General features: G+C 75.0%; 38 protein-coding genes and 3 pseudogenes. 19 read left to right on the plus strand and 22 right to left on the minus strand.

Translation table 11 applies throughout. The features are described 5' to 3' along the window. Positions 1-366: 366 nt before the first annotated feature. The 4 genes and pseudogenes from ABD946_RS43080 to ABD946_RS31420 form a co-directional block, all read right to left on the minus strand. Entirely contained in the window at positions 367-1,029 is a 663-nt protein-coding gene (locus ABD946_RS43080) for a phytase (protein WP_425558747.1), read from the minus strand. A gap of 76 nt (positions 1,030-1,105) precedes the next feature. Next, positions 1,106-2,091 (minus strand): annotated as a pseudogene (locus ABD946_RS43085) (NADPH:quinone oxidoreductase family protein). Positions 2,092-2,096: 5 nt separating this feature from the next. After that, a pseudogene (locus ABD946_RS31415) lies at positions 2,097-2,813 on the minus strand (SDR family NAD(P)-dependent oxidoreductase). Positions 2,814-3,004: 191 nt separating this feature from the next. Beyond that, positions 3,005-3,415 (minus strand): SDR family oxidoreductase, encoded by a 411-nt coding sequence (locus ABD946_RS31420; protein WP_345288988.1) that lies wholly within the window; start codon positions 3,413-3,415, stop codon positions 3,005-3,007. A 434-nt stretch (positions 3,416-3,849) separates the two neighbouring features. On the opposite strand from ABD946_RS31420, the gene ABD946_RS31425 reads away from it, so the two are divergent. The 3 genes from ABD946_RS31425 to ABD946_RS31435 all read left to right on the plus strand — a co-directional run bounded on the left by ABD946_RS31425 (position 3,850) and on the right by ABD946_RS31435 (position 5,801). Then, positions 3,850-4,398: a TetR/AcrR family transcriptional regulator gene (locus ABD946_RS31425; protein ID WP_345289025.1), complete on the plus strand. Its 549-nt coding sequence runs from the start codon at positions 3,850-3,852 to the stop codon at positions 4,396-4,398. Positions 4,399-4,471: 73 nt separating this feature from the next. Continuing rightward, positions 4,472-5,287 (plus strand): hypothetical protein, encoded by an 816-nt coding sequence (locus tag ABD946_RS31430; protein ID WP_345288989.1) that lies wholly within the window; start codon positions 4,472-4,474, stop codon positions 5,285-5,287. Between the two features lie 55 nt (positions 5,288-5,342). Then, positions 5,343-5,801, plus strand: coding sequence for a TIGR03618 family F420-dependent PPOX class oxidoreductase (locus ABD946_RS31435; RefSeq protein WP_345288990.1), 459 nt, complete (start codon positions 5,343-5,345; stop codon positions 5,799-5,801). Here the strand turns inward: ABD946_RS31435 and ABD946_RS31440 are convergent. Continuing rightward, positions 5,798-6,337: a PadR family transcriptional regulator gene (locus tag ABD946_RS31440; RefSeq protein ID WP_345288992.1), complete on the minus strand. Its 540-nt coding sequence runs from the start codon at positions 6,335-6,337 to the stop codon at positions 5,798-5,800. The two genes, ABD946_RS31435 and ABD946_RS31440, sit on opposite strands and share 4 nt — an antisense overlap. Positions 6,338-6,446: 109 nt before the next feature. On the opposite strand from ABD946_RS31440, the gene ABD946_RS31445 reads away from it, so the two are divergent. Beyond that, complete coding sequence (locus ABD946_RS31445; protein WP_345288993.1) at positions 6,447-7,214, plus strand: alpha/beta fold hydrolase; 768 nt, start codon at positions 6,447-6,449, stop codon at positions 7,212-7,214. Positions 7,215-7,236: 22 nt separating this feature from the next. Here ABD946_RS31445 and ABD946_RS31450 read toward each other — a convergent pair whose 3' ends face one another. Both ABD946_RS31450 and ABD946_RS31455 read right to left on the minus strand, forming a co-directional pair. Further along, positions 7,237-8,586 (minus strand): Fic family protein, encoded by a 1,350-nt coding sequence (locus tag ABD946_RS31450; protein WP_345288994.1) that lies wholly within the window; start codon positions 8,584-8,586, stop codon positions 7,237-7,239. Between the two features lie 45 nt (positions 8,587-8,631). Next, positions 8,632-9,402 carry a VOC family protein gene (locus ABD946_RS31455; protein WP_345288995.1) on the minus strand — a complete coding sequence of 257 codons (771 nt, stop codon included), beginning with the start codon at positions 9,400-9,402 and terminating at the stop codon, positions 8,632-8,634. A 147-nt stretch (positions 9,403-9,549) separates the two neighbouring features. Between ABD946_RS31455 and ABD946_RS31460 the strand changes: the two genes are divergently transcribed. The 3 genes from ABD946_RS31460 to ABD946_RS31470 all read left to right on the plus strand — a co-directional run bounded on the left by ABD946_RS31460 (position 9,550) and on the right by ABD946_RS31470 (position 12,850). After that, on the plus strand, positions 9,550-10,761 hold the full coding sequence (locus ABD946_RS31460) for an NAD(P)/FAD-dependent oxidoreductase (RefSeq protein ID WP_345288996.1): 1,212 nt from the start codon (positions 9,550-9,552) through the stop codon (positions 10,759-10,761). A 164-nt stretch (positions 10,762-10,925) separates the two neighbouring features. Further along, positions 10,926-11,750 carry a YndJ family protein gene (locus ABD946_RS31465; RefSeq protein ID WP_345288997.1) on the plus strand — a complete coding sequence of 275 codons (825 nt, stop codon included), beginning with the start codon at positions 10,926-10,928 and terminating at the stop codon, positions 11,748-11,750. Continuing rightward, positions 11,747-12,850, plus strand: a complete 1,104-nt coding sequence (locus ABD946_RS31470; RefSeq protein ID WP_345288998.1) for a DUF1990 domain-containing protein — start codon at positions 11,747-11,749, stop codon at positions 12,848-12,850. Before ABD946_RS31465 ends, ABD946_RS31470 begins: the two co-directional genes overlap by 4 nt. 15 nt (positions 12,851-12,865) lie before the next feature. On the opposite strand, the gene ABD946_RS31475 is transcribed toward ABD946_RS31470, so the two are convergent. The 4 genes from ABD946_RS31475 to ABD946_RS31490 all read right to left on the minus strand — a co-directional run bounded on the left by ABD946_RS31475 (position 12,866) and on the right by ABD946_RS31490 (position 17,347). Further along, complete coding sequence (locus ABD946_RS31475; protein WP_345288999.1) at positions 12,866-13,327, minus strand: hypothetical protein; 462 nt, start codon at positions 13,325-13,327, stop codon at positions 12,866-12,868. Continuing rightward, positions 13,296-14,738 carry a hypothetical protein gene (locus ABD946_RS31480; RefSeq protein WP_345289000.1) on the minus strand — a complete coding sequence of 481 codons (1,443 nt, stop codon included), beginning with the start codon at positions 14,736-14,738 and terminating at the stop codon, positions 13,296-13,298. The genes ABD946_RS31475 and ABD946_RS31480 overlap by 32 nt, the downstream gene beginning before the upstream one ends. A gap of 348 nt (positions 14,739-15,086) precedes the next feature. Beyond that, positions 15,087-15,893 carry a tetratricopeptide repeat protein gene (locus ABD946_RS31485; RefSeq protein ID WP_345289001.1) on the minus strand — a complete coding sequence of 269 codons (807 nt, stop codon included), beginning with the start codon at positions 15,891-15,893 and terminating at the stop codon, positions 15,087-15,089. Then, positions 15,890-17,347, minus strand: a complete 1,458-nt coding sequence (locus ABD946_RS31490) for a DUF4331 domain-containing protein (RefSeq protein ID WP_345289002.1) — start codon at positions 17,345-17,347, stop codon at positions 15,890-15,892. Before ABD946_RS31490 ends, ABD946_RS31485 begins: the two co-directional genes overlap by 4 nt. Before the next feature lie 356 nt (positions 17,348-17,703). Between ABD946_RS31490 and ABD946_RS31495 the strand changes: the two genes are divergently transcribed. From ABD946_RS31495 to ABD946_RS31505, 3 genes and pseudogenes are all read left to right on the plus strand, one after another. Continuing rightward, positions 17,704-18,324 carry a hypothetical protein gene (locus ABD946_RS31495; RefSeq protein WP_345289003.1) on the plus strand — a complete coding sequence of 207 codons (621 nt, stop codon included), beginning with the start codon at positions 17,704-17,706 and terminating at the stop codon, positions 18,322-18,324. 21 nt (positions 18,325-18,345) lie between these two features. Next, positions 18,346-18,999, plus strand: a complete 654-nt coding sequence (locus ABD946_RS31500; RefSeq protein WP_345289004.1) for a hypothetical protein — start codon at positions 18,346-18,348, stop codon at positions 18,997-18,999. A 71-nt stretch (positions 19,000-19,070) separates the two neighbouring features. Further along, a pseudogene (locus ABD946_RS31505) lies at positions 19,071-19,463 on the plus strand (thioredoxin family protein); the annotation flags it as partial. A gap of 160 nt (positions 19,464-19,623) precedes the next feature. Here the strand turns inward: ABD946_RS31505 and ABD946_RS31510 are convergent. Then, positions 19,624-20,241, minus strand: coding sequence for a TetR/AcrR family transcriptional regulator C-terminal domain-containing protein (locus ABD946_RS31510; RefSeq protein WP_345289005.1), 618 nt, complete (start codon positions 20,239-20,241; stop codon positions 19,624-19,626). A 130-nt stretch (positions 20,242-20,371) separates the two neighbouring features. Between ABD946_RS31510 and ABD946_RS31515 the strand changes: the two genes are divergently transcribed. Beyond that, positions 20,372-21,868, plus strand: coding sequence for an APC family permease (locus ABD946_RS31515; RefSeq protein WP_345289006.1), 1,497 nt, complete (start codon positions 20,372-20,374; stop codon positions 21,866-21,868). Here the strand turns inward: ABD946_RS31515 and ABD946_RS31520 are convergent. Further along, on the minus strand, positions 21,846-23,294 hold the full coding sequence (locus tag ABD946_RS31520; protein ID WP_345289007.1) for a DUF2079 domain-containing protein: 1,449 nt from the start codon (positions 23,292-23,294) through the stop codon (positions 21,846-21,848). The genes ABD946_RS31515 and ABD946_RS31520 overlap by 23 nt on opposite strands. Before the next feature lie 135 nt (positions 23,295-23,429). Here ABD946_RS31520 and ABD946_RS31525 point away from each other — a divergent pair, with 135 nt between their 5' ends. The 3 genes from ABD946_RS31525 to ABD946_RS31535 all read left to right on the plus strand — a co-directional run bounded on the left by ABD946_RS31525 (position 23,430) and on the right by ABD946_RS31535 (position 25,918). Next, complete coding sequence (locus ABD946_RS31525; protein ID WP_345289008.1) at positions 23,430-23,846, plus strand: GntR family transcriptional regulator; 417 nt, start codon at positions 23,430-23,432, stop codon at positions 23,844-23,846. A 72-nt stretch (positions 23,847-23,918) separates the two neighbouring features. After that, complete coding sequence (locus ABD946_RS31530; protein WP_345289009.1) at positions 23,919-24,845, plus strand: ATP-binding cassette domain-containing protein; 927 nt, start codon at positions 23,919-23,921, stop codon at positions 24,843-24,845. Beyond that, on the plus strand, positions 24,842-25,918 hold the full coding sequence (locus ABD946_RS31535; protein WP_345289010.1) for a hypothetical protein: 1,077 nt from the start codon (positions 24,842-24,844) through the stop codon (positions 25,916-25,918). Before ABD946_RS31530 ends, ABD946_RS31535 begins: the two co-directional genes overlap by 4 nt. A 60-nt stretch (positions 25,919-25,978) precedes the next feature. On the opposite strand, the gene ABD946_RS31540 is transcribed toward ABD946_RS31535, so the two are convergent. From ABD946_RS31540 to ABD946_RS31550, 3 genes are all read right to left on the minus strand, one after another. After that, positions 25,979-27,721 carry an ABC transporter ATP-binding protein gene (locus ABD946_RS31540; protein ID WP_345289011.1) on the minus strand — a complete coding sequence of 581 codons (1,743 nt, stop codon included), beginning with the start codon at positions 27,719-27,721 and terminating at the stop codon, positions 25,979-25,981. Then, positions 27,718-29,508, minus strand: a complete 1,791-nt coding sequence (locus ABD946_RS31545; protein ID WP_345289012.1) for an ABC transporter transmembrane domain-containing protein — start codon at positions 29,506-29,508, stop codon at positions 27,718-27,720. The genes ABD946_RS31540 and ABD946_RS31545 overlap by 4 nt, the downstream gene beginning before the upstream one ends. A 106-nt stretch (positions 29,509-29,614) precedes the next feature. Further along, positions 29,615-30,913, minus strand: a complete 1,299-nt coding sequence (locus ABD946_RS31550) for a M48 family metallopeptidase (protein WP_345289013.1) — start codon at positions 30,911-30,913, stop codon at positions 29,615-29,617. A gap of 142 nt (positions 30,914-31,055) precedes the next feature. On the opposite strand from ABD946_RS31550, the gene ABD946_RS31555 reads away from it, so the two are divergent. After that, positions 31,056-32,492 (plus strand): dihydrolipoyl dehydrogenase family protein, encoded by a 1,437-nt coding sequence (locus ABD946_RS31555; RefSeq protein WP_345289014.1) that lies wholly within the window; start codon positions 31,056-31,058, stop codon positions 32,490-32,492. Positions 32,493-32,593: 101 nt separating this feature from the next. Here the strand turns inward: ABD946_RS31555 and ABD946_RS31560 are convergent, their stop codons facing one another. Then, the gene (locus ABD946_RS31560; protein ID WP_345289015.1) at positions 32,594-33,355 is read right to left on the minus strand and encodes a pirin family protein; all 762 of its coding nucleotides are present in this window, start codon (positions 33,353-33,355) and stop codon (positions 32,594-32,596) included. A 138-nt stretch (positions 33,356-33,493) separates the two neighbouring features. Between ABD946_RS31560 and ABD946_RS31565 the strand changes: the two genes are divergently transcribed. Continuing rightward, on the plus strand, positions 33,494-34,582 hold the full coding sequence (locus ABD946_RS31565; RefSeq protein ID WP_345289016.1) for a WD40/YVTN/BNR-like repeat-containing protein: 1,089 nt from the start codon (positions 33,494-33,496) through the stop codon (positions 34,580-34,582). Positions 34,583-34,778: 196 nt separating this feature from the next. Here ABD946_RS31565 and ABD946_RS31570 read toward each other — a convergent pair whose 3' ends face one another. Continuing rightward, complete coding sequence (locus ABD946_RS31570; RefSeq protein ID WP_345289017.1) at positions 34,779-35,480, minus strand: hypothetical protein; 702 nt, start codon at positions 35,478-35,480, stop codon at positions 34,779-34,781. A gap of 51 nt (positions 35,481-35,531) precedes the next feature. Continuing rightward, a complete protein-coding gene (locus ABD946_RS31575) occupies positions 35,532-35,996 on the minus strand; it encodes a MarR family winged helix-turn-helix transcriptional regulator (RefSeq protein WP_345289018.1) in 465 nt (154 codons plus the stop codon). 97 nt (positions 35,997-36,093) lie between these two features. Here ABD946_RS31575 and ABD946_RS31580 point away from each other — a divergent pair, with 97 nt between their 5' ends. Then, positions 36,094-36,594 (plus strand): VOC family protein, encoded by a 501-nt coding sequence (locus ABD946_RS31580; protein WP_345289019.1) that lies wholly within the window; start codon positions 36,094-36,096, stop codon positions 36,592-36,594. 89 nt (positions 36,595-36,683) lie between these two features. Here ABD946_RS31580 and ABD946_RS31585 read toward each other — a convergent pair whose 3' ends face one another. From ABD946_RS31585 to ABD946_RS31595, 3 genes are all read right to left on the minus strand, one after another. Continuing rightward, positions 36,684-37,073 (minus strand): hypothetical protein, encoded by a 390-nt coding sequence (locus ABD946_RS31585; protein ID WP_345289020.1) that lies wholly within the window; start codon positions 37,071-37,073, stop codon positions 36,684-36,686. Positions 37,074-37,236: 163 nt separating this feature from the next. After that, positions 37,237-38,397, minus strand: a complete 1,161-nt coding sequence (locus ABD946_RS31590) for an ADP-ribosylglycohydrolase family protein (protein ID WP_345289021.1) — start codon at positions 38,395-38,397, stop codon at positions 37,237-37,239. An 11-nt stretch (positions 38,398-38,408) separates the two neighbouring features. After that, positions 38,409-39,827 carry an FAD-binding oxidoreductase gene (locus ABD946_RS31595; RefSeq protein WP_345289022.1) on the minus strand — a complete coding sequence of 473 codons (1,419 nt, stop codon included), beginning with the start codon at positions 39,825-39,827 and terminating at the stop codon, positions 38,409-38,411. 185 nt (positions 39,828-40,012) lie between these two features. Between ABD946_RS31595 and ABD946_RS31600 the strand changes: the two genes are divergently transcribed. Beyond that, the gene (locus ABD946_RS31600; RefSeq protein ID WP_345289023.1) at positions 40,013-40,441 is read left to right on the plus strand and encodes an ester cyclase; all 429 of its coding nucleotides are present in this window, start codon (positions 40,013-40,015) and stop codon (positions 40,439-40,441) included. 111 nt (positions 40,442-40,552) lie between these two features. Then, the coding region (locus ABD946_RS31605) for an AMP-binding protein (protein ID WP_345289024.1) at positions 40,553-41,003 on the plus strand (451 nt) is incomplete at its 3' end.

Consider the following 41,003-nt stretch of genomic DNA (forward strand, 5'->3'; position numbering starts at 1 on the left):
TGCGAGGAGGTAGCCCCCGCCGTGGCCCCGGTCGAGGATGGTCAGGCCCTCCACGTCGGCGGTCAGGTGCTTGCCGCCGTAGCCCGGGTCGGCACCCGGGACGCACTCCTCGTTCTCCGGGTCGTAGGTGGCGGGCACGCCGTACTCGCGGACCCGGTTCCATCAGTTCCGGCCGCCCGGAGAGGTCGGCGGGGTATGCGCCAGATCCCGACGTCCTCCTGCCCCGCGTACAGGGTGCCGCCCTCCGGATCGACCACCATGCCCTCCACCTGCGGGAGTTCGCCGGGTCTCGGCGCACGGGGCCCAGGTGCCGCCGTCGGGGAGGCGGAAGGAGGCTGGGTGAGGTCGACGGTGCGGACCTGACGGTTAGGTCACCGTGCCCGGCCGGGGTGGCGGTGAGCTCCAGCAGGGCGAGGCGGGTGCGGTGCCGCTGGCTGGCGATCGCGTTAGCTGCGCCCGGTGCGGCGGTCCGTCCAGGTGGCCAGGCCGTAGGCGGTGGCCTGCTCGTTGATCTCCGCCTGGTCCGCCTGAGAACACCGGGCTCACCCCGTGGTCGGTCACGTCGTGGTGAGCGGGCCGCCGGGCCGGTCCGTGGTCGATCCGGTAGACCCGCAACCGGTCGTTGCCTCGGTCCGTCACCACGGCCAGGTCGGCCTTGGCGCCGCCGATCCGGACGCCCTTCAGCAGGTCCACGTTGTTGAACCGCCCCGGCGCGTCCTCCTCCCCCGGCCCGGCCGGCGCCGCCAGCGCCTGCACCTGCCGCGCCTCCAGGTCGTAGACCCGCAGCCCGCCCTGCTTCGCCGTGGCGATCACCAGGCTCCGCCCCGGATCGGCGTCGTTGCGCCAGATCGCCGGGTCGTCGGCGTTGGCCTTCCCGCCCGCCTTGTCGTCGAAACAACGGAGCCGTCTCTCGCCCTCGGATGCACCTCCGGCAGCCGCGAGGCGGCCCCGGCGGGGAACGGGACGGAGAGGGCGAGGAGGGTACCGAGCACGAGGGAGGCGGCCCGCACGGCCTGACGATGTGGTCATGGGCCGCCACCCTGGCGCCCCGGTCGGCCGGCGGGCGAGCGTGCGGCCGACGTCCCGGTGAAGCTCTCGTGCACCCCTACGGCAGGATCGCGATCCGGCCGGTGGTGGTGCCGTCGGCGACGCGTTGGGACGGCGTCGGCCGCCGCGTCGAGCGGCAGGTCGTTCGCTGACCAGGGGGCGGATGACGGACTTGGCGGCTGAGGGCGGTGAGTTCGGTGTGGGTCCGCGTGGACGGCGGCGGGTCGTGGGTGGCGTAGATGGCCCCAGTGGAGGCCGAGCACCGAGTAGTTCTTGACCAGGGCGTGGTTGAGGGCGGCTGGTGGGGATGGTGCCGCTGGCGAAGCCGATGACGACGATGCGGCCCTCGAAGGCGATGCAGCGGTGGAGCCGTGTGTAGGCGTCGCCTGCCGACCGGGTCGAAGACCACGTCCCGCGCCCCGGCCGGCGGTGGCCTGCTGACCGCGGCGGTGAAGTCCTCGCGCGCCGGTCGATCACCATGTCGGCGCCACAACTCCCGTGCCACGGCTGCCTTCTCGGGGCCGCCGACGACCGCGATCACGGTGGCGCCCGCCGCCTTGCCGAGCTGGACGGCGGCGCTGCCGACGCACTCCGGCCGCGGCGTGCACCAGCAGCGTCTCGCCGGCCCGCAGCCCGGCCCGCCGGTTGCAGCGCGAACCAGGCGGTCTGGTAGGCGATGTGGAGCGCGGGCGGCCTCCGCGTCGTCCAGCGCCAGGCGGGGCCGCGAAGGCGCCCCAGGCGTCCATCAGGGCGTACTCGGCGAAGGCCCCGGCGGGCAGCAGCGGGGTGCCGATCACCGCTCCCCGGCTCCGCGCGCCTCCGACCACCTCGCCGCACAGCTCCACCCCCGGGCTCGTGAACGGCAGCGGCGGCCGCACCTGGTAGTGGCCCCGGACCATCAGCGCGTCCGGGAAGTTGACCGCACGGCGGCCCGCACCCGGACCAGCAACTGCCCGTCCCCCGCCTCGGGTCGATGGGTACCTCGGACCTGGACCGCATCACCGCCCCCGGCTCGCCCAGCTCCCCGACCTGCCACGCCCGCATCGTGCTCACGCCTCGTCCTCCAGCCGTTGCTGCATCCGGTTCATCGTGCCCAGCCAGCGGTCGGTGTGTCCCCGGCCCTGGCCAGGTCAGTACCGGGCCACCTCGGGGTGCGGAAGGATCAGGAACCGCTCCTCGGCGATCCCCCGCATCACCTCCTCGGCGACCACGGAGGGCTCCAACGCCTCGTCCGCCAGCAGCAGTTGACCGGCCCGTCGGTCTCCTCCAGCATCCTGGTCCGCACGCCCTGCGGGCAGACCGCGTGCACCCGCACGCCCCGGTGGCGGTAGGTGGCGGAGAGCCACTCGGCGAAGGCCAGCGCGCCGTGCTTGCTGACGGGTAGTACGGGGCGGAACGAGGCTGGTGAGCAGCCCGGCCGCGGAGACGTGGCGACGAAACGGCCCGCGCCGCGCTCCAGCCAGTCGGGGAGCAGGATGTTCGGCGGCCCGGACGTGCGCCAGCACGTTGACCTGCCAGGCGCTCTCCCAGGCGGCGGGCCCGGCGTCGGCGCCGCCCACCGGGGCGACGCCCGCGTTGGCGCAGTACACGTCGATGTGGCCGAGCTCCTTGCGGGCGGCACGCGATCAGCTCCTCGGGGCTGGGACGCGTCGCCCGGCACCGCGACGCCCCCGATCCGTCTCGGCGACGGCCGAAGCGGCCTCCGCACGTCGAGGTCGTTGACCACCACGCGGGCCCCGCCCGCCGCCCGCGAAGGCCTCGGCCATGGCGGCCCCGATGCCGTGCCCGGCGCCGGTGACCACCACGCCCAGCCTGCGGGTCACAGGCCGTCCGCCCAGGGTGATGCCGCCGTTCCACCACCAGGGTCTGGCCGGTGATCCAGGCGGCGTCCTCGGAGAGAGCAGGAAGGCGACCGCGCCTGGCCACGTCCTGCGGGACGCCGAGCCGCTTCATCGGGTTAGGCCGCGGCCACCTGCTCCTCGCGGCCCTCGTACAGGGCCTCGGCGAAGCGGGTCTTGACCACGGCGGGCGCGACGGCGTTGACCCGGATTCGACGGGCCGAGTTCGGCGCCGAGCTCGGTGTGACGCGCATCAGGGCGGCCTTCGAGACCCCGTACATGCCGATGCCGAGCGAGGCGCGGATGCCGGCGATGGGAGGCCACGTTTGACACACCGAGCCGCCGTGCTCGCCCATCCAGGCGTCGCGGGCGAGGCGGATCCAGGCCAGCGGGCGAGCACTGTTGACGCCGAGGATCTTGGCGGCGGCGGCCTGGTCGACGTCCAGCAGGGAGCGAACACCGGGTTGATGCCTGGTGTTGTTGTGACCAGGTGGTCGAGGCGGCCGAACTGCTCCTGTCGTGCGGGCCACCACCTCAGGCCTGGTGGGCCGTGGTCGTCGGACTTGCCGGCCACGGCGATCGCGTGGTCGGGGCCGCCCAGCTCACGGACCGCCTCGGCCAGCGTGCTCGGTGGTTGCGGGCGTGTGATGCAGACCCGGGCCCACGCGCTCCGACCCAGCTCGCGGGCGATGGCCGAGGCCGATGCCCCGGCTGGCTCCGGTGACACGGCCACCCGGTCCTTGAACGACGGCGCCTATGGCCGATTTCCTCTCCACTGGTGCGACGCGCAGGAGTGACTAAGCGCTTGCTTAGCATGTTGGCGACGGGTCACACTGTCAACCACTCCGACCCCGGGGCGGACCGCACCCGTCTGCGAGGATGGCCACCATGAACGACCAACGCGACCGCCGAACTCTGGCCCACCGGCAGTACGGGCGAGCGGACCGAGGCCGCCCGCCGGCTGCTGCTCGCGGCGGTCGAGTCCTTCGCCCGGCGCGGCTACCACGCCACCACCACCCGGGACATCGCCACCGCCGCCGGGATGAGCCCGGCGGCCCTCTACATCCACTACCCCTCCAAGTCGGCACTGCTCTCCGAGATCAGCCGCACCGGCCACCAGGCCACCCTGGACCTGGTCGAGCGGGCGGCCGCCGAGGGCAGCGGCCCGGTGGAGCAGATGCGGCAGCTGGTCGAGGACTTCACTCGCTGGCACGCCCGGGGCCACACGGTCGGACGGATCGTCAACCACGAGCTGCACGCGCTGCCGGAGGAGGAGTTCGAGGTGGTCGCCGCGCTGCGGCGGCAGATCGAGGAGACGGTGCGGCGGATCATCGAGGCCGGGGTGGCGGAAGGTTCCTTCCAGGTGCCGGACGTGCGGACGGCGGCCCGCGCGGTGACCTCGCTCGGCATCGACGTCTCGCGCTGGTACACCGAGCGGAGCAGCGAGACCCCGGAGGAGCTGGGCCGGCGGTACGGGGTGCTGGTGCTGCGGATGCTCGGGGCCGCGATCTGACGTCCCGCCGGAGCCGCTCCTTCCACCCTCCCTCGACTTAGGTTAGGCTCGCCTTACCTACCCAGGAGGACGGATGCCCGCCAGCCCTGCCCTGCCCAGCTCCGGAAGCCCCGCCACCGCGCCCACCCCGGCCGAACGCGCCCGCACCCTGCTGGAGTTCGCCTCCTCGGTGATCGTCGACGTGCCCGGCATGGACCTGGCCCAGCGCCCCGGCATCCCGCCCGCCGCCCGCTGCGCGGTGCTGGCGGACGGCTCGCTCGCCCTCCTGGTCGAACAGGACTCCCCGCTCTGCCGGATCGCCTCGGTCGCCCGGGGCGACGAACTCCCGGCCGTGGTCGAGGCGGTGGACGTGGCACCGGTCGCGATGCCGCACCGCATCCGCGGCCGCGCCACCGCGCACGGGCATCTGGACGTGCTCACCGCCGCCGCGCCCGAGGTGCTCGACGGCCTCTTCCCGCAGCGCCCCACCGGAGTCCGGTACGCCCTGCTCCGGCTCGCCCCCGACCACCTCTCGGTCGAGGACCTCTGGGGATCGGAGTGCTGCGTCCCGCTCGACGGGCTCGGCGCGGCCGCACCGGACCCGCTCGCCGCCGACGAGGCCGCCATGCTCCAGCACCTGGCCGCCGCCCACCCCGACCACCTCGCCCGGCTCGGCGCGCTGGCCCTCGACCACCCCGCCGGCCCGGCCGGCTGGACCGGGCACCCGGTCGGCCTCGACGTCCGCCCGGTCGCCCTGGACCGCTTCGGCCTCCGGGTCCGGATGATCGACGGTGCCCGCATCCTCGACGCCCGCTTCGAGTTCCACCGCCCGGTCACCGCCGCCGACCAGCTCCCCGAGGCCATGCACCGCCTCTTCCGCCCGGCCGGCTCCCACCGCGCGGACGCCTGACGATCTTTCTTCCACCAGAGGAAATTGTCGGACCGTCAGCTCGGTTGGCCACGGCATGACCGAGAAGCCGAAGCCCCGCACCCTGTCCGACGACGCCCTCTCCGAGCTGCTCTCCCGGCAGCAGTTCGGCACCCTCTCCACCGTGAAGCGCAGCGGCCACCCGCACCTGACCACCATGGTCTACAGCTGGGACCCGCAGGCCCGGATCATCCGCTTCTCCACCACCGCCGACCGGGTCAAGGTCGCCCACCTGCGCTCGAACCCCCGGGCCGCCGTGCACGTGACGGGCGGCGACGTCTGGTCCTTCGCGGTGGCCGAGGGCGAGGCCGAGGTCTCCGAGGTCTCCACCGAGCCGGGCGACGCGGTCGGCCGCGAGCTGCTCGCCATGATCCCGGCGGCCGCCCGCCCCGGCCCGGAGGACGAGGAGGCCTTCCTGGCCGAGCTGGTCGCCGAGCGCCGCCTGGTCATCCGCCTGAAGGTGAGCCGCCTCTACGGCACCGCGCTGGACGTCTAGGCCCCGCCGTCCACTGCCTCCAGGTCCTTCAACGTCGCTTCCAGCCAGACGAGTTCGGCCTCGGTGGTGGCGCGGGCGATCCGCAGCAGGCCGGCCCGGAACGGGTCGGTGAGCTCCTCCGCCCGGAGGGGGCGGGCACCCTCGTAGAAGAAGCTGGCCGGCTCGCCGAGGAAGGCGAGCCGGCGGCGGAGCACCGCCGCCTGCTCGGCCGGGCTCTCCAGGTGGCGCAGGAAGGCCAGCACGGTGAACCAGCGGTTCTCGTCGCTGATGTCCAACTCCTCCGGCTCGCTCAGCAGTTCGCGCAGTGCGCGCTGCCCGGCCGGCGTGAGGTGGAGGGTGTGCCGGGGCGCGGCCGCCGCACCCGGTTCGGTCTCGCGGCGCAGCAGGCCGTCGGCCTCCAGTCGCTTGATCGCCGGATAGAGGGTGCCGTCGCTGATCGGCCGGACGTGCCCGGTGAGCGCGGCCAGGTGGCGGCGCAGCTCGTAGCCGTGCAGCGGCCGGTCGCACAGGAACCCGAGGATGGCGAGCTTCAGCATGCGCCCATGCTGCCATGCCGCGCGCCCGGATATATCGCTTCCGTGATACCTCGGCACCGATGTATGGTCTGGGCCGTCCGCTCACCGCACCCGCGTCAGGAGCCCCGCCATGCGCCAAGCCCCCGTGACCCCGAACGGCGACCTGATCCGCTGGATCGAGCTGCCCGGCGCCGAGCCGGCCCGGCTCCACCTGCACGGCCTGGGCGCCAGCTCGCCCGTCTACTCCGCCGCGGCCGCCGCCCACCCGCTGCTGACGGGCCGTCGTTCCCTGCTGCTGGACCTGCTCGGCTTCGGCATCAGCGACCGGCCGGCCGACTTCCCGTACACCCTGGAGTCGCACGCCGACGCGGTGGCCACCGCCCTCACCGCCGCCGGGGTGGTGGGTGCCGAGGTGATCGCGCACAGCCTGGGCGGTGCGGTCGCCGTCCTGCTGGCGGCCCGTCACCCCCGCCTGGTCTCGAAGCTGGTGCTGGTCGACTCGGTCCTGGACCCGGCACCGACCGTGCCCGCTGCCGGGTCCACCGGCATCACCGAGTACACCGAGGAGGAGTTCCTCGCCGAAGGGTGGCACCGGACCGCCGAACGGGTCGGCCCCACCTGGTGGGCCACCATGCGCCTGGCCGGCCCCGTCGCCCTGCACCGCACCGCCGTCCACCGCGCCCGGGGCACCACCCCGCCCCTGCGCGAACAGCTGGCCGCCCTGACCGTCCCCCGCACCTACCTCCACCCCGAGGCCGACGGCGCCCCGGCCGGCGCGGCGGAACTGACCGCCACCGGCACCACCGTCCGGGCCGTCCCGGACTGCGGCCACACCATCATGTTCGACAACCCCGAGGGCTTCGCCCTCGCCGTCTCCGAAGCCCTGAACGGGAGTTGACGCGGGGTCGGGTAGCCGCCGGTCAGCTGCCGGCCGCGGCCTCCCGGGTCCAGTAGAGGGCGTTCGCCACGCTCCGGGCGCACTCCACCGCGTCCTGCGGCGAGTCCGCCCGGTAGGAGACCCGGCGGAGCGCGCCGACGGCGTCGATGCCGGACCCCTCCCGGGCGAGGACGAAGAGCAGGGCCAGGAAGCCCGCCCGGGCGTTGCCGTCGTCGAACGGGTGGAAGAAGGCCACGTCCAGGTAGGCCCGCGCGGCCCTGGTGGCCAACGGCAACCCGCCGGCGGCGCTCCCGGCCAGGCAGGCGTCCAGCCGCGCGCGGGTGTCCGGCCCGATGCCGTACCGCTCGCGGCCGTCCTTGGCGAAGGCCGCAAGGGTGCGGAACGGCGGCGGCCGCTCGACGCCCAGCACGTGCCGCTGCCACCTGCTCAGCAGCTCGAAGTCGAGCACCGCCCCGCGCGCGGCGTCGGCCCTGACCTGCTCCAGGGCGGCCAGCATCCCCTCCCCGCGCGCCCGGTCGATCGCCAGGTCGAAGGCGCGGACGTCCTCCGCCGCACCGTCCCGCGACGGCACCACGGGGCCGGGGCCCAGGTCTCCGACCTCGTGCCAGGGCACCTCCTCACGGACCGTCAGCCAGTCCCGGAGGTGGTCCCGCCCGGGCTCGGGGGTCCGCCGGGCGAGACCGGGCGTGAGCGCGCCCGCCAGCCGCTCCGCGACCTCGGCCGCCTCCTCGGGCTCCGGGGCGGTCCAGCTGTGGAAGCGGCCGCCGACGGCCTCGTTCACCAGTCGCACCGCCGTTCCGGAGGCCACGCCCCAACGGGCGAGGAACCAGCCGAGCACCAACTGACAGTGGCCGTACCACGCGCTGCCCGCCCCGGTGCGGTCGGCGACGCGCGCGATCAGCCGCCGGGAGGCGTCCTCCCAGAGGTCCCGCCGGTCCTCCACCTCGGCGAGCTCCAGTGGGTACGCGTCGAAGTGCGCCGCCAGCTCCTCCAGCCAGTCCCGCCACTCGCACAGGGCCTCCGTGACCTTCGCGAGGGTCTGCTCCGGGGTGCCGATCGAGTGCGGCGGACAGCACCAGCTCCCGACCGGTCCGCCGTCGACGTCCCCCTCGGCCCGGGCCCAGCGCCAGCCCAGCGCCCAGTCGCCGTAGTGCCGGGCGAGCGCGTGTGACATCGCGTCACCCCAGGAGTCCCCGCGCTCGCGGACCAGTGCCCGGTGCTCGGGCCCACCCGGGGCGTCCGGCATCCACGGCACCTGTCCGGCCGGGCCGAGCCCGCGCACCACCTCGGCCACGGTCGCGCGGTCGAAGGGCCGGCGGGCGGGGTCGACCTCGTCCCAGGTCAGCCGGTACGGGGAGAGTTCGAGGATCACCGGCCCAGCCTCGCCCGGACCGCGCCCCGGCTCAAGCGGATTTCCTCAGGCCGCCGGGGTGATGACGGAGAACAGGCCGCCCTCGCTGTCGCGCAGCCGGGCGGTGCGGCCGTAGGGGCTGTCGGCGGGGGCGTCGACCACGCTGCCGCCGAGGGCGGTGGCGCGGGTGGTGGCGGCGTCGGTGTCGGCGACGGAGAAGTAGACCTCCCAGTGCGAGCCGGTCAGTTCGCCGCGGCGCAGGGCGGCGACGCTGCGGCCGTCGGCGCGCAGCACGACGCGCTCGTGCTCGTAGCGGACCTCCAGGCGCGCGGGGTCGCGCTCGTCCCAGCGGAAGACCTCGCCGTAGAACAGGGCGGCCTGGAACGGGTCGCCGGTGCGCAGTTCGATCCAGACCGGGGCTCCGGGCGAGCGGACCCAGGTGGTGCAGCCGAGGTCGCCCTCCCAGAGGCCGAAGGCGGCACCGGTCAGGTCGGAGGCGAGGGCCATCCGCCCGGCGTCGAAGGGGAGCGGGCCGACCGCGACGGTGCCGCCGCGCTCGCGGATCCGGCCGGCGGTCTCGTCCGCGCTCTCGGTGCCGAAGTAGGTGGTCCAGGCGACGGGCGGCTGCCACTCCCCCTCGGTGGTGCCGAGCCCGGCCACCTCCACACCGTCCACCACCGCCCGGACGTACGGGCCGAAGCCGTGCCGCCCGTCCTCGAAGGACCAGCCGAGCAGCGGCCCGTAGAACTCCTGGGCCACCGTCAGGTCACGCGCCATCAGGCTGACCCAGCAGGGGGCGGCCGGGACGCAGCGCACGGTGGTGGTCTGCTCGCTCATGCGGAGCCCTTCCTTCCGGTCGTGGCGCTCCACAGCCTAGGGGGAGGGGGGCGACAGCGCCGGACGGGACGTGTGGTTCGACGCGCGGCGGGCAGTCCTCCGGGGTGTGATGGCGGGGTGTGGCGCAGCCGAGGAGAGGAGCGGGCGATGCGGATGGGCTACGTCGTGGTGGGGGCGGGTCTGGCCGGGGCGAAGGCGGTCGAGACCCTGCGGGCGGAGGGCTACGACGGCCCGGTGACGTTGATCGGCAGCGAGGAGGAGCGGCCGTACGAGCGGCCGCCGCTCTCCAAGGGCTACCTGATGGGCAAGACCGCCCGGGAGAAGATCTACGTCCATCCGGCGGAGTGGTACGCCGAGCAGGGGGTGGACCTGCGGCTCGGGGTGACCGCGACCGCGATCGACCCGGGCCAACGGACCGTCAGCCTGGACGACGGCGGGCTGGTCCCGTACACCCGGCTGCTGCTCACCACCGGCTCCTCGCCGCGACGGCTGACCGTGCCCGGCGCCGAGGGCGGGCAGGTGCACTACCTGCGCACCGTCGGGGACAGCGAGCGGATCAAGGCGGCGATCCGTCCGAAGGCCCGGATCGTGGTGATCGGCGCGGGCTGGATCGGCCTGGAGACCGCCTCGGCCGCCCGGGAGGCGGGGGCGGAGGTGACGGTGCTGGAGGCCGCCGAGCTCCCGCTGCTGCGGGTGCTGGGCCGGGAGGCGGCCGAGGTCTTCGCCGACCTGCACCGGGAGCACGGGGTGGACCTGCGCTTCGGCGTCCGGGTGACGGAGGTGACCGACGAGGGCGTGCGGCTGGAGGGCGGCGAACTGGTCCCGGCCGACGCGGTGGTGGTCGGCATCGGCATCGTCCCGAACACCGGGCTGGCCGAGGCCGCGGGGCTGCACGTGGACAACGGGATCCGCACCGACCAGCAGCTGACCACCTCGGCGCCGGACGTGTTCGCGGCGGGGGACGTGGCCAACGCCTACCACCCGCTCTTCGACCGGCCGGTCCGGGTCGAGCACTGGGCCAACGCGCTGCACCAGCCGAGGGTGGCCGCCCGGGCGATGCTCGGGCAGGAGGCGGTGCACGACCGGGTGCCGTACTTCTTCACCGACCAGTACGACCTGGGCATGGAGTACACCGGCTACGTGGAGCCGGGCGGCTTCGACCGGGTGGTCTTCCGGGGCGAGCGGCGCTCGCGCGAGTTCATCGCCTTCTGGCTCTCCGGCGGGCGGGTGCTCGCCGGGATGAACGTCAACGTCTGGGACGTCACCGACCCGATCCGCGACCTGGTCCGCTCCGGCCGCACGGTGGACCCGGACCAGCTCGCCGATCCGGCCGTCCCGCTGGACCGGATCGGCCGCTGACCCCGGCACGACCCCGGCCCCGGGCAGGCCCCGACCGGGCCCCGGCCAGGCCCCGCAGCCACCCCCTCGTTCCGGGAGGGGGTGGCTGTTGAACATGTTCAGAGTTGCCGTAGAGTCATCCGCGCAGCAGCTTTGAACACGTTCAACGAGAGGGGGCAGCTGCCGTGACCGCCCTGGTCAACCTCATCGTCATGCTCGGCATGCTGGCCGTCGTACCCCTGGGCCTCGGCCTGCTCGGCGGCCCCGGCAGTGCCGCCCTGGCCCGGCTCTGGCCCTTCGCCGCCCTGCCGGGAGCAGTCGCGCTCTGGCTCCCGCGCGGCACCACCGCCACCGCCCTGGCCTCGGTCTACGCCGCCGCCACCGTGGCGCTGGCCCTGCTGGCGCCCGCCCGGCTGGCCCGCCGCCGGTCCCTGGCCCCGGCCGAGCTCGCCGCGCTCACCGCCCTCGCCGCACCCTCGGTGGCCGGCCTCGCGCTGGTCGCCGAGCGCTCCGGCACCGAGCTCTTCGGCTTCGACCTGGACATCCTGGCGCTCACCGTGCCGCACTTCCACTTCGCCGGCTTCACCGCCGCCCTGGTGGCCGGGCTGGTCGGACGGACCGTCACCGACCGCCCCGGCCCTGCGGCGGCCGCGGCGCTGAGCGTGCCGCTCGGCACCCTGCTGGTGCTCGGCGGCTACTTCGTCGGGGACTGGGCCGAGCTGGTCGGCGCCGTGGTGCTGACCGTCGGCATGTGGCTGACCGGCCTGCTCACCTGGCGGGACGTCAGCCGACGCGCCCCCGACCGGCTCACCGCCCGGCTGCTGCTCGGCTCCGCCGCCGTCCTGGTGGTCACCATGCTGCTCGCCCTCTGGTGGGCGCTCGGCGAGGCCACCGGACTGATCCACCCCACCCTGACCTGGATGGCCGCCACCCACGGCCTCGGCAACGCGCTCGGCTTCGCGCTCTGCTCGCTGCTGGCCTGGCGCAGACTCGAGGAGCTCGCGCGATGAACCACCGCACGGACCAGCACGGCACGGACCAGTACGGCACGGACCACCGCCGCACGGACCACCGCCGCACCACCGCCTTCAGCTACCCCGAGGTCGGCGCCACCCGGACGCCCGACCGCCTCCCGGCCGGCTACCGCCACCTGCGCCACCGCGTCCTGATCGGGTACGGCCGGGAGACGCTGGAGGCCGCCGGGGAGACGGTGACCAGCTGGCGGATGCACCGCGGGATGGGCACCAAGGTCCACGCCGAGGCCGAGCGGACCGACCCGGGCGTGCGGGCCTCGCTCGGCCTCGGGTTCGGGCCGCTCACCGTCTCGGCCCCCGCCGAGGTGGTCTGGTCGGTCCGCGAACCCGACCGCATCGGCTTCGCCTACGGCACCCTGACGGGCCATCCGGCCAGCGGGGAGGAGTCCTTCGTGGTCGAGATGGGCGAGGACGGGGCCGTCCGGCTCACCGTGACCGCCTTCAGCCGCCCCGACCGCTGGTACACCCGCCTCGGCGGACCGCTGCTCGGACTGCTCCAGGGCCTGTACGTGCGGGGCTGCGGCCGGGTGGTGCGGCGGGCCGCGACCGCCGCCACCCGCCGGCCGGCCTTCAACTACCCCGACGTCGGCGCCCTCGCCGCCTCCGACCGGCTGCCCGCCGGGTACCGCCACCTGCGCCACCGGGAGGTGATCGGGTACGGCCGGGACGTGCTGGAGGCCGCCGGGGAGACCGTCACCAGCTGGCGGATGCACCGGGGCGCGGGGATCGGCGTCGCCCCCGGGACGCCGCCGGCCGAGGCCGGGGTGCGGGTGGTCTGCCGGATCGGGCTCGGGCCGCTCGCGGTGACCGCACCGGCCGAGGTGCTCTGGTCGGTCGACGGACCCGACCGGATCGGCTTCGCCTACGGCACCCTGACGGGCCATCCGGAGGCCGGCGAGGAGTCCTTCGTGGTCGAGCTCGGTCCGGACGGCGCGGTCCGGATGACCGTCACCGCCTTCAGCCGCCCCGGCCGCTGGTACACCCGTCTCGGCGGACCGCTGGTGCCGCTGCTCCAGCAGCTGGCCGCCCGCCGCTACGCCCGGGCCGTCCGGCGCAGCGTGGACCCGGCCGCCTGACGCGGCGTCGGGCTCCTACAGACCGGAGGCGCCGCGCAGCACCAGGCCGAGGCCGACGGCCAGCACCACCAGGGCGGTGAGCAGGCCGCCGAAGCGGGCGTACCGGCCGAGCGCCGGGACGTACCGGGCGGTGAACGAGGCGACCCGGGTCGAGCCGCCCGAGAGGAGCAGTCCGGCGGCGGCCAGCGCGATCGCCATGCCGAGGCCGTACCCGAGCACCAGCAGCACGCCGAAGGAGGTGCGGCCGAGCGCCACCGCTCCGAGCAGGATCACCAGGGCGGAGGGGCTGGGCACCAGCCCGCCCGCCAGGCCGACACCGATCAGCGAGGGGAGGCGGAGCCTCCCGATCCGGTGGCCGTGGCCGTGCTCGTGTCCGTGCCCGTCGTGGTCGCGGTGGTCCGGTGCGCGCCCGTGCTCATGCCCGTGGCCGTCCTCCGCCCCGCTGTCACGGCCGGCGTCCGCGGCCTTCTCCGCCACGAGGGCGGAGCGGCCGCGGCTGAGGGTGCGGACGGCGGGCAGCGCGCGGACGGCCGAGACCAGCAGGGCGGCACCGATGAGGGTGACCAGGGCACCGCCGGCCAGTCCGAGGCCGCTCAGCAGACGCTCGCCCACCAGGGTGGTCGACGCGGTCAGCAGCAGGCCGACCACCAGCACCCCCGCCGTGTGGGTGGCCGTCACCGTCGCCCCCCACCGCCAGGGCGGACCGCAGGCCGCCCCGCCGGGGCCGCCCCGAGGTGCGGGCCAGACAGGCGGCGACCGCGAGTTTGGCGTGGCCGGGGAGGGCGGCGTGCCCGGCGCCCAGCAGCAGGGCGAGGGCGGTGGCCGCCAGACCGACGGGGACGGTCAGGTCGCGGGTGGTGGTGAGGGCGGCAAGGTGCCGCTCCACCCCGTCCAGCGGTGGCAGGCCGACGGCCCCGGCCGGGACGGCCCGCCGTTCGGCGGAGCGGTGGGCCCCCGGGACGGACCGCCGCCCGGCCGGAGCCCCGTCGGGCGCGGGCGCCGACCCGTCCGCGGGTGGCGCCGCTGACGCACCGTCGGCCGGATCCCCTGACGCACCGTCGCCCGCCGACCCGCCGATCGCCGGCGGCGGCGGCAGTGCGGCTGACGCACCGTCGGCCGCGAGCTCGACGGCAACCACCGACAGCGGCTGCTCGACGGAGTCGGCCGGGTAGCTGCGCAGGCCGTCGGTGGCGCTCCGCCGGGGCACGCTGCCCTCGCGGAGTTCGACGCCCTCGCCGACCGCCGTGATCTCCTTCCAGCCCGGGCGGGCGCCGTCCGCCCCGGAGTGGAAGGCCACCCGGACCGGGCGGGTGAGGTCGGCGTCGGCCGAGAGTTCGCAGCTCAGCCGCGCGGTCGGCAGACCGGCGGCGCCCGGCCCGTACGCCAGGCTGCTCGCCTCCACCCGCCAGGACGCCTCGCGCCCGCCGATGTCCGCCCGGACCGCGCCCGCGAGTTCGGCGCACCGCTGCCCGGCGCGGTCGGCCGCCTCGGCCGCGTCCACCGCACCGTCGTGGTCCCGGTCGGCGGCGGTCCGGTCCTGGGCGGTGGGGATCTCGGCGGTGTCGAGCACCAGGCTGTCCTGGATCCGGTCGGGCCGCAGTCGCAGGCCGTCGTAGCGGTTGACGCTGAAGTTGCCCAGCGGGTGCGCCACCGCCGTTACCGGGAGCACCACCCCCGGCAGCAGTACCGTCAGGATCAGCCCGGCCGCCCGGCTACGGCGATCCCGAGTACTGTGCCCCGCAAGGCCGTTGACTCCGTTCATCGCTCCCCCTCGGCGAGCAGGCGGCGGGCCAGGTCCGCGTGGTAGGCGGAGAACCGCGGGGTTGCGCTCCAGCGCGGTGCGCAGGGTCTCCTTGCCCTCCGGCAGGCCGAGGGCGAGTTCGATCACGCCCCCGGTGGTAGGCCGCGAGCACCGGCTCGTCCCCCGACTCGGCTGCGGACCGGGCGTGTTGGAGGGCACCGCGGTCGTCCCCGGTCCGGTGCAGCGCCCAGGCCAGCTCGGCCGCGACGGGGGCGCTGCGGCGCCGTTCCCACTCCTCGGTGAGCTGCCGCACGGCCTCGCCGGCGTCACCGTGGTCGGCCAGGTAGCGCGCCAGGTGCAGGTCCGCCGGACCGACCGCCAGCCGGGCCTCCGCCGCGAGGGCGGCCAACGGGCCTTCGGCGTCGGCCCGGTGGCCGGTGGCGAGGGCGAGTTCGGCCTGCTCCAGCAGGAACTGCGGGAGCGGTGTCCGCGCGGTCAGTTCGGCCAGCCGCCGCGCCGCCTCCTCCGTCCGCCCCTGGGCGCAGCGGTCCTGGCCAGCCCGAAGGCGGCGGCCGCGTCATCGGTGCGGGCGGCCAGGGCCTCCCGGTAGCGGCCGTCCGCCTCCGTCAACCGGCCGTCCTCCCAGGCGAGATCACCCAGCCGACGGGCGCAGAAGGCCCGTTCCCCGGCCGGCCCGGCCGCCTCCAGGGCCCGTTCCAGCGCGAGCTGCGCCTCGGCCCGGCGGCCGTGCGCCTGCAGGTCCTGGGCGGCCCGGACCAGGGCGGCGGCGGTCGGGGCCAGGTCCAGCAGGCGCTGGGTGGCGGCGGTGGCGGCCGGGTAGTCGCCGAGTTCGAGCTCCGCGTCGGCCAGCACCGCGTACGCGGCCGCCCGCTCGGGTGCCATCGCGGTGGCCCGCAGCCCGTGCTCCCGGGCGGCCCCGAACTCGTGCCGGGCGTTGGCGAGTGCGCCGGAGCCGACCACGGCGGCGTAGTTGGCCTCCGGCTTCAGCTCCAGCGATCGGGCCAGGGCCCGTTCGGCCAGGTCGAGCCCGCCGGCGTCCAGGGAGGTCCGGGCCTGCTCCACGGCCGCGAGCCCGACCTCGGCCCAGGCCGCCGCGTCCTCGGGGCGCCGCCTGGCGTCCTCCCGGGCGGCGGCCAGGCGGTCGGGCGGCGGCGGTACGGGCACCGCCACCGGGCCGACCACACCGATCGGCCGGACCGCGCGCTCGGGCGAGAACGCCACCAGCCCCGCCGCGCAGGCCAGGACGAGCAGCCCGCCGCCCAGCCACTGACGGCCCGTCACGGGCCCGCGTGCGGGAGGTTGACGTACGGGAAGACGTCCGAGGCCGGTGCGGGCTGGACGTCGAAGCTCGGCGGCGGCAGCAGGTGGGCGGCGGAGCGCTCGGAGGGCTCGCCCTCCAGCATCCGCAGCAGCGGGACGTCGATGACGTCGTTGAACCGGCGGCCGTTGGGGTAGCCCTGGCGGTCGCCGGCGAGCACGCCGTAGGGGTGCGGTTCGGCGCTGGCCGGGGTGGTGAGGTTGAGCCGGAGCTCCTCGGCGTGGGTGATCGCGGCCGGGTCGGCGTCGGCGTTCAGGGCGTGGGTGTTGAGGTCGAAGCCGAAGCGGGAGCCGTTGGCCGCGCCGATGCCGCTGAGGAAGAGCGCCCTGATGTCCTCGCGCGGGGTGGCCGGGGCGGCGAAGCCCTGGGCCGCCTCGATCCGCCGGGGCGGTGCCGGGTCGAGCGTGGCGGCGACGAACTCGGCGTCCTGGTGGTCGAGTTCGGCCGGACGGGCGTTGAAGCGGTCCTCCGGCCCGCCGGGAGCGGCGTTGAAGGCGGCGCTGCCCCAGAGCGCGAAGCAGACGTGCGGCATGCCGAGCCGGCCGATCTGCCGGTAGCTCGCCGCCTGGGTGCGCAGGTCGCGGGAGAGGTCGGCCCCCTCCCGGGAGACGGTGGCCCAGACGCCGATCACCGGATTGCGCACCGGGTCGCCGTTCAGGGCGAGTTCGCGCTTGGGCAGCTGGAGGATCAGCGAGCCGACGTTGAGCGCGGAGAGCGGCCCGGCGGCGGGCAGGGCGCCGGGGACCGGCCCCACCGTGCCCAGCACGAACAGTCCGAAGACCCGGGTGTCCGCGATGAACGGCTCGGCGATCTGGCCGGCCAGCGTCCGGCCGCCGCCCGGCAGTGCGCGGGTGGCCTCGGTACGCAGTGCCCGGTAGTCGGGCATCAGCGCCAGGCCGGTGTGGGTGGGCGCCGCGATCGCGTCGGAGAGGAGCAGCTCGGCGGGGCGGCCGGGGCGGATCCGTTCCAGCGTGTAGCGCTGGCGGAAGAGCAGCGAGGAGTCGGTGAGCGAGCGCACCGGGGAGAGCGCGATCGGCCCGCTGCCGAAGAGCCGGCGGTCCTCGTTCCGGAAGGTCCACCGGTAGGTCAGGTCCGGGCGGCCGTCGCCGGTCCGGTCCACGTGCACCTCGTACCGGGCCCGGGTGGCGAATGGGTAGTTGAGCAGGGACGACCCGGGCAGCTGGGCCGGCTGGACGTCGACGGCGATGGTGACCGTCGAGTGGTCGTCCGGGCTGGTGAAGGCGAACACGTCGGTGACATTGGCCTGCGGGTCGGCCGTCACGGCGGGCGCGTCGACGTGCCCGCCCGCCAGGCTGCGGCCGAGCAGCGGCCCGCCGAGTGCGGCCGCGGTCAACGTGGCGGCGGCGGCGCCGAGGAAGGTCCGCCGACCGGGGCGGGGACCGTCAGGTCCGGGCACAGTGGCTCCCAGGGGTCCGGGTACGGGAAACGGGGGCGAGCCCAACCAGCCTGGCTTCAGCCGCCGTTGGGCGCGTGAAGGGCGACCGTGGACGGGTCCCGTCCGGCGGCCACGGCCAACCTAGGCGCCCCGTGGATCTTCACGCAGCCGTCGCCCCCCGAAAGAGTCACGCGATTCCCCCGGCCGGATCAATTTCCGGACCGGACCGCACCCGGGAGAGTCATCCGCATGCGGATGGACCGGCCGGGCCGGGGTAGCGTCCGGAGCCGATCCGCCGTGCGGGTCCGTTCCGCCGTGCGGTGCCATCCGCCCGCCGCCGCAAGCGAGTTGGGCCGTCCCATGACTGGGGATCCGATATGAAAGTACGTCAACTCCTCTCCGTGCTCTTCGCCGTTCTGATGTGCTGGACGGTCGCTCCCGGAGCCGCCCGGGCCGCCGGGATGCCGTCCGGCCCGTACGTCTCGCCCTGGGGCGAGGCCCAGGTCGAGTGGGCACCGGGGTTCAAGGCCGCCCTGGCCGAGCAGGAGGTGGCGATCACCCCGATCGCCCCCGTGCACGCGCTGCCCGGGGACAGCGGCATCAAGAGCGACATCGGCTGGACCTCCGGCGACCACATCGACCTGGAGGAGTTCGGCCGGGTCTACTACCCGGGCGGAGTGAACCTCAGCTCCCCTCGGTCCGGGGGCAGTTGGACCATGGACGAGTTCTACCTGCGGTTCGCGCCGACCCGGGGCCTCTCCTCCTACCTGGAGGTGAACGGCGTCAAGTCCGAGACCGAGCAGCTGTTCTGTTCCTACACCCTGCGGGACGCCTTCGGCCCGGGCTGGGGCCTGGCCCCGGGCGGGATCCGTACCGCCCGGGTGCCGCTGACCCTCACCGAGGTCGGCGCCGGGACGCTGAACGAGGCGCTCGGCACCTCCTTCGAGGCCGGCGACGCCTTCGGCACCCTCTCCGGCACCTTCCGCTACCTGCCCTGACACCCGATCGGATCCCGGACAGTGAACCTCTTCCGAAAACTCGCCACCGCCGCCCTGGCCCTGGCCCTTCCGCTCGTCCCGGCCGCCGCGCGCGCGTCGGTGCCCGTGCACCAGGACGCCGGGAGCCAACCCCCGCAGCTGCGGGCCGTCGGCCCGTACATCTCGCCCTGGGGCAGCGCCCACCTCCGAGTGAGCGAGGCCGCCAAGACGTGGCTGACCGGCGCCGGGGTCAAGCTGGGCGCCATCGCGCCCTTCGTGCTCGACCCGGACGGCTTCGGCTTCGACATGCCGATCGGCTCCACCGCCGGGGACCACCTGGACGAGAAGGGCCGGATCTTCTACCCGGGCGGGATCACCCTCACCCAGGAGAGCAGCGGCCACGTGGTCGCACTGCTCCCGACCTGGATCCGGGTGATGCCGCAGCCGGGCTACTCGGCCGGGGTGCTGGCGGACGGCAGGCCGGTGCTGGAGGAGGTGATGGTCGCCTACACCACCCCGGCCGAGGTCATCGCGGGCGGCCGCCCGACCCTGACCGGCTTCAAGCTGGAGCAGGTGCCGTTCCACTTCTCCAAGGACGCCGCCGGGCTGGCCGCGACGTACTTCGGCAGCGGACCGGAGCCGGACTCGCTGTTCGGCGTGCTGACCCCACGCTTCGACTACGTGCCGACCAGGTAGACCGAGCGGCGGAATAGCCCGGGGCGAGGGCCTGTTGAGGGCGGTGCGGGACGCGACCACGAGAGAGGCAGGAGCAGAACATGAGCACCGTCGAACTGACCACCGAGAACTTCGACGAGGTGGTACAGGGCCCGGACGGGAAGGCCTTCGTCTTCATCGACTTCTGGGCGGGCTGGTGCGGCCCCTGCCTGCGCTTCGCGCCGGTCTTCGAGAAGGCCGCCGAGCGCCACTCCGACCTGGTCTTCGCCAAGGTGGACACCGAGGCGCAGCAGGAGCTCGCGGCCGCGTTCGAGATCCGGTCGATCCCGACCCTGGCGATCATCCGCGAAGGCGTGATGATCTTCTCCCAGGCCGGCGCCCTGCCCGAGCAGGCCTTCGAGGAGCTGATCGGCAAGGCCCGCGAGCTGGACATGGACGAGGTCCGCGCCAAGATCGCGGCCGAGCAGGCCGCCGCGCAGGCCTGACACCAGGCTTCCGGCCCCGCCCGCGGGGCCGGAGGGCGCACCGGTCGTGACCGGTGGGCGGGAGCATGGGCGGGCCCGGGGACGAGACCGGGCCCGCCCACCGTCATGTCCGGGGCCCACGCCCTCGGCCGCACCCGGGCCCGGGGCCCTGAGCGGCGCCTCAGAGCCGGGCGGCCAGGCCGTCCAGCAGCAGCCGCAGCGCGAGCTCGAAGCCCCGGTCGTCCAGTCCGCTCCCCCGGGCCGCCGAGGCGGTGAGCGCCTCGGCCAGTGACGGGTAGCCGGGCCGGTAGTCCTCCACCGGGCGGGCGAAGCCGGCCGTGAAGGTCTCCAGTGCGGAGCCGAGCACCAGGTAGTCCAGTGCGGCGGCCGCCTCGGCGGCGTCGGCGGGCTCGAAGCCGGCCCGGCCCAGGCAGGACAGCAGGCTCTCGTAGCCGAGGAGTTGGCGCTCGGCGCCGACCCTGCGCCGGGCCAGCAGGGCGATGGTGTGCGGGTGGCGCAGGAAGGCCGCCCGGTAACCGCGGGCGTACTCGGCCACCCCGGCCTTCCAGTCCGGCCCGGCGAGCGGCCCGAGGTCGATCTCGGCGTTGACCAACTCGGCCAGTCCGTCGACCAGTTCGTCCTTGCCGGCGACGTGGTTGTAGAGCGAGGCCGCCTTGACGCCGAGCCGCTCGGCCAGCGCCCGCATGGTGAGGCCGTCCGCCCCGCCCTCGTCCACCACCGCCAGCGCGGCGGCCGCGATGGCCTCCCGGCTCAGCAGCGCCCTGTTCGGTCGGCCCACGCCCGCCCCGCCCTTCCACCTCGTCCGACCGGCCACGTTACAGCCTGGTCTCACCCCTTCCCTCCCTCGCGGCGGGCGGCTACGGTCACGGACTAACAAAGTTAGTTTTACGAGGGCGAGGCGGTTCCCGATGACCGATGACATCCCCGGCACGGACAGCGAGAGGCTGGCCGCGCTCGGCTACCGCCAGGAGCTGCGCCGCAGCCTGGGCATGCTGGGCAACGTGGCGATGGGCTTCGCCGTGGTCTCCCCGGTGGTGGGCCTGTACGCGGTGGCCCAGGTGGGCATGAGCCTGCGCGGCGGGGCCTGGGTCTGGGCCCTGCCGGTCTGCCTGATCGGGCAGCTGCTGGTGGTGGGCGTCTACTCCGAGCTGGCCTCGCAGTGGCCGCTGGCCGGCGGGGCCTACCAGTGGGCCCGCCGGCTGGCCTCGCCCGGCTTCGCCTGGCTGAGCGGCTGGCTCTGGCAGTTCGCGGTGATGTTCGCCAACACCACCGTGGCCTACCTGGCCGCGCCCTGGTTCTTCGCGCTCTTCGACGCGGTGCCCACCCCTCCCCAACTCGTGCTCACCGCGGCCGCGTTCACCGTGGCCTGCCTGCTGGTCAACGCCTACGGGATCAACCTGCTGCGCTGGTTCGTCAGCGCCGGGATCGCGGCCGAGACGGTGGCCTCGGTGCTGGTCGGGCTGGCCCTGCTGCTGTTCTTCCGCGAGCACGGCTTCGCCCTGCTGACCGACGACCTCGGCGCCTCGGTGACCACCGGCACCGGCGGCCTGGCCGGCCTGCTGGCCGTGGTGGCGGTCGGCGGCTGGGCCTTCATCGGCTTCGACGCCTGCGTCTCCACCGCCGAGGAGACCAAGGACGCGGCCCGCCAGGTGCCGCGCGCGATGCGCTGGGCCCTGCTGAGCGTGGGCGCCGTGGTGATCCTGAACGCCGTCTCGGTGGCGCTCGCCCACCCCGACCCGGCCCGGGTGGTACGGGGCGAGGACCTCGACCCGGTCACCACCGCCGTGGTGACCGGCTTCGGCGGCTGGGCCGCCAAGCCCTTCGTGCTGGTGGTGCTGGTCAGCTTCGCCGCCTGCCTGATGGCCTCCCAGGGCGGAGCCGCCCGCGGCCTGTACTCGCTGGCCCGGGACGGGGTCTTCCCGTTCTCCCGGCGGATCCGCACGGTGAACCGCCACCAGGCCCCGATCGGCGGCCTGGTCGCGGCCACCCTGGTGAGCGCCGCCGCGCTGCCGCTCGGCCTGGAGTCCACCGCGATCGGCAGCCTGATCACCTTCGGCACCGCAGCCACCTTCCTGCCGTTCTTCCTGCTCTGCCTGACCGCCCTCACCGCCCGCCTGCGCGGCACCTGGCGCCCGGCCGGGGCCTTCTCACTCGGCCGCTGGGGCACCCCGGTCAACCTGCTGGCGGTGCTGTGGACCGGCTTCGAGGTGGTCAACATCTGCTGGCCCCGCACGGTGCTGGCCCCGGCCGGCGCCCCCTGGTACCAGGTCTGGGCCGCCCTGCTCGGCGTCGGCCTGGTCACCCTGGCCGGGGTCGGCTACCTGCTGGTGCGCCGGCCGCAGCGCCTGATGAGCGTTCAACTCACCGCCGCCGAGGGCGAACTCACGGCCTCCGCAGCACGATGACGCCGTCCTCCTCGGCCACCGTCAGGTAGCCGGCGGCCCGGTACGCCGCCAGCCGCTCCAGGGTGCGGGCCTCGGGGCAGGGGCTCTGCACCGTCGGGTCCGTGCGGTCGATCACGACCCACCGGGGCGGGTCGGCCGCCTCCGGGCCGCCCTGGCAGGCCAGACTGACGGTGGCCCGGGAGACCAGCAGCGGGCTCAACCGGTTGCTGGCCGCCACCGTCGCGCCGTCCGGCACCTGGGCCAGCAGCCGGTGCGCGGTCCGGACGTGCGCGTTCGGCGTCCAGCCGCCGGGCAGGACCAGATCGCGCAGCGGGTAGACCACCGCCCCGACCACGGCGAACGCGGCCACCCAGCCCAGCACCAACCGCCGCGCCCGGCCCCGCCGCCACCCGCCGGCCTGCCCGAGGCGGTGGACCAAGGCGCCGAACAGCACCGGCATCAGCACCGCGCTGTAGTGGTACGAGGGTTCCCAGTAGTGCTCGTTGGCCCCCAGCAGCCGCCAGCCCAGGGTGGGCGCGGCCAGCAGCACCAGCGGCGAGCGCACCGCGACGAAGGCGACCGGGGCGGCCAGCATGAAGAGCAGCAGCCACTTCACCGGCGGCCAGAACAGCAGGAACGGCGAGAGGCCGGTCAAGCCCTCGGCTCCGGGCACCTGGTTCCAGTAGTCGAAGACGCCGTTCGTGTTGGCCATCGGCAGCAGCACCAGCGTCTCCAGCACGGTGGCCGCCGGGCCGAGCACCAACAGGGCCAGACCGCCCCGGCGCACGGCGCGGCGGTCCCCGCGCCACAGCAGGTAGCCCCCGACCGCGCCGACGGTCAGCCCGAGGTCCTCCTTGACCAGCACCAGCGGCAGCGCCCAGAGCACCGCCGCTCGCCACCGCCGGGCCGCCAGCGCCTCGACCGTGAAGGCCAACAGCGGTACCGCGAAGGCGATTTCGTGGAAGTCGAAGGCCACCGCCGAGACCATGCCCCACGAACTCCCGAAGGCCAGACCGATCAGCAGGCCGGCCCGGCGGCCGGCCGCCCGGCACGCCCAGCGGGTGAGCGGCAGGCAGGCCAGCGCCATCAGCACCGCCTGGGCCAGCAGCAGGGTGATCGGGCCGGGGGCCAGCCGGTAGGCGGGCGCCAGCGCGGCCAGCACCGGGTGGAAGTGGTCGCCCAGCAGGTTGTAGCCGGGGCCCTTGAGCTCGACCAGCGGCGCCCGGCCCTGAGCGTAGGCGCTCACCGCCTGCTCGAAGATCCCCAGGTCGAAGGCCGAGCTGAGCATCCGGCGGTGCCGGGTGATCGAGAGCAGCGCGTACACCACGGCGAACAGGCAGGTGACGGCGAGCGCCACCGCGTTCGGGCCGGGCACCGTACGGCGCCGCTCCTCGGGCTTCGGGGGCGCGGTCCGGCCGGACCGGCGCTCCAGCAGGGTGAGGTTCATCTGATCACCATTCCACTAGTTAACTAGTGGAATGGTGATCACGGCGCGTCCAGGCCTGTCAAGAGCGGCACTTGACGCCTGCCCCCACGACTGGGCAGGATTTCCCTAGATAACTAGTGGAATGAAGGTCAGCACGTGGTCGAGTACCTCATCGACCGGCACAGCGGTCTCTCCCCGTATCTCCAGATCGTGGAGCAGACCAAGCGCGCCCTGAGACTGGGCGTGCTCCGCCCCGGTGACCAACTCCCCACCGCCCGCGAGGTGGTGGAGGCGACGGCGATCAACCCCAACACCGTGCTCAAGGCCTACCGCGAGCTGGAGCGGGAGGGTCTGGTCGACAGCCGGCGAGGGGTCGGCACCTTCGTCCGGCGCTCGCTGGCCAAGCCCGAGACGGTCGCCGCCTCCGCACTGCACGAGGAGCTGGCCGACTGGGTGCGCCGGGCCCGGGAGGCCGGGCTGGACCGGGAGGACGTCGAGGCCGTCGTCACCACCGCACTGGACACCGGCTTCGCCGGCCCCGACCCCGGCCCCGCCGCGCCGACCGGCAGCTGACCGAACAGATCCCCACCGACCACCGCCCCCACCGACCACCAGCGCACGCGCCAGCACGGCCGAGGAGCCCGGGTGAACCACCCCAGCGAAGTCCAACTCCCGCAGGAAATACCGGCGTTGAGGACAAGCGGACTCGGGCTGAGATACCGCCGCGGCTGGGCCCTTCGGGACTGCGAGCTGACCCTCCCGGCCGGCCGGATCAGCGCCCTGGTCGGCCCGAACGGCGCCGGCAAGTCCACCCTGATGGCGCTGGCCGCCGGACTGCTCGCCCCCACCACCGGCACCGTCGAGGTCTTCGGCCACGCACCGGGCACGGCGGAGGGCCGCCGCCGGTTCGCCCTGCTGGCCCAGGACAGACCGCTCTACCCGCGGCTGTCCGTCGCCGACACCCTCCGGATGGGGCGCGAGCTCAACCCCTCCTGGGACCAGAAGGCCGCCGAACTGGTCCTGGAGCAGGGCGACTTGGCACCCAACACCCGGGTCGGCTCGCTCTCCGGCGGCCAGCGCACCCGGGTCGCCCTGGCCCTGGCCCTCGGCAAGCGGCCCGACCTGCTGCTGCTGGACGAACCCCTGGCCGACGTCGACCCGGTGGCCCGGCACGAGCTGACCGGCCTGCTGCTGGCCCAGGCCGTCGAGCACGGCACCACCGTGCTGATCTCCTCGCACGTGCTGGCCGAACTGGACGGCGTCTGCGACCACGTGCTGCTGCTGCGCGACGGCAGCGTCCGGCTGGCCGGGGAGGTGGACGAGCTGCTCGCCGCCCACCGCAAGGTGGTCGGCGCCCACGAGGGCGAGGGCACTCCGCCCGCCCTCGCCCCCCACCACCTCGTCGAACTCCGCCGGACGGGCCGTCAGGCCACCGCGATGATCCGCCCCACCGGCCCGGTCGACCCGGACTGGGACCTGGGCGAGCCCACCCTGGAGGAACTCCTGCTGGCCCACCTGCGCGCCCCCGGCACCGCCGCGCCGACCGTCCGCGAGGAGGTGACGGTCCGTTGAGCACCGCCGTCCTCCCCCGTCCCTCGCTGCGCGGCACCGCCTGGCTGAGCCTGCGTCAGGAGCGGACCACCCTGCTGGCCGCCGGCGGCATCCTGCTCGCCTTCAGCACCTGGGTACTCCTGTTCGGCTGGCGGATCAGCGCCTGGATCGACTCCAACGGGCTCCGGAACTGCAACGACGTCTACTACCCACCGGAGTGCTCGGACGTCTCCGACCTGCGGCGCGCCATCCCGGAGTGGTGGCCGCCGGCCGTCTCCGGCACCGGCTGGGTGCTGTTCCTGCTCCCGTTCGCCCTCGGGCTGTTCGCCGGGGCGCCGCTGCTGGCCCGCGAGTTCGAGTCCGGCACCCACCGACTGGCCTGGACCCAGTCGGTCTCCCGCTCCCGCTGGCTGGCCGGGCGGCTGGCCGCCCCGTTCGCCCTGACACTGGTCGGATCGGCCGTGCTGGCGGGTGTCGCCAGCTGGTGGAGGACGGTGGTCGAGGGCCGCTTCGGGGTGCCCGGGTACTACCACTGGTTCGGCTGGATGGCCCGCTCCACCGAGGGCCCGTCCACGATCGCCTTCTGCCTGGTCGGGCTGGCGGTCGGCGTCACGGCCGGCCTGCTGGTGCGCCGGGTGGTGGCGGCGATGGCGGTCACCGCCGTGCTCACCGCCGGCCTGCGGCTGGCTGTGGACGACCTGCGCGACGTGTTCACCCCCGCCGTCGAGGTGGAGGCTCCGGTGCGGCTCGCGCTGATGCCGCAGAACGCCGACATCCGGGACCTGGTCACCGGGTACGGCTTCCCCGCCGAGTCCCCGCTGAACTCCGAGATCCTGGCGACCGGCTACCGCACCTCGGACGGGATCACCATCGCCGGCCAGGGCAACTGGCCGCCCTACGCCCTGCCGGACGGCAGCCTGCTCTGCCAGGACTCCGGCTGCGAGCCCCACGTGGCCACCGTCGACCGGGCCTTCGTGCTGTTCCACCCGCCGGCCCACGAGTGGCCGATGCTCTGGACCCAGACCGGGATCTGCCTGGCCGTCACCGCACTGCTGCTCGGCCTCTGCTTCCTCCGGGTGCGCCGGATGCACTGAGCGCGGCGCGGAACGTCAGGGGGCCGGGGCACCTTCGGGCCCCGGCCCCCTGACGTCGTCTCACTTCTGCTGCCAGGAGCGCCAGAGCGCCGCGTACGCCCCGTCGCGGGCGACCAGCTCCTCGTGGCTGCCCAGCTCGGTCAGCCGCCCGTCCGCCATCACGGCCACCCGGTCGGCGTCGTGCGCGGTGTGCAGCCGGTGCGCCACCGCGATCACGGTGCGGCCCTTGAGCACCGCGGCCAGCGCCCGCTCGGTGGCCCGGGCCGCTGTCGGGTCGAGCAGGGCGGTGGCCTCGTCCAGGATCACGGTGTGCGGATCCGCCAGCACCACCCGGGCGAGCGCCAACTGCTGGGCCTGGGCACCGTCGAGCCGGTGACCGGTCGGGCCGAGCTCGGTGTCCAGGCCGTCCGGCAGCCCGTGCGTCCAGCCGACCGCCGCCAGCGCCTCGGCCAGCTCGCCGTCCTCGGCGGCGGGCGCGGCGATCCGCAGGTTGTCCCGCAGCGTGCCGAGGAAGACGTGGTGCTCCTGGGTGACCAGCACCACCTCGCGGCGCAGCAGCTCCGGGTCCAGGTCGGCCACCGGCACGCCGCCGACCAGCACCGAGCCGCCGCTCGGCCGGTCCATCCCGGCCAGCAGCCGGCTCAGCGTGGTCTTGCCCGAGCCGGAGGGGCCGACCACCGCCAGCCGCTCCCCCGGACGGACCGTCAGGTCGACCCCGTGCAGCACGTCCTGGCCGCCCTCGTAGGCGTAGCGGACGGCGCTCACCTCGATCCGCTGGTCGGCCGGGCGGGCCGTGCCGGCCGTCCCCGCGTCCTCGGCGGGCACCGCGCCGACGCCCTCCACCCGGGCGAAGGAGGCGGCACTGCTCTGCAGCTGCTCCAGCCGGAGCATCACGGTGTCCAGCGGGTCGACCAGCCGCCGCAGGTAGAGCGTGCAGGTCACCACCGCGCTGAGCTCCACCGAACCGTTGGCGTGCAGCGCGCCGCCGACCAGCAGCACCACCGTCACCGGCGCCACGTAGGAGGTGTCGACCAGCGGGAAGAGGAAGCTGCGCAGCAGCAGGGTGCGCAGCCGGGCCGTGCGGGAGACCTCGATCGCGGTCTCCATGGCGGCGGTGCGGCGCTCCTGGAGGCCGAGCGCCTCGACCGTCCGGGCCCCGGCGGCGGTGGTGCCGAGCACGTCGGCGACCTCCGAGTTGGCGGCGCCCTCGGCCAGGTAGGCGTCCCGGGCCCGGGCCAGGTACCAGCGGGCGACGAACCACAGGCCGGAGAGGGCGAGCACGCTGCACGCCCCGAGCAGCGGGTCGACCAGGAAGATCGCGACCAGGATGAACAGCCCCTGGAAGACCCCCACCGCCATCTCCGGGACGCTGTCCTTGAGGGTGGTGCCGACGGTGGCCACGTCGGTGGTGCCACGGGTCGTCAGATCGCCGGTGCCGACCCGCTCCACCACGGTCGGCGGCAGCGCCAGCACCCGCTCGACCAGGCGCTCGCGCAGCCGGGCGGCGGCCCGCTCGGCCACCCGGTAGCCCTGGTGCACCGCCTGACGGGTCAGCAGGAGCTGCAGCACGCCGCAGACCACCACGGCGAGTGCCAGCCGGTCCACGGCGGCGGCGCCGTGGCCCTTCACCACCGCGTCGACGATCAGGCCGAGCAGCCAGGGCCCGGCCAGGCCGGCCAGGGCGGCCAGGCCGTTCAGCGCGGTCACGCCGCCGAGCGCCCGGCCGTCCTGGCGCAGCAGCGCGGCGGCGGCCCGGCGGGTCTCCCGGGGCGTGGCGACGGGAAGGGCTCGTTCGGTGCTCATCGGGCGGCCTCCTCGGTGGTGGTGGGCGAGGACGTACGGGCCGTCGGCAGCGGGACGCGGGCGGGCGCGGGCGGCTCCTCCTCGTCGCGGGAGACCAGGGCCCGGTACTCCGGGGCCCGGCGCAGCAGTTCGCGGTGGGTGCCGGCGGCGGCGACCCGGCCGTCGGCCAGGTACAGCACGGTGTCGGCGAGGTCGAGCAGCAGCGGCGAGGTGGAGACCACCAGCGTGGTCCGCCCGGCCCGGAAGGCCCGCAGGCCGGCCGCCATCGCCGCCTCGGTGTGGGTGTCCACGGCGGAGCTGGGCTCGACCGCGATCAGCACCTCCGGATCGGCGAGCAACGCCCGTGCCAGGCGCAGCCGCTGACGCTGGCCGCCGGAGAGGTTACGGCCCTCCGTCCGGATCGGGGCGGCCAGGCCGCCGGGCAGCCCGCGCAGGACGTCCAGCGCCGAGGCCGCCTCCAGGGCGGCGAGCAGCTCCTGGTCGGCCCGCTCCCGCCGCCCGCCGAGCACCTCGCGCAGCGGCCCGGCGAACAGCGCCGCCTCGTTCTCCGCCAGCACGATCCGGCCGCGCACCTCGCGCAGCGCGTACTCCTCCAGCGGGCGGCCGTCCCAACGGCCGCCCTCCGCACCGGGGTCGGCGAACAGCGCCAGCCGGTCCGCCACCTCCAGCGCCTCGGCGGGCCGCCGGGCGGCGAGCACCGTGAGCCCGCCGGGGACGAGTTCGACGCCGGAGAGCCCGTCCCGGAGCGGGGCGGGGCCGGCGGGGGCCGGGGTGGCCGCGGCGGCCGGGCCGGCCGGGCGGGGCTCCAGCCGGAGGAAGCCGACCGTCCGCTCGGCCGCGACCAGACCGCGGGTGAGGTCGCGGCCGCCCTCGATCAGGAAGTAGACCGGCACGGTGAGGGCCGCCGTGTAGCCGTAGACGGCGACCAGCTCGCCGATCGTGATGGAGCCCTGGGCCGCCATCCGGGCGGCGACCCAGGTCACCGCGCCGAGGAAGAGCAGCGGCAGTCCGCTGCCGAGCGCCTCGATCCAGCTGGCCACCCTGCCGACCTTGAAGCCGTCGGCCATCAGCTTGCGCGACTCCCGGGCGTACCGGGCGGCGAACTCCTCCTTGCCGCCGAGCCCGTTGAGCACCCGCAGGCCGTCGCTCAGGTCCTCGAACCGGGCCGCCACCTCGCCCTGCTGCTCCCGGTACCCGGCCTCGGCCCGCTGGACCCGGGCGAGCATCGGACCGATCAGCCCGGCCAGCGCGGGGACGCCGAGCAGCACCAGCGCGGCGAGCACCGGCGAGATCCGCAGCAGCTGGCCCGCGACCAGCAGGTAGGCCACCACGGCGCCGAAGCCCGGTCCGCTGAAGGTGAGGGTCTGGCTCATCCGCTGCACGTCGGAGACGCCGATGGTCACCACCTCGCCGGTGGCGGTCTGCCGGGGCAGCTCGCCACCGAGCCGGACGGCCTGACGGACCACCACGCGGGTGGTGCGGAAGGTGGCGTCCATCCGGACCTTGGTCATGGTGCGGTGGCGGTACGCCCCGATCACCGCGTTCACCGCGCCGATGACCAGGAAGGCCACCGCCCACCCGGCCAGTGCCGGGTAGTCGTCGGCCTTGAGGCCGTCGTCCACGGCCCGGGAGAGGATGTAGGGCATCATCGTCAGCGCGCCCAGCCACACCGCACTGAGCACCGCGCCGAGCGCGACCCGCCCCGGCTGGCTGGCCGCCAGCCACCAGAGGTACCGCCCGGCACCCCGCACGTCCGGTTCCCCCGGACCAGTTCTCTTGACCGTCACCACGGCACCCTAGCCAGCGACCCGGCCGCCGGGCCCGCGAATTTCGTACCGAAAGCACAACGCCTGACCTGCGGCGGGACGGGACCGTCCGGACCGGACGCGCCGCTCAGCCGTCCAGCAGCCGCTCGCCCACCCGGGCGCGGGCCGGGGCGAGCTCGGCCTCCACCTTCTCCTGCTCGATCCGGCCGAAGGCCACCGGCCGCGGCTCGACCGGGCGGTCCAGCAGGGCGATCCGCAGGTGGGTCGGCGGGTGGGTCGAGTCCACCGCGGCGAACTCGTGGGCGCCCAGCCGCAGTCGGCGCTCCCGCTCGCGCGGGGTGAGTCCGCCCGCCAGGCCGGCCAGCTCGGTCCAGAGCTCGACCACCGCCTCGCCGCCGTCCCGGCCGGGCCGGGAGGTCCGCAGGCGCGACCGGCTGCGGATACGGACCACCGCGGCCTCGGCGGTGGGTTCGAGCAGCAGCGCGGCGAGCATCCCGCGGGCCGCAGCGGGCGAGGCGACGGTGGCGGCCAGCAGGTCCGCCCGGTACTCGGCGCCCTGGCCGGAGCGGCTGGTCAGCCGGTCCAGCAGGAACAGCAGACGCTCCGTCAGGACCTGCAGCAGCAGCCTCGGCACCAGCAGCAGGGCCTGGACCAGGTTGACCAGGCCGTCCTCCGCGGGCGTCTCGTCGTCCAGGGTCAGCAGGTGCCACTCGCGCACGGCCGCCACCGCCGAGTGCAGCCAGAGTCCGCGCCGGTGGTCCCCGTTCACGTCGTGGCCGAGCTCGTGGCCGAGCAGGGCGACCCGCTCCGGCGCGGACAGCACCGCCCAGAGCGGCAGTCCGATCTCCAGCACGCCGCGGCGGCGCAGGCCGAACCGGCCGAAGGAGGCGTTGAAGCTGCCGGTGACCCTGATGCGGTCCACCGGCCGGCCGCCGACGGCCGTGGCGACCCGGTCGGCCAGGGCGTACAGCTGCGGGGCCTGGGCGCGGGTGAGGAAGGAGTCGTCCGTCCTGATCCGGCCGAACCTCGGGCGCAGCAGGAATCCGATCAGCAGGCCCAGGCAGCCCACCAGCCGCATGGGCAGGGTCCCGGTCACCACCAGCCAGAGCGAGCCGAGGACCACGGTGACCGTCACCAGGTGCACCACCCCCGCCAAGGCCGCGGCGATCAGCCAGTTGCGGTCGGCGCCCGGGCCGTCACCGCGCTCCAGCGCGTGGTACAGCCGCTCCGCCCGCCGCCGCGCCACCTGCTCGCGGCGCTCCTCCCGGGCCCGGTTCCGGGCGGCCTTGCGACGCTCCTTCGCCGAGCCGTCGGGCTTCGGCCGGGGCGGCACCAGGTTCCACTCGCAGGCGTGGCACCAGACCGGGAAGCGGTCGTCGGCGGGGAGCTCGGTCGTGCAGTTCGGGCACGTGGTGGCTATCGGCACGGACGGAGATGATGCCAGAGCCCCCACCGCGCCCGCCCCTGGTTTCCCGCTCGGCGACACACCGGCGTCGGCGCTGGCCCGGCCGCCCGGCCCCCCGCAGGATGGGCCCGTACGGAGGGCCGACGGAGAGAGCGGGGCAGGGATGAGCGGCGAGGCGGAGCAGTACGACGTGGTGGTCCTCGGGGGCGGTCCGACCGGGGAGAACCTCGCCGACCGGACCAGGGCGGCGGGGCTGAGCACGGTGCTGGTGGAGAGTCAGCTGATCGGCGGCGAGTGCTCCTACTGGGCCTGCATGCCGAGCAAGGCGCTGCTGCGCCCGGCCCACGCGCTGGCCCACGCCCGGGCACTGCCGGGTGCGCGGGAGGCGGTGACCGGGGAGCTGGACGCGGCGGCGGTGCTGGCCCGGCGGGACGAGTTCACCTGGCACTGGCACGACGACAGCCAGGTGACCTGGCTGCGCGACACCGGGATCGACCTGGTCCGGGGCCACGGCCGGCTGGCCGGGGAGCGGCGGGTGGAGGTGGAGACGCCGGACGGGGTGCGGGTGCTGACGGCCCGTCACGCGGTGGCGGTGTGCACCGGCTCGCGGGCCGCGCTGCCGCCGGTGCCGGGGCTGGCCGAGGCCCATCCGTGGACCAGCCGGGACGCGACCAGCTCGGCCAAGGTGCCGGGCCGGCTGGCGGTGGTCGGCGGCGGGGTGGTCGCGGTGGAGATGGCCACCGCCTGGCGGGCGCTCGGCTCCCGGGTCACCCTGCTGGTGCGCGGCGGGACGCTGCTGGACCGGATGGAGCCGTTCGCCGGTGAGCTGGTGGCGGACGGCCTGCGGGCCGCCGGGGTGGACGTCCGGCTCGGTGCCGAGGTGGTGCGCCTGGCCCGGCAGGGCGGGGAGGTGACGCTCTCGCTGGCCGACGGCTCCTCGGCGGCGGCGGACGAGGTGCTGTACGCCACCGGCCGGGTGCCGCGCACCGACGACCTCGGGCTGGCCAGCGTCGGCCTGGAGCCGGGCCGCTGGCTGCCGGTGGACGACACCTGCCTGGTCGAGGGAGTGCCGGGGGGCTGGCTGTACGCGGCCGGGGACGTCAACCACCGGGCCCTGCTGACCCACCAGGGCAAGTACCAGGCCCGGATCACCGGCGCGGCCATCGCCGCCCGGGCGGCCGGCGAGCCGCTGGACACCGCCCGCTGGGGCGCGCACGCGGCCAGCGCGGACACCGCCGGGGCGCCGCAGGTGGTCTTCACCGAGCCGGAGGCGGCGGCGGTCGGCCTGAGCCTGGCCGAGGCGGAGCGGGCCGGGCTGCGGGTCCGGGCGGTCGACCACGAGCTGGGCCACGTCGCGGGCGCCTCGCTCTACGTGGACGACTACCGGGGGCGGGCCCGGCTGGTGGTGGACCTGGACCGCGGCGTGCTGGTCGGCGCGACCTTCGTCGGTCCCGGGGTGGCGGAGCTGCTGCACTCGGCCACCGTCGCGGTGGTCGGCGAGGTGCCGGTGGCCCGGCTCTGGCACGCCGTCCCGGCGTACCCGACGGTCAGCGAGGTCTGGCTGCGGCTACTGGAGGCGCTCCGCGACAGCGCGGACTGACCTTCCTACCAGTCCATTTGACGACCTGTCACTCCCCCGGCGGCAGTTCCTTCGCATACCCACCAATACCGACTGCTTCGCATGCCTCCCCCGGGCCCCCGTCAGGAGAAGCTGACCGCCGCGTCCATCTCCCACATCAGCACCTCGGCGCCCGCCGCCCCGGCGGTGATCCGCTGCCCCTCGGCGGCGGCGATCCGGGCGGCGTCGCCCTCGTGCAGCAGGCCGGTGCCCTCCAGGGCGACCTCGCCCTTGGCGACGAAGAGGTGGACGAACGGCGCGGTCGCCGTGTCCACGGTCTCCGCCGGGCGCAGCCGGGCCACGTGCAGCGCGGCGTGCTTCTGCCGGATGCCGATCGCGCGCTGCCCGGCGTGCTTGCCCATCCCGGACGCGACGACGGTCCAACCACCCTGCGCCAGCTGGTCGTTGATGTCCAGCTGCTCGTAGCCGGGGGCGATCCCGGCGGTGTCCGGGATGACCCACATCTGGACGAAGCGGACCGGGTCCTGGTGCTCGGGCTGCCCGGTGAGCGTCCAGGAGTCGTTCTTCTCGCTGTGCAGGATCCCGGCACCCGCGCTCATCCGCTGGGCCAGGCCCGGGTAGATGACGCCGTTGTGCCCCTCGGAGTCCTGGTGCACCAGGCCGCCCTCCAGCACCCAGGTGACGATCTCCATGTCCCGGTGCGGGTGGGTGTCGAAGCCGGCGCCGGGGGCCACCACGTCGTCGTTGGAGACCAGCAGCAGACCGAAGTGGGTGTTGGCCGGGTCCCAGTGCCGGGAGAAGGAGAAGGAGTGGCGGGAGTCGAGCCAGCCCGCCTCGGTGTGGAAGCGGTCGGCCGCGCGGCGGACGTCGGTGGTGGTGGCCATCGGTACGGCTCCTCTCAGGTACTTGTTGAATCATAAACCATCGACCACCCTCCCCGATTCCCGGCGCGCTGACGTGCGACCACCCCCCGCCCGGAGCAGACTGGCGCCGCCAACGACCTCTCCCCCAGGTGGTACGCCATGACCGAGTCACTGCTGGCCGTCGGAACGCAGAAGGGCCTCTTCCTGGGCCGCAGCCGCGACCGCCGCACGTGGGACTTCACCGGCCCGCACTTCCCCATGAACGCGATCTACTCGGTGGCCGTGGACCGCCGCCCGGAGCGCCCGCGCATCCTGGCCGGCGCCGACAGCAGCCACTGGGGCCCGTCCGTCTGGTGGTCCGACGACCTCGGCGCCACCTGGCAGGAGCCCACCACCCCCGCCGTCCGCTTCCCCGAGCACACCGGCACCTCGCTGGAGCGGGTCTGGCAGCTCCACCCGGCGGGCCCGGAGGCGCCCGGCGTGGTGTACGCGGGCACCCAGCCGGCCGCGCTGTTCCGCTCCACCGACGGCGGCGAGAGCTTCGCCCTGGACGAGAACCTCTGGGCCCACCCGCAGCGCGCCGAGTGGGCGGCCGGCTTCGGCGGCCAGGGCCTGCACACGATCCTGACGGACCGTCGGAGCCCGGACGCGGTCACCGTCGCGGTCTCCACCGGCGGCGTCTACCGCACCACCGACGGCGGCAAGAGCTGGCAGCCCTCCAACACCGGCATCCGGGCCACCTTCCTGCCGGACGAGTACCCCGAGTTCGGCCAGTGCGTGCACAAGGTCGCCGTCGACCCGGCCGACCCGGACCGCCTCTACCTGCAGAACCACGGCGGGGTCTACCGCAGCGACGACGCGGGCGGCCACTGGCAGGACATCGGCACCGACCTCCCCGCCACCTTCGGCTTCGGCCTGGCCGCCCACCCCCACCACGGCGGCACCGCCTACCTCTTCCCGCTCGACGCCGACCACGCCCGCCTCCCGGTGGACCGCCGCTGCCGCGTCTTCCGCACCACCGACGCCGGCGCCACCTGGCAGCCGCTGGCCACCGGCCTCCCCGGCGAGGACCACTACGGCGTGGTCCTGCGCGACGCGCTGTGCACCGACGACGCCTCCCCCGCCGGCGTCTACTTCGGCAACCGCAACGGCGAGGTCTACGGCTCGGCCGACGAGGGCGAGAGCTGGAGCCTGCTGGCCCAGCACCTCCCGGACGTCCTCTGCGTACGCGCCGTCACGCTGCCCTGAGCTCGCGCCCGCGAGGGTGACGGCCCGTCAGGCTCGCCTCCGCGCGGACCCTCCGGCCCGCACGGATGACCACCTGGACCGGCACCGGAACGACCCGGGCGGACCGGTTCCGCATCCCCGTCGAGAAGCGAGGCACGCCCTGCCACCCGGCATCCGCAACCACCGGCCGGCACCGCCGGGCCCCGCGCCGCGAGGGTCAGCGCGCCGAACGGACCAGCGCGGCACGGACCTCCAGCCCGAGGTGGAGCAGGAGCAGCCCGGCGCAGACCACCACCGCCGAGGCGGCTCCGCCCACCGCGACGAGCAGCACCGCCACCGTGACCACCAGCGTGTGCACCGTCTGCGCCCCGGTCGACCAGGCGACCCGGTGCAGGCCGTCCGCGCCGCCCGGCAGGGCCGCGGGCAGCAGCGCGGCGAGCACCAGGAAGAGCCCGGCACCGGCCGCGGTCAGGTCACGGTCCGTCAGCGTCCACCCCTGGTCCGACCGGACCACCGCCGTGGCGTCCGTCCCGGCCAGCGCCGCCCCGACGGGCACCAGCAGCAGCCAGACCGCCACCGAGCGCAGCCAGACCCAGGCCGGGCGGTCGAAGTCCACCAGCTCGGGCCCGTCCGGGTGCAGTCGGACGGGCCGCCGGGCCCGGGACAGGTGGCGGGCCGTCAGTTCGTCGAACGAGGGCCCCTTGGTCAGCCGGACCGGCCGCCGGGCCGGGGCGTCGCCGCGGCTCTCGGCCCGCCACCGCCGGAGCACCGCCAGCCGCAGCCAGAGCAGCACCAGCACCGCCGGAGCCACCCCGACGGCCGCCGGCGGACCCTCCGGCGTCCCGACCGCCAGGACCGCCCCCGCGAGCACCAACGCGTACACCGCCAGCCCGAGCCCGCGCACCCACCACATCAACACCGTGCCACTCCCCCTGGAGACGTCCCGTGCCGGGGGGAGTATGACAGGGGGTCAGCGATCGGCCGAGCGCAGGCGTCCGCTGACGGTGCCCAGGCCCTCGGCCAGCACGGCCAGCTGCTCCCGGGTGAGGACGTCGATCAGCACCTCGCGGACGGTGGCGACGTGGCCGGGGGCGACCTCGCGCAGGACCTGCCAGCCGTACTCGGTGAGCTCGGCGAAGACGCCGCGCACGTCGCTGGAGCAGGAGCGGCGGCCGACCAGACCGGCCTTCTCCAACTGGGTGATCTGGTAGGTGAGGCCGCTCTTGGAGGTGACCAGGCGGTCGGCCAGGTCGGTCATCCGGAGCGAGCGGCCGGGGGCCTCGGAGAGCTGACTGAGGATCTCGTACTGGGTGTGGGACAGGCCCGCGCTCTCCTTGAGCTGCTGCTCCAGGCGGCGCTCGATCAGGTTGCTGGCGACCACGAACGCCCGCCAAGCCACCTGTTCCTCGTCGTCCAACCATCTGGGCTCGTCCATGCCGCCGATTCTACCGGTTGTTCAAATTCGAACCAAGGTGTACCGTGACGTATGTCAGGTTCAAATTTGAACCAGATTCTCGGAGCAGGAGCCAGCCATGCCAGTCCGTCGCCTGAACCACGCCGTCCTCTACGTCCGCGACGTGGCCCGTTCGGTCGCCTTCTACACCAACGCCTTCGGCTTCAAGGTCGACGTCGAGATCCCCGGCCGCGCCGCCTTCCTGAGCGCCGAGGACACCCTCAACGACCACGACCTCGGCCTCTTCGCCGTCGGTGAGCAGGCCCCCTCCCCCGGCCGGGGCAGCGTCGGGCTGTACCACCTGGCCTGGGAGGTCGGCACCCTCGGCGAGCTCGCGGAGATCGCCACCAGGCTGAGCGCCACCGGCTCGATCGTCGGCGCCACCGACCACGGGGTCTCCAAGTCCTTCTACGCCAAGGACCCGGACGGCATCGAGTTCGAGGTGATGTGGCGGGTGCCGCGCGAGGAGTGGCCCTCCGCCGAGGACGGGGCCGGCATGCGCTCCCTCGACCTGCACGCCGAGCTGGCCCGCTGGGGCGCCGACCTGAAGACCGGCGCGGCGGCCGGCTCCGCCACCTGACGGACCGTCCGCGCCCGTGACGCGCCGCAGGGGCCCGGCCGGATCACCGGCCGGGCCCCTGCCCGTGCTCAGGCCCTACGCGCCCGGGCTCAGTAGCCCAGCGCGTCGCCGCCGACCGCGAACGCGTCCTCGCAGAGCGACTCGGCGTCGCCGCCGATCGCGGCGGCCGGGCCCTCCGCCCAGGCGTCGCCGCCCACGGCGCCCGCGAACTCGCCGCCCTTGGCGTCGCCGCCCACCGCGCCGGCCTCGCCGCCGCCCGTGGCGTCGCCGCCGACCGCGCCCGCGTCACCGGCGGCGTCGACGTCACCGCCGACGGCCAGCGCGGACCCGTCGCCCACGGTCACGGCGTTGCCGCCGACGGCCAGCGAACCGTGCGAGTGGCGGCAGTGGTCGTGGGCCGAGGCCACGCCCGCGCCCATGACGAGGGCACAGCCGCAGAGGGCGGCGGCAGCGGTGATCTTGGCAAGAGTCGTACGCATGATGATGAAGTCCTCCGAGGTCGGTACGGGACTCCACCTGAATCGGCACCCCCCGCCCGCCCCATGAGCCCCCGTCACCCGCCCGGCGGAGCGATCACCTCCGCTTCCACCCCCACGAGTGCACCGGAGCTCCCCCACCCGCCCGCCGTCACGGCGCCGGGGCTCAGTGCTCCCAAGGGCGGTCCTCGCCCGGACGCACCTCGGCGGCGAAGTCGTCGGCCAGTTGGGCGATCACCGCGCGGCCCTCGATCCGCTTCAGCCAGTGGAGGGGCAGGCGGACGTCGCCGTGGTGGGCGCCGAGCAGGTTGCCGGCGATGGAGCCGGTGGAGTCGCTGTCGCCGGAGTGGTTGACGGAGAGCAGGAGGGCGGCCTCGATCGGGGTGCGGGCCGGGGAGGGGTCGCAGACGGTGGGGCCGTGGCCGTAGCTGTAGGTCTGCGGGCGGGTCCGGGCCAGCACCGCGTAGACGCCGATGGCCAGCGCCTCCTCCGCCACCCAGCCCTGGCCGAGCCGCTCCAGCTGCTCCGCGCTCGCCTCGCCCTCCTCCGCCAGGTCGACCGCCCGCCGCAGCGCGGTGGAGGTCTCCTCGTGCCCGGGGTGGCGCCGCAGCAGCTCCAGGGTCCGCAGCACCGCGCCCAGCGGCGACTCCCCGTCCACCAGGTGGCTGATGATCGCCGCGAAGGCCCCGGCCGCGTAGTAGCCGGTGGGGTGCCCGTGGGTGATCTGGGCACAGTTGGCGGCCAGTTGGAAGGAGTGCTCGGCGCCCTGCAGGGTGAAGCCGAACGGCGCCGAGCGCATCACGGTGCCGCACCCCTTGGAGTCCGGGTTGACCGGACCGGGCGCGCCGGTGAGCTTCGCGTACGGGTGCGGGGCCTGTGGGCTGCGCAGGCCGGAGAGGCAGGCGTTGCCGGGGGCGCGGCGGGCGTAGAGCCAGGGCTCCAGCCGCAGTTCGCCGCTCCGGTGCCGCAGCCCCTCGGCCGGGGGCGGGGCCGGGAGCTGCTGGGTGTCCAGCCAGCGGAGGTAGGCGTCCAGCACCAGTTCGCCCTCGGCGCCGGTGATGCCGCGGTCCCGGGCCCGGCGGTAGCCGTTCAACCGGCCCTCGGCGCTGAAGAGCGTCATCTGGGTGTCGTCGGTGATCCGCCCGACCACGCCCTCGTGGTCGGCCACCGGGCCGGTGATCCCGGCCGGTCCGTACGAGGCCCGGATCTCCGCGAGGGAGCGGAACTCCACCGGGTTGCCCAGCGCGTCGCCGATCGCTCCGCCGAGCAGGCAGCCCCGCAGCCGGGAACGGTACGCGGTCAGTTCGGCCCAGGAGGCGTGCGGCACCTGATGGCTCCTCAGTCTGGTGTGTCCGGCGGATCCGGTCTGATGTTCTGGTTGAGCCGGAACAGGTTACCCGGGTCCCAGGCGCGCTTGAGCTCCCGCAGCCGCCGGTACTTCGCCTCGCCGTAGGCCTGCCGTACGCGCTGCTCGCCCTCCTCCATCAGGAAGTTGACGTACACGCCGGTGTGGTGCGGGGCGAGCGCCCGCCACAGACCGCGGGACCACGCCCGCTCCTCCTCGAAGCCCTCGGAGCCGGCGCAGGTGGCGTTGATGTTGAAGGTGTGCCCGGCGCCGCGGCCGCTGAAGGCGGTCTCGTCCTCGCCCACCCGGGCGATGGCGCCACCGAGTTGGAAGATCGGGAAGCTGGTGAGCGGGGAGGCGATCCGCGCCGCGTGCTCGGCCGTCACCTCGATCACCTCGTCGGAGAGCCGGGCCACGTCGCAGGACTTGAAGTAGTACCAGCGCCCGGCCGGGAAGGACGGGTCCAGCGAGGCCTGGTGCTCCAGGTAGGGCTTGGGGCGGCACAGGTCGGCGGCCGGCGGGCCGAAGCGGCGCAGCGGGCCCAGCACCTTCTCGCCCCGCTCCGGGTCACCGGCCCAGCAGCACATCACCACCACGGCCAACCGCCCGACCAGCTCGGCCGGTACGCCGGGCAGCGGCGGCGCGGTGCGGTGCACCACGGCGGTGGTCAGCTCGTCCGGGGCCTCCTCGATCCACTCCCGGTAGAAGCGCAGCAGCCGCGCCGAGTCGGCCACCGGCCAGAACAGCGGCCCGGCCAGCACGGCCGGCCCGACCGGGTGCATCCGGTACTCGAACTCGGTGACCACCCCGAAGTTGCCTCCGCCCCCGCGCAGCCCCCAGTACAGCTCCGGGTTCTCCCGGGCGTCGGCCCGGACCCGCTCGCCGCCGGCGGTGACCAGCTCGGCGCCGAGCAGCTGATCGACCGTCAGGCCGTACTTGCGCATCAGCCAGCCGATCCCGCCGCCGAGGGTGAGCCCCGCCAGGCCGGTGTGGGTGACGATCCCGGACGGGACGGCCATCCCCACCCGCTGGGTGGCCGCGTCCAGCTCGCCGAGCAGCGCCCCGGCCTGGGCGCGGACGGTACCGGCCTGCTCGTCCACGGTGATCCGGCGCAGCCCGGAGAGGTCGATCACGATGCCGCCCTCGCAGAGCGACTGGCCGGAGAAGCTGTGCCCGCCGCTGCGGACCGCCACCGGCAGGCCGTCGCCGCCGGCGTGCCGGGCGGCGGCCCAGCGGACCGCGGCGGCCACGTCCGCCGGGTCGGCGCAGTAGGCGATCAGGGCCGGGCGGCGGTCGATCGAGCCGTTCCAGATCCGGCGGCCCTCCTCGTACTCCGGATCCCCGGGCCGCACCAGCCGGCCGCGGAACCCGCGCCGCAGCTCCCTGACGTCCACCTGCGTGCTGGTGTCCATCGGCTCTTCCCTCGCCGCCGTCCGGCCCCCGCCCTCCCAGTCTGGCACCGGCCCCGGGGGGCGTCCCGGGAGCGGGGACGGCCGTCCCGGGAGTGCCGGCCGGGGCCGTCCCGGGGGCGCGACCGGGGGCCGTCCCGGGAGGAGAATGGGAGGCACTTCCCCTCTTGACCGAGGAGGTGGTCGCCATGGGCGAGGCTCGCGAGCTCATGGACCGCCTGACCGCTGCGGTGACCGGTACGCCCGACCTGGAGGCGCTCGGCGAGTGCCTCGCCGAGGACGTGGTCGCGTCGACCCCGGACCAGCCCGAACTGCGGGGGCGCAAGGCCCTGGTGGACTACTTCGGGGACATGACGGAGTCGGTCCCCGAGGCCTACTTCGAAGCGACCGCCACGTACGAGGCCGGTGACACCGCGATCGACGAGGGCTACTACACCGGCCGGAACACCGGGCCGCTGACGATGCCCGACGGCTCGAAACTGCCGCCCACCCAGCGGGAGATCAGGATCCGCGGCTGCGACCTGGCCACCGTGCGGGACGGCCGGATCGTCGAGTACCGGCTCTACTTCGACCAGTTCGAGTTCATGAGCCAGCTGGGGCTGGTGCCCGAGGAGTGACGGGTCCGCCCCCGGTACGGGCAGGAGTGACGGGGCGGCCCCCTGGTGCCGGTGGGCCGGAAGGGGTACGCCCCCTGTCGGTGCGGCGGCCCGCGCGGCAGAGTGTGCCCCATGCAGACTCCACTCACCGTGATGGACTTCCTCCGGCGGGCCGAGACGGTCTACGGCGACCGGATCGGGATCGTCGACGAACCCCTCCAACCCGCCGAGTCCTGGGGCGACCTGACGTACCGACGGGTGGCCGAGCTGGCCCGCGCCCAGGCGGCCGGGCTGGACCGGCTGGGCATCGGGCCGGGCGAGCGGGTGGCGATCGTCTCCCACAACTCCGCCCGGTTGATGACCTCGCTCTACGGGGTGAGCGGCCACGGCCGCATCCTGGTCCCGGTGAACTTCCGGCTGCGGGCCGAGGAGGTCGCCTACATCGTCGAACACAGCGGCGCCAGTGCCCTGTTGGTCGACCCCGAGCTGGACGAGGCGCTGGCCGGCGTCCCGGTGAAGCACCGCTTCGTGCTGGGCGCGGAGAGCGACGCCCAGCTGTACGACTTCGACCGCGAGCCGGTGC

The organism is Kitasatospora albolonga (genome assembly GCF_039535905.1).
GTDB classification, from domain to species: domain Bacteria; phylum Actinomycetota; class Actinomycetes; order Streptomycetales; family Streptomycetaceae; genus Kitasatospora; species Kitasatospora albolonga.

Excerpts from the sequence above, each read along its gene's own strand:
- ABD946_RS43080 (WP_425558747.1), bottom strand. The coding sequence starts at position 1,029 with ATGACCACATCGTCAGGCCGTGCGGGCCGCCTCCCTCGTGCTCGGTAC.
- ABD946_RS31430 (WP_345288989.1), top strand. The coding sequence starts at position 4,472 with ATGCCCGCCAGCCCTGCCCTGCCCAGCTCCGGAAGCCCCGCCACCGCG.
- ABD946_RS31435 (WP_345288990.1), top strand. The coding sequence starts at position 5,343 with ATGACCGAGAAGCCGAAGCCCCGCACCCTGTCCGACGACGCCCTCTCC.
- ABD946_RS31440 (WP_345288992.1), bottom strand. The coding sequence starts at position 6,337 with ATGCTGAAGCTCGCCATCCTCGGGTTCCTGTGCGACCGGCCGCTGCAC.
- ABD946_RS31445 (WP_345288993.1), top strand. The coding sequence starts at position 6,447 with ATGCGCCAAGCCCCCGTGACCCCGAACGGCGACCTGATCCGCTGGATC.
- ABD946_RS31455 (WP_345288995.1), bottom strand. The coding sequence starts at position 9,402 with ATGAGCGAGCAGACCACCACCGTGCGCTGCGTCCCGGCCGCCCCCTGC.
- ABD946_RS31460 (WP_345288996.1), top strand. The coding sequence starts at position 9,550 with ATGCGGATGGGCTACGTCGTGGTGGGGGCGGGTCTGGCCGGGGCGAAG.
- ABD946_RS31470 (WP_345288998.1), top strand. The coding sequence starts at position 11,747 with ATGAACCACCGCACGGACCAGCACGGCACGGACCAGTACGGCACGGAC.
- ABD946_RS31495 (WP_345289003.1), top strand. The coding sequence starts at position 17,704 with ATGAAAGTACGTCAACTCCTCTCCGTGCTCTTCGCCGTTCTGATGTGC.
- ABD946_RS31515 (WP_345289006.1), top strand. The coding sequence starts at position 20,372 with ATGACCGATGACATCCCCGGCACGGACAGCGAGAGGCTGGCCGCGCTC.
- ABD946_RS31520 (WP_345289007.1), bottom strand. The coding sequence starts at position 23,294 with ATGAACCTCACCCTGCTGGAGCGCCGGTCCGGCCGGACCGCGCCCCCG.
- ABD946_RS31540 (WP_345289011.1), bottom strand. The coding sequence starts at position 27,721 with ATGAGCACCGAACGAGCCCTTCCCGTCGCCACGCCCCGGGAGACCCGC.
- ABD946_RS31555 (WP_345289014.1), top strand. The coding sequence starts at position 31,056 with ATGAGCGGCGAGGCGGAGCAGTACGACGTGGTGGTCCTCGGGGGCGGT.
- ABD946_RS31560 (WP_345289015.1), bottom strand. The coding sequence starts at position 33,355 with ATGGCCACCACCACCGACGTCCGCCGCGCGGCCGACCGCTTCCACACC.
- ABD946_RS31565 (WP_345289016.1), top strand. The coding sequence starts at position 33,494 with ATGACCGAGTCACTGCTGGCCGTCGGAACGCAGAAGGGCCTCTTCCTG.
- ABD946_RS31575 (WP_345289018.1), bottom strand. The coding sequence starts at position 35,996 with ATGGACGAGCCCAGATGGTTGGACGACGAGGAACAGGTGGCTTGGCGG.
- ABD946_RS31580 (WP_345289019.1), top strand. The coding sequence starts at position 36,094 with ATGCCAGTCCGTCGCCTGAACCACGCCGTCCTCTACGTCCGCGACGTG.
- ABD946_RS31585 (WP_345289020.1), bottom strand. The coding sequence starts at position 37,073 with ATGCGTACGACTCTTGCCAAGATCACCGCTGCCGCCGCCCTCTGCGGC.
- ABD946_RS31595 (WP_345289022.1), bottom strand. The coding sequence starts at position 39,827 with ATGGACACCAGCACGCAGGTGGACGTCAGGGAGCTGCGGCGCGGGTTC.
- ABD946_RS31600 (WP_345289023.1), top strand. The coding sequence starts at position 40,013 with ATGGGCGAGGCTCGCGAGCTCATGGACCGCCTGACCGCTGCGGTGACC.